46 protein-coding genes and 1 tRNA gene are annotated in these 47,826 nt (G+C 52.2%); 41 read left to right on the forward strand and 6 right to left on the reverse strand.

Annotated features, from left to right (window positions below; genetic code table 11):
* The first annotated feature begins 158 nt into the window (after nucleotides 1-158).
* The 6 genes from veg to spoVG all read left to right on the forward strand — a co-directional run bounded on the left by veg (nucleotide 159) and on the right by spoVG (nucleotide 3,645).
* On the forward strand, nucleotides 159-431 hold the full coding sequence (gene veg, locus EDM57_RS13260; protein ID WP_005830485.1) for a biofilm formation stimulator Veg: 273 nt from the start codon (nucleotides 159-161) through the stop codon (nucleotides 429-431).
* A gap of 120 nt (nucleotides 432-551) precedes the next feature.
* Complete coding sequence (locus tag EDM57_RS13265; RefSeq protein WP_122905222.1) at nucleotides 552-731, forward strand: small, acid-soluble spore protein, alpha/beta type; 180 nt, start codon at nucleotides 552-554, stop codon at nucleotides 729-731.
* 240 nt (nucleotides 732-971) lie between these two features.
* A complete protein-coding gene (ispE, locus tag EDM57_RS13270) occupies nucleotides 972-1,850 on the forward strand; it encodes a 4-(cytidine 5'-diphospho)-2-C-methyl-D-erythritol kinase (protein ID WP_122905268.1) in 879 nt (292 codons plus the stop codon).
* Between the two features lie 55 nt (nucleotides 1,851-1,905).
* Nucleotides 1,906-2,739 carry a pur operon repressor gene (purR, locus tag EDM57_RS13275; protein WP_122905223.1) on the forward strand — a complete coding sequence of 278 codons (834 nt, stop codon included), beginning with the start codon at nucleotides 1,906-1,908 and terminating at the stop codon, nucleotides 2,737-2,739.
* Between the two features lie 6 nt (nucleotides 2,740-2,745).
* Nucleotides 2,746-3,129 (forward strand): RidA family protein, encoded by a 384-nt coding sequence (locus EDM57_RS13280; RefSeq protein ID WP_122905224.1) that lies wholly within the window; start codon nucleotides 2,746-2,748, stop codon nucleotides 3,127-3,129.
* A gap of 228 nt (nucleotides 3,130-3,357) precedes the next feature.
* Nucleotides 3,358-3,645, forward strand: a complete 288-nt coding sequence (gene spoVG / locus EDM57_RS13285; protein WP_005828662.1) for a septation regulator SpoVG — start codon at nucleotides 3,358-3,360, stop codon at nucleotides 3,643-3,645.
* A 57-nt stretch (nucleotides 3,646-3,702) separates the two neighbouring features.
* Here the strand turns inward: spoVG and EDM57_RS13290 are convergent, their stop codons facing one another.
* Nucleotides 3,703-4,713 (reverse strand): CobW family GTP-binding protein, encoded by a 1,011-nt coding sequence (locus tag EDM57_RS13290; RefSeq protein WP_122905225.1) that lies wholly within the window; start codon nucleotides 4,711-4,713, stop codon nucleotides 3,703-3,705.
* Nucleotides 4,714-4,908: 195 nt separating this feature from the next.
* Here EDM57_RS13290 and glmU point away from each other — a divergent pair, with 195 nt between their 5' ends.
* The 11 genes from glmU to EDM57_RS13345 all read left to right on the forward strand — a co-directional run bounded on the left by glmU (nucleotide 4,909) and on the right by EDM57_RS13345 (nucleotide 18,178).
* Entirely contained in the window at nucleotides 4,909-6,294 is a 1,386-nt protein-coding gene (gene glmU, locus EDM57_RS13295; protein WP_122905226.1) for a bifunctional UDP-N-acetylglucosamine diphosphorylase/glucosamine-1-phosphate N-acetyltransferase GlmU, read from the forward strand.
* Between the two features lie 22 nt (nucleotides 6,295-6,316).
* Complete coding sequence (locus EDM57_RS13300; protein WP_122905227.1) at nucleotides 6,317-7,267, forward strand: ribose-phosphate diphosphokinase; 951 nt, start codon at nucleotides 6,317-6,319, stop codon at nucleotides 7,265-7,267.
* Between the two features lie 90 nt (nucleotides 7,268-7,357).
* Complete coding sequence (locus tag EDM57_RS13305; RefSeq protein ID WP_122905228.1) at nucleotides 7,358-7,963, forward strand: 50S ribosomal protein L25; 606 nt, start codon at nucleotides 7,358-7,360, stop codon at nucleotides 7,961-7,963.
* Nucleotides 7,964-8,074: 111 nt separating this feature from the next.
* The gene (gene pth / locus EDM57_RS13310; RefSeq protein ID WP_122905229.1) at nucleotides 8,075-8,644 is read left to right on the forward strand and encodes an aminoacyl-tRNA hydrolase; all 570 of its coding nucleotides are present in this window, start codon (nucleotides 8,075-8,077) and stop codon (nucleotides 8,642-8,644) included.
* Between the two features lie 104 nt (nucleotides 8,645-8,748).
* Nucleotides 8,749-8,979 carry an anti-sigma-F factor Fin gene (locus EDM57_RS13315; RefSeq protein ID WP_122905230.1) on the forward strand — a complete coding sequence of 77 codons (231 nt, stop codon included), beginning with the start codon at nucleotides 8,749-8,751 and terminating at the stop codon, nucleotides 8,977-8,979.
* Nucleotides 8,980-9,133: 154 nt separating this feature from the next.
* On the forward strand, nucleotides 9,134-12,682 hold the full coding sequence (gene mfd / locus EDM57_RS13320) for a transcription-repair coupling factor (RefSeq protein ID WP_122905231.1): 3,549 nt from the start codon (nucleotides 9,134-9,136) through the stop codon (nucleotides 12,680-12,682).
* Nucleotides 12,683-12,718: 36 nt separating this feature from the next.
* On the forward strand, nucleotides 12,719-13,795 hold the full coding sequence (locus EDM57_RS13325) for a peptidylprolyl isomerase (protein WP_122905232.1): 1,077 nt from the start codon (nucleotides 12,719-12,721) through the stop codon (nucleotides 13,793-13,795).
* Nucleotides 13,796-14,033: 238 nt separating this feature from the next.
* Nucleotides 14,034-14,576: a stage V sporulation protein T gene (spoVT, locus tag EDM57_RS13330; RefSeq protein WP_122905233.1), complete on the forward strand. Its 543-nt coding sequence runs from the start codon at nucleotides 14,034-14,036 to the stop codon at nucleotides 14,574-14,576.
* A 163-nt stretch (nucleotides 14,577-14,739) separates the two neighbouring features.
* Nucleotides 14,740-16,368, forward strand: coding sequence for a putative polysaccharide biosynthesis protein (locus EDM57_RS13335; RefSeq protein ID WP_122905234.1), 1,629 nt, complete (start codon nucleotides 14,740-14,742; stop codon nucleotides 16,366-16,368).
* 23 nt (nucleotides 16,369-16,391) lie between these two features.
* A complete protein-coding gene (yabN, locus tag EDM57_RS13340; RefSeq protein ID WP_122905235.1) occupies nucleotides 16,392-17,879 on the forward strand; it encodes a bifunctional methyltransferase/pyrophosphohydrolase YabN in 1,488 nt (495 codons plus the stop codon).
* Nucleotides 17,880-17,881: 2 nt separating this feature from the next.
* Entirely contained in the window at nucleotides 17,882-18,178 is a 297-nt protein-coding gene (locus EDM57_RS13345) for an RNA-binding S4 domain-containing protein (protein ID WP_122905236.1), read from the forward strand.
* A gap of 409 nt (nucleotides 18,179-18,587) precedes the next feature.
* On the opposite strand, the gene EDM57_RS13350 is transcribed toward EDM57_RS13345, so the two are convergent.
* Complete coding sequence (locus EDM57_RS13350) at nucleotides 18,588-19,118, reverse strand: type II toxin-antitoxin system PemK/MazF family toxin (protein ID WP_122905237.1); 531 nt, start codon at nucleotides 19,116-19,118, stop codon at nucleotides 18,588-18,590.
* 568 nt (nucleotides 19,119-19,686) lie between these two features.
* Between EDM57_RS13350 and EDM57_RS13355 the strand changes: the two genes are divergently transcribed.
* From EDM57_RS13355 to nadA, 16 genes are all read left to right on the forward strand, one after another.
* On the forward strand, nucleotides 19,687-21,828 hold the full coding sequence (locus EDM57_RS13355; RefSeq protein WP_122905269.1) for a GDYXXLXY domain-containing protein: 2,142 nt from the start codon (nucleotides 19,687-19,689) through the stop codon (nucleotides 21,826-21,828).
* Between the two features lie 267 nt (nucleotides 21,829-22,095).
* Nucleotides 22,096-24,123: a copper amine oxidase N-terminal domain-containing protein gene (locus EDM57_RS13360; RefSeq protein WP_122905238.1), complete on the forward strand. Its 2,028-nt coding sequence runs from the start codon at nucleotides 22,096-22,098 to the stop codon at nucleotides 24,121-24,123.
* A gap of 104 nt (nucleotides 24,124-24,227) precedes the next feature.
* A complete protein-coding gene (yabP, locus tag EDM57_RS13365) occupies nucleotides 24,228-24,512 on the forward strand; it encodes a sporulation protein YabP (protein WP_122905239.1) in 285 nt (94 codons plus the stop codon).
* A complete protein-coding gene (yabQ, locus tag EDM57_RS13370) occupies nucleotides 24,509-25,081 on the forward strand; it encodes a spore cortex biosynthesis protein YabQ (protein WP_122905240.1) in 573 nt (190 codons plus the stop codon). The genes yabP and yabQ overlap by 4 nt, the downstream gene beginning before the upstream one ends.
* Nucleotides 25,082-25,098: 17 nt before the next feature.
* Nucleotides 25,099-25,407: an FtsB family cell division protein gene (locus EDM57_RS13375; RefSeq protein ID WP_122905241.1), complete on the forward strand. Its 309-nt coding sequence runs from the start codon at nucleotides 25,099-25,101 to the stop codon at nucleotides 25,405-25,407.
* Nucleotides 25,408-25,450: 43 nt separating this feature from the next.
* Entirely contained in the window at nucleotides 25,451-25,816 is a 366-nt protein-coding gene (locus tag EDM57_RS13380; RefSeq protein WP_122905242.1) for a S1 RNA-binding domain-containing protein, read from the forward strand.
* Nucleotides 25,817-26,107: 291 nt separating this feature from the next.
* Nucleotides 26,108-28,582, forward strand: a complete 2,475-nt coding sequence (gene spoIIE / locus EDM57_RS13385; RefSeq protein ID WP_122905243.1) for a stage II sporulation protein E — start codon at nucleotides 26,108-26,110, stop codon at nucleotides 28,580-28,582.
* A 64-nt stretch (nucleotides 28,583-28,646) separates the two neighbouring features.
* On the forward strand, nucleotides 28,647-29,408 hold the full coding sequence (locus EDM57_RS13390) for a vWA domain-containing protein (RefSeq protein WP_122905244.1): 762 nt from the start codon (nucleotides 28,647-28,649) through the stop codon (nucleotides 29,406-29,408).
* Complete coding sequence (locus tag EDM57_RS13395) at nucleotides 29,398-30,327, forward strand: serine/threonine protein kinase (RefSeq protein ID WP_122905245.1); 930 nt, start codon at nucleotides 29,398-29,400, stop codon at nucleotides 30,325-30,327. The genes EDM57_RS13390 and EDM57_RS13395 overlap by 11 nt, the downstream gene beginning before the upstream one ends.
* Nucleotides 30,328-30,342: 15 nt before the next feature.
* The gene (locus tag EDM57_RS13400) at nucleotides 30,343-31,089 is read left to right on the forward strand and encodes a threonine/serine exporter family protein (RefSeq protein WP_122905246.1); all 747 of its coding nucleotides are present in this window, start codon (nucleotides 30,343-30,345) and stop codon (nucleotides 31,087-31,089) included.
* Between the two features lie 5 nt (nucleotides 31,090-31,094).
* Nucleotides 31,095-31,547, forward strand: coding sequence for a threonine/serine exporter family protein (locus EDM57_RS13405; RefSeq protein ID WP_122905247.1), 453 nt, complete (start codon nucleotides 31,095-31,097; stop codon nucleotides 31,545-31,547).
* Nucleotides 31,519-32,946 carry a tRNA lysidine(34) synthetase TilS gene (gene tilS, locus EDM57_RS13410; protein WP_122905248.1) on the forward strand — a complete coding sequence of 476 codons (1,428 nt, stop codon included), beginning with the start codon at nucleotides 31,519-31,521 and terminating at the stop codon, nucleotides 32,944-32,946. Before EDM57_RS13405 ends, tilS begins: the two co-directional genes overlap by 29 nt.
* Nucleotides 32,943-33,482, forward strand: a complete 540-nt coding sequence (gene hpt, locus EDM57_RS13415) for a hypoxanthine phosphoribosyltransferase (RefSeq protein ID WP_122905249.1) — start codon at nucleotides 32,943-32,945, stop codon at nucleotides 33,480-33,482. Before tilS ends, hpt begins: the two co-directional genes overlap by 4 nt.
* Before the next feature lie 69 nt (nucleotides 33,483-33,551).
* Nucleotides 33,552-35,477 carry an ATP-dependent zinc metalloprotease FtsH gene (gene ftsH / locus EDM57_RS13420; protein WP_122905250.1) on the forward strand — a complete coding sequence of 642 codons (1,926 nt, stop codon included), beginning with the start codon at nucleotides 33,552-33,554 and terminating at the stop codon, nucleotides 35,475-35,477.
* Nucleotides 35,478-35,571: 94 nt separating this feature from the next.
* Nucleotides 35,572-36,441 carry an HAD family hydrolase gene (locus EDM57_RS13425; protein ID WP_122905251.1) on the forward strand — a complete coding sequence of 290 codons (870 nt, stop codon included), beginning with the start codon at nucleotides 35,572-35,574 and terminating at the stop codon, nucleotides 36,439-36,441.
* Nucleotides 36,442-36,665: 224 nt separating this feature from the next.
* On the forward strand, nucleotides 36,666-37,610 hold the full coding sequence (nadA, locus tag EDM57_RS13430; RefSeq protein ID WP_122905252.1) for a quinolinate synthase NadA: 945 nt from the start codon (nucleotides 36,666-36,668) through the stop codon (nucleotides 37,608-37,610).
* A 96-nt stretch (nucleotides 37,611-37,706) separates the two neighbouring features.
* Here the strand turns inward: nadA and EDM57_RS13435 are convergent, their stop codons facing one another.
* The 3 genes from EDM57_RS13435 to EDM57_RS13445 form a co-directional block, all read right to left on the reverse strand.
* Complete coding sequence (locus tag EDM57_RS13435) at nucleotides 37,707-38,996, reverse strand: FtsW/RodA/SpoVE family cell cycle protein (protein ID WP_122905253.1); 1,290 nt, start codon at nucleotides 38,994-38,996, stop codon at nucleotides 37,707-37,709.
* Nucleotides 38,993-39,328 (reverse strand): PadR family transcriptional regulator, encoded by a 336-nt coding sequence (locus EDM57_RS13440; RefSeq protein ID WP_122905254.1) that lies wholly within the window; start codon nucleotides 39,326-39,328, stop codon nucleotides 38,993-38,995. The genes EDM57_RS13435 and EDM57_RS13440 overlap by 4 nt, the downstream gene beginning before the upstream one ends.
* 182 nt (nucleotides 39,329-39,510) lie before the next feature.
* On the reverse strand, nucleotides 39,511-40,002 hold the full coding sequence (locus tag EDM57_RS13445; protein ID WP_122905255.1) for a PCYCGC domain-containing protein: 492 nt from the start codon (nucleotides 40,000-40,002) through the stop codon (nucleotides 39,511-39,513).
* A 193-nt stretch (nucleotides 40,003-40,195) separates the two neighbouring features.
* Here EDM57_RS13445 and EDM57_RS13450 point away from each other — a divergent pair, with 193 nt between their 5' ends.
* From EDM57_RS13450 to EDM57_RS13480, 7 genes are all read left to right on the forward strand, one after another.
* The gene (locus EDM57_RS13450) at nucleotides 40,196-41,182 is read left to right on the forward strand and encodes a metal ABC transporter substrate-binding protein (protein WP_122905256.1); all 987 of its coding nucleotides are present in this window, start codon (nucleotides 40,196-40,198) and stop codon (nucleotides 41,180-41,182) included.
* A 189-nt stretch (nucleotides 41,183-41,371) separates the two neighbouring features.
* The gene (locus tag EDM57_RS13455) at nucleotides 41,372-42,142 is read left to right on the forward strand and encodes a metal ABC transporter ATP-binding protein (RefSeq protein ID WP_122905257.1); all 771 of its coding nucleotides are present in this window, start codon (nucleotides 41,372-41,374) and stop codon (nucleotides 42,140-42,142) included.
* A gap of 37 nt (nucleotides 42,143-42,179) precedes the next feature.
* Entirely contained in the window at nucleotides 42,180-43,019 is an 840-nt protein-coding gene (locus EDM57_RS13460) for a metal ABC transporter permease (RefSeq protein WP_122905258.1), read from the forward strand.
* A 38-nt stretch (nucleotides 43,020-43,057) separates the two neighbouring features.
* Nucleotides 43,058-43,483: a Fur family transcriptional regulator gene (locus EDM57_RS13465; protein WP_122905259.1), complete on the forward strand. Its 426-nt coding sequence runs from the start codon at nucleotides 43,058-43,060 to the stop codon at nucleotides 43,481-43,483.
* Nucleotides 43,484-43,632: 149 nt separating this feature from the next.
* Complete coding sequence (gene nadB, locus EDM57_RS13470) at nucleotides 43,633-45,255, forward strand: L-aspartate oxidase (protein ID WP_122905260.1); 1,623 nt, start codon at nucleotides 43,633-43,635, stop codon at nucleotides 45,253-45,255.
* Nucleotides 45,245-46,090: a carboxylating nicotinate-nucleotide diphosphorylase gene (gene nadC / locus EDM57_RS13475; protein WP_122905261.1), complete on the forward strand. Its 846-nt coding sequence runs from the start codon at nucleotides 45,245-45,247 to the stop codon at nucleotides 46,088-46,090. Before nadB ends, nadC begins: the two co-directional genes overlap by 11 nt.
* Before the next feature lie 12 nt (nucleotides 46,091-46,102).
* A complete protein-coding gene (locus EDM57_RS13480; RefSeq protein ID WP_122905262.1) occupies nucleotides 46,103-46,867 on the forward strand; it encodes a type III pantothenate kinase in 765 nt (254 codons plus the stop codon).
* Nucleotides 46,868-47,064: 197 nt separating this feature from the next.
* Here the strand turns inward: EDM57_RS13480 and EDM57_RS23910 are convergent, their stop codons facing one another.
* Nucleotides 47,065-47,193 carry a hypothetical protein gene (locus EDM57_RS23910; protein ID WP_281274236.1) on the reverse strand — a complete coding sequence of 43 codons (129 nt, stop codon included), beginning with the start codon at nucleotides 47,191-47,193 and terminating at the stop codon, nucleotides 47,065-47,067.
* Nucleotides 47,194-47,654: 461 nt separating this feature from the next.
* Here EDM57_RS23910 and EDM57_RS13485 point away from each other — a divergent pair.
* Nucleotides 47,655-47,747: transfer RNA gene (locus EDM57_RS13485), tRNA-Ser, on the forward strand.
* Nucleotides 47,748-47,826 lie beyond the last annotated feature (79 nt).

Consider the following 47,826-nt stretch of genomic DNA (forward strand, 5'->3'; position numbering starts at 1 on the left):
GGACTTGCACATACTATGCAAAAGTGGTGACAAATATCTACTTTTTTAATGAAAAAAACCCCGTTGACAAAATATCTGCGGGGTTGCTATAATTTTTTATTTCTTTGACAAAATAAATGTGAGCTGTTATAATAGATGTAAGCGAGGTGGATGGAACAATGGCAAGAAACGCGTTACTTGACATTAAACGCAGTTTAGACGGGCACATTGGCGAGCGCATCCTTTTGAAAGCGAATGGAGGTCGCCGAAAAACCGTCGAACGAAGTGGCATCCTCGAAGAAACATACCCATCTGTGTTTGTAGTAAAGCTTGATGACGATCAACTCTTTGAGCGGGTCTCTTACAGCTACGCTGACATCTTGACGGAAACAGTAGAGTTGACGGTGTGCCGCGAAAACGAGCACATCCGCATCACATTTGTACAACAGTAGAGCCCTTGTGGGTTCTACTGTTTTATTTTTGCTATCAAAAGGTTGTAAATACTTGGGAAACAAGATGAAAAGCCTGGACTTGGCGCACACTATACCTGTCAACGGGGAAGGGAGGATGCTATGGGACGCAGACGAGGAATGATGTCGGAGCAGTTCAAGATCGAACTCGCCAAGGAGCTTGGCTTTTACGACAAGGTAAAAGCGGAAGGATGGGGAGGCATCACGACGCGTGACGCGGGCAACATGGTGAAGCGGGCTGTACAGATTGCCGAAGAGGCGCTGGCGGCAAGACGTTTATAGGCTGTTAGCCATTGGTTGGCCGCAGGCGGACACATCCAATCTCACGGAGAAAACCATACAGACTCGTTGACAGGGCCGGGGCTACCCGGCTTTTTTGCTGCCAAAAACACTGCTGAATTTTCGAAATAACCGCAATGATCTCGCTCCTGTTCTTTTTGGGCGTTCAAGTGGCAGGAGAGAGATTGGCTATGCTACAATAGAAGACTAGGAAATTTAGTAAAGTAGGCAGAGGTGAACAACGTGCGTATCTCGGTCAAAGCTCCGGCCAAAATCAACCTGACCCTTGATGTGCTTGCCAAACGGCCGGACGGTTATCACGAAGTGGAAATGGTGATGACTACCGTCGACTTGGCAGATCGTGTAGACCTGACTCTGCGCGAAGATGGTGAGATTACGCTGGACTGCTCTGCCAGCTTCGTACCGGATGATATTCGCAATCATGCTTATAAAGCGGCAGTGCTCTTGCAAGAACGCTATCAAGTGCGCCAAGGCGTACGATTGTATATCGACAAACAGATCCCGGTCGCGGCCGGACTGGCGGGCGGAAGCAGCGATGCGGCAGCGACGCTGCGCGGTTTGAACCAGTTGTGGAATCTCGGTTTGACCGTAGACGAGCTTGCGGAAATCGGCGCAGAGATCGGTTCTGACGTCCCTTTTTGCGTCTATGGAGGAACTGCGCTGGCAAAAGGGCGCGGCGAAAAAATCACGCATCTGGGAACGCCCGCTCCTTGCTGGGTCATCCTGGCGAAGCCGCCAATCGGTGTATCCACTCCTGATGTATATGGAAACTTGCGTGTCGACAAAATCGACAACCATCCCGATACCAAACAAATGCTCCGGGCCATATCCGGGCAAGATTTTTCCCTGATGTGCCAGTCGCTCGGAAACGTACTGGAAAACGTCACGCTCTCGCTCTATCCGCAAGTGCGGCAAATCAAGGAGCTGATGATCGCCTCCGGAGCGGATGGCGTGCTGATGTCCGGCAGCGGTCCGACAGTATTTGCCCTCGTGCAAAAGGAAGCGAAAGTGCATCGGATCTACAATGCGCTCAGAGGATTTGTCAAAGATGTGTTTGTTGTCCGAATGTTAGGCTCTCAGGAAGGGGAAATACTTGCATGAACACGTATAAAAATGATACATTAGCAGCATAATATTCGGTTTTGGAGGAAGAGCCATGAAGAAATTGCGCAGAAGTGCACGTCTGGTTGACATGACGCAGCACTTGCTCGCCCATCCCCATACGCTGACTCCTCTCACTCTGTTTGCAGAACAATACGGCGCGGCGAAATCATCCATCAGTGAAGACTTGTCGATCATCAAGGAAGCTTTTGAGGTCCAGGGTGTCGGCTTGTTGAAAACGGTGGCGGGAGCGGCAGGCGGAGTGAAGTATATTCCCCAGGTAAAAACGGAAGAGGCCCTTCACTTCATGCGCGAATTGATCGAGCAATTGGCCAATCCGGAAAGACTTTTGCCAGGCGGATATTTGTACATGTCCGACATCCTTGGCAATCCGGCGACGATGGCGAAGATCGGCAAGCTGTTTGCCACCGCTTATGCGGACAAAAACGTCGATGTCGTCATGACGGTGGAGACCAAGGGAATTCCGCTCGCTTATGCGACGGCGATGTATTTGAACGTGCCTGTTGTCATTGTGCGCCGTGACAACAAGGTGACGGAAGGTTCTGTGGTCAGCATCAATTATGTATCCGGTTCGAGCAAGCGGATTCAGACGATGTCTCTTGCTCGCCGCGGACTGGCCGAGCAGTCGCGTGTTCTGATTGTGGACGACTTCATGAAGGCGGGCGGCACGCTGCGCGGCATGATTGATCTGCTTCAGGAGTTCCGGGCGACTGTTGTGGGCTGCGGGGTGCTGGTAGAGACGACAGCGGATGTTTCCGAGCGTTTGATTGATGAATACGTATCTCTTGCCAGACTGCGGGATGTCGACTTCAAGGGCAAGCAGATCGAAATTGAGCTGGGCAGTTTTTTTGAAAATAGAGGGGAGTAGATAAGAATGGCAATCTCTTTTGTTTCAACTGACAAGGCTCCGGCAGCCATCGGCCCGTACAGCCAGGCTGCAAAAGTAGGTCCGTTTCTGTTTGCATCCGGTCAAATTCCGCTGCGTGCAGACGGCACGCTCGTAGAAGGCGACATCGTGGAACAAACTCACCAGGTATTTTCCAATATCAAGGCCGTCCTGGCGGAAGCAGGAGGAACGCTGGCCAACGTGGTGAAGACGACGGTCTTCCTCAAGGACATGAACGACTTTGCGCAGTTGAATGAAGTGTACGCTCAATATTTTGGCGACCACAAGCCGGCACGCTCTACAGTGGAAGTGGCACGCCTGCCGCGCGACGTAAAGGTGGAAATCGAGATCGTCGCTCATATCGAAGCGTAAACACGACTCAGCCCGAATAACGAATAAATAGAAGCATGAAACAGCCTGATGCCGTTGCATTAGGTTGTTTTTTTTGTTGAATTGGCAGCGAAAAGAAGCATGGGAAAACGGCAAAGTTATGAACGTATGTATATATTTTTTAAAAAATTGCATAACATTAGCAGGAATATTTACCCAGAGGGTGGAAATACTCCTAAACGCGTTTCATAGATAAAGGGAGTGAACTAGATGGAAGTTACAGACGTAAGACTGCGCCGAGTGAATACGGATGGCAGGATGAAAGCGATTGCATCCATTACCATTGACCATGAATTTGTGGTGCATGACATCCGTGTCATTGACGGCAACAACGGCATGTTTGTAGCAATGCCAAGCAAACGTACACCTGACGGAGAATTCCGCGATATCGCCCATCCGATTTCTTCGACTACCCGTGAAAAGATTCAAGCTGCTGTCTTGACCGAATATGAACGCGTGGGTCAAGAAGAAGAGAGCACGATCGAAGCGGGGGCGTAAATAGTACCCCAATACAAGAGCACCCTGTCATGGCTGGCAGGGTGCTTCGGCGTCTGGTTAGGCGTAACATTTGGATAATTTTCTTATTATTTCCTCCTGATCCATTCCCTCCCCAATGAAAACGGCCACCAGCTTCGGTCCGAAGTTCTCGAATGGAAAAAACAGCACCTGGTTGTCGGTGTGCTGGAAGGAGATCAGCTCCTTTTTTCCGTGGAACAGTACGTACCCCTTTGCCCGATAGACGTTTTTGGGCAGATCGTAGAGGAAGTCCTCGAATTTTTTCTCGTTTACTGGTCCTGTAAAGGTATAGGAAAAAGTTTCAATACTATTGTATAGGGACGGTGTGCTTGTTTTCAGGCCGAGCGATTGTTTGAGCCTGTCCAATGTCGACATGCGGCCGATTGTTTTTTGCACAGGAACAGTGGGTACAGCTTCACCATCCCGTACATGTGGAACCCGTTTGATGGATTGCAGGCGGGAGAGGTCAATATTTGCCTGAACCGTCGTGTGAATCGGTGCCTGCGGGTTCAGTTCCGTGAGCTTCTGCTTGACTCGTTGGAGCTGTTCAGCGCTGACCATATCGGTTTTGTTCAGGAGGATGAGGTCGGCGTATTTGATCTGGTTGCGTATCGTTTTGACGAGCGAGCCTGTGGAGGAGAAGCGCGAGTTCAGGTCCAAAAAGCGGGACGCGTCCACGACGCTGATCGTGCCTTTCAGCTCGATGCGATCGTACAGCTCCGGATGGGTCAGCGTGTCGATTACATCAATCGGGTCTGCGACTCCCGTTGTTTCAATCAGGATGCGATCCGGCTCAAGCGAGTTCAAAATCTCGCGCAAGCCCTCGGTCAACTCTCCCTTGATCGAGCAGCATATGCAGCCGTCGAGCAGCTTTTTGACAGGAAAGCCAAAGCCCTGCAACTGTTCGCCGTCAATATCTTCCTCGCCCATCTCATTCATCAGGACGACTACGTTTTCGTTATGGACGCGTAGATGGGTCAGCCATTTTTGCAAAAGAGTCGTTTTGCCGCTGCCCAAATATCCGGTCAGCAAGTAGACATCTGCTGGCATTCCTTCCTGCCTCCTTTTCTTATCCTCTTACGCCCCTCAATATATCATTTTTTGTCAGATTATTAAATGTTGTCTGGTAGATCCGCAACTTTCAGGCAATGTCAGGGAAACGCCGATAATCCTGCATGGATTGTCTTGAAATCCACATATGATTAAGATATAGTCATTGTGGAACTTCTACGATGGAGGGTTGACATGTCTAAGATCCATGCCGTGGTTCTGGCCGCCGGTCAGGGTACGCGGATGAAATCGAAGCTGTACAAGGTCCTGCACCCTGTTTGCGGGAAGCCAATGGTCCAGCATGTGGTGGATACACTTGGCTCCATGCAGGTTGAGGACATCGTTGTCGTCGTAGGTCATGGTGCTGACGCGGTCCGCGCCAAACTGGGCGAGGGCGTCACGTATGCACTGCAAGAAGAACAATTGGGAACGGCACATGCCGTTTCGCAGGCAGCGCCGTTTTTACAGGATAAAGAAGGTACTACGTTTCTTTTGTACGGAGACGTCCCTCTCTTGTCTGCACAGACGTTGTCCGCCTTGCTGACCTATCACGAAGAGCAGCAAGCGGCTGCGACTGTACTGACCGCCGTGCTCCCCGATCCGACAGGCTACGGGCGCATCGTGCGCAACGAGGCGGGCGAAGTATTGCGAATCGTGGAACATAAGGACGCGACCGAAGCGGAACGGGCGGTCCGGGAAATTAACACAGGCATATACTGTTATGACAATCGCAAATTATGGAAAGCTTTGGCGGAAGTGAAAAATGACAACGCGCAAGGCGAATACTATGTCACAGATGTTGTCGGTATTTTGCGAGAGGCAGGCGAAAAGGTAGTGGCATACGAGGCCGCTGACCCTGACGAGACAATGGGCGTCAATGACCGTGTGCAGCTGTCGGAAGCGGAAGCGTACATGCGGAAGCGGATTGCCACCAGACATATGCGCAATGGTGTGACCATCATTGACCCGGCCTCCACGTATATTGAAGCAGATGTGGTCATCGAGCCCGATACCATTATCCAGCCGGGAACGATTTTGCGCGGGCGGACAACCATCGGTGCCGATTGCGTGATTGGGCCGCAGGCTGACTTGACAGATGTGCAGGTTGGCTCTGGCGTTACCATTTCGTATGCGGTCATGGTAGAGGCAAGTGTGGAAGCGGAATCAACCGTCGGGCCATTTGCCTATATTCGTCCGGGAACACAGATCGGTCGCAAAGCCAAGATCGGAGACTTCGTCGAGCTGAAAAACGCCAAAATCGGCGAAGGCTCAAAAGTACCTCATCTCAGCTATGTAGGTGACGCGGAGATTGGCGATGGTGTGAATATCGGCTGTGGAACGATCACCGTCAACTACGACGGAGCTGTGAAGCATAAGACGACTGTCCGGGACGGGGCGTTCATCGGCTGCAACACCAATCTGATCGCTCCGGTTACTGTGGGACAAAATGCGTATGTAGCAGCAGGCTCGACCATTAATCAGGATGTACCAGACAATGCGCTTGCGATCGCACGCGAGCGTCAAGTGAATAAACCAGATTACGCTAGCAGAATGCCTCGCAAGGGCAAAAAGCAATCATAACGGGAGGTTCTAAGAAAAGATCATGGCTAATTACCGCGACCCCAAACTGAAGGTATTTACGTGCAACGCAAACCCTGAATTGGCAAAGGAAATCGCCGAACACATCGGTGTGCCGCTCGGTAACGCACAAGCTGTGCGTTTTAGTGATGGCGAGTGCCAAATTAAATTGAATGAAAGCGTTCGCGGTTGTGACGTATTTGTTATTCAGCCAACGTCTGCTCCCGTTAATGAGCATTTGATGGAGCTTTTGGTAATGGTCGACGCATTGAAACGCGCTTCCGCAAAGAGCATCAACGTCGTAATTCCTTACTACGGCTACGCACGACAAGATCGCAAGGCGCGCGCACGCGATCCGATCACAGCCAAACTGGTTGCCAACCTGATTGAAACAGCAGGAGCGCAACGTGTGATTACCATGGACCTGCATGCGACGCAAATCCAAGGATTTTTCGATATTCCTGTCGATCATCTGTTGGGTGTGCCGATTTTGGGCAAACACTTCTCCGAAAAAGGCTTGCAGGATATTGTTGTAGTTTCGCCTGACCACGGCGGTGTTACGCGTGCCCGCAAGCTGGCAGAACGTCTGGAAGCGCCTATTGCCATTATTGACAAGCGCCGTCCTGAACCAAACGTAGCGGAAGTCATGAACATTGTCGGTAACATCGAAGGCAAGACAGCAATCATCATTGACGACATTATCGATACAGCGGGAACAATCACGCTGGCTGCCAATGCACTGGTAGAAGCAGGGGCGCGTGAAGTATACGCATGCTGCACGCATCCGGTCCTGTCCGGTCCAGCGATTGAGCGGATTGCCAACTCGAAGATCAAAGAGCTGATCGTCACCAACTCCATTCCGCTCACCAAAGAGCAAATGATTGACAAGATCACCGTTCTGTCGGTAGCGCCGATCATTGGCGAAGCGATCATTCGCGTACACGAGGAACTGTCTGTCAGCAAGCTGTTCGATTAAGCGAGACATCCCCTGTTTGGGGATTGAAATAAACCTCCTTTGGACAAGCTAGTGAGGAAACTTTTACTAGCGGTCCAAGGAGGTTTTTTTGTGGAAGCGATCCAAGCGCAAGTACGAAAACAGACAACAGGCAATTCTGTGAGGATGCTGCGCCGTAACGGCTGGGTGCCTGGCGTTGTGTACGGAAAAGATGTGACCAGTCAGTCGATTCAAATCAACGGACGCGAGCTGGATGCAGCCCTGCGTCACCAGACGACAAACAAGCCGTTCCGATTGGTTGTCGATGGGACCACTTATGATGTAATGGTCAACGAATTGCAGCGCCATCCCGTCATGGGCAACATTTTGCACGCCGATTTCATGAAGATCGATATGAATAAAAAAATACACACGTCAGTGCCTTTGCTCATGACCGGAGATCCTGAGCTTGGGGTAGCGACGCTTGTGCGCCACAACGTAGAAGTCCAGTGCCTGCCTGGCAACATCCCCGAGTCGTTTACGGTGAATGTCGATGGTTTCAACATCGGGGACGTTGTACTGGCAACGGATCTGGAAGTGCCGGTGGGCGTCGAGCTTTTGGTTGAGCCCACAGAAGTGCTGATTAGCGTCCTGCCGGTAAAAGCCAAGTCCGAAGAATCTATCGAAGCCGAGCAAGAGGCCGAGGCTGTAGCGGAAAAAGCATCCGCCGGCGAATAGGGAAAAGGCGAATCATGGCGAAAGGAACCGGGTATTTTACTGCCGGGTCCTTTTTCTTTTGTTCGCGATACCATTCTAGTACAATGGGGGAGAGAGTAGGAGGGAATGAACGTGAAGGTAATCATCGGATTGGGAAATCCAGGAAAAAAATATGAAGATACGAGACATAATGCCGGCTTTATGGCCATAGATAAGATTAGCGACAAATGGGGCATTCCTGTTTCGCAAAACAAGTTTCGCGCCCTCGTCGGAGAAGGCAGGGTGGAAGGCGAAAAGGTGCTGCTCGTCAAACCGCAGACGTACATGAATCTCTCCGGGGAATCGGTCGCGGAGGTTTTGAAGTTTTACAAGCTGACTCCCGATGATTTGGTGGTGATTTTTGACGACCTCGACCTGCCAACCGGACAGCTGCGCTTGCGGGAAAAAGGCAGTGCAGGCGGTCATAACGGCATCAAGTCGCTGATTCAGCATTTGGGCACACAGGAATTCAAGCGAATCAAAGTCGGGATCGGGCGTCCGGAGCCAGGAAGAAGTGTGAGTGACTACGTGCTCCAGTCTTTCCCTGCTGCGGAAAGAGCCAAGATCCAGGAAGCGGTGGAGCATGCCGCTGATGCGGCGGTCATGTGGACAAGAGAGCCTTTTCTCAAGGTCATGAACCATTTCAACAGCCTGCAAAAATAAGCGGTGCGCCAAAGCAGCCATGACGGGGCGGCGTTTTGTGCTAGTATGATTTTCCACCCGGCCGACCATACTAACGATATGAAAGGTATGGGGGTGGCATATACATGAGCATACGCTACACGTGTCGCTGCTGCGGCATGAAGATCGCCGAATTTGACGAATCGCAAGTGACAGAAGCGCAGCTCGGGTTTGATTTCTTGACCCCGGAGGAACGTGCTCTTATAATATCGAGAGAACAAAGTGGAGATACGGTCGTCAGCATCACGTGCGATTACTGCCGTGAAGCGCTGATTCAGCATCCAGAGCTTTCGCTAGTTGGAAACCCACTTCAATAAAAATGAGTGGATACTCGTTGGGAAGGCATGCACTGACAAGGCCTTAGCTTGGGGAGCTAAGGCTTCTTTTCGCATGGTCGACCTGCGGCAGAAATCACAAGTCCAGTCAGGCTCTGGCTGCAGATGACAGAAGAATTAGAGAGGGGATTAGTGAATGCAAGTCATCATTAACCCGATGAAACAAGACTCGAACGTCGGGACAATTGTGGCTGGTTTGGAGAAAGGCCTGCATGAGCAGCTTGTCTCCGGTCTGGCAGGTTCGGCCCGGCAGGCACTGATGGTGGCGCTACAGCAAATGACCGGGCGTCCGGTCTGTGTCGTCACGCATAACATGTACCAGGCGCAAAAAGTATACGAGGACCTGAGTGAGCTGGTTCCCTCCGATCAAGTGCTGCTTTATCCCGGAAACGAGCTGATCGGCTCTGAGCTTGCCATCGCCAGTCCGGAGATGCTGGCCCAGCGCATTCACGTATTCAACCGTCTGGCCCAAGGCTTTACGGGTTTTTTGGTTGCGCCTTTTGCGGGGCTGCGCCGTCTGGTCGTTCCGCCACAGGTGTGGAAGGAAGCGCAGATTGAGCTGTCGGTCGGTGACGAGCTGGATGTTGAATCGTTTTTGTCCCGTTGCATTGAGCTGGGCTACGAGCGCGTCGACATGGTCGAGCGAAAAGGCGAGATGAGCGTTCGCGGTGGAATTATCGACTTGTACCCGATCGACTCGGAGTGGCCTGTGCGCATTGAGCTGTTCGATGTGGAAATTGACTCGATCCGGACGTTTGACATGCTGTCCCAGCGCTCGCTGGAATCGGTCCAGTCTTACCTTTTAGGCCCGGCAAAAGAAATGATTGCGTCTACACAATTGCTGATGGAATCGGCTGTCCGCTTGGAGCAAAAGCTCGGTGAAACCGTTGCCAAGCTGAAAGATGGCGCAGCCAAGGAAAAAGTGGTGGAGCGCATCGGCACCGATATTGAACGGATGAAAGAAGGGCAGCGCTTTTCCCAGTTGTACTCGTACATTTCCGTGATTTACCCGTCGCAGGACACGCTGTTGTCTTACATGCCGCCCGAGACTTTCCTGATTATGGATGAGCCATCGCGCGTTCTGGATACGGCTGCCCAGCTGCAAAAAGAAGAAGCCGAGTGGCTGACCGGACGCATCGCCCAGGGAGAGTACATGGCTAACCTCAATCTGTCCCGCACGTATGAAGACATCGTCTCCCAGAAAAAGCGGCAGATTGTCCACCTGTCTTTGTTCCTCCGGCAGTCTCCGAAAACCCAGCCGCAAAACATCGTCAACCTGAACTGTCGCACCATGCAGAACTTCCATGGACAGATGAACGTGCTGAAAACAGAACTGGCCCGCTGGAAAAAGTCCCAGGATCAGATTGTGTTCGTCGCCGCCGATCTGGAGCGCGCAAAGCGTCTGGAACGCGTCCTGCACGATTACGAGATGGAAGCGGATGTGTTGACAGAAGCGGTCGAGGTAGTGCCGCCGGGACGGCCGACGATCATCCTGGGGAACCTCCAGACAGGCTTTGAGCTGCCGCTAAACAAGCTGGCTGTTATTACGGAGGGCGAAGTATTTACCGCCAAGCAGCGCAAGGCGCGCAAAGTTCAGCAGACGATGAACAACGCGGAGCGGATTAAAAACTATCTGGAGCTAAAACCCGGCGATTACGTGGTGCATGTGAATCACGGGATTGGAAAATACCTTGGAATTGAAACCAAAGAAATACTCGGAATTCATAAAGATTACCTGCACATTCAATATGCAGGCGGAGACAGCCTGTTTGTTCCGATTGACCAGATTGACCATGTGCAAAAATACGTGGCGAGCGAGGAAGCCCAGCCGAAAATCTACAGCCTGGGCGGCAGCGAATGGAAGCGGGTCAAAAACAAAGTCCAGTCCTCCGTCAAGGACATTGCCGAAGACTTAATCAAGCTGTACGCTGCACGTGAAGCAGCGGTGGGGCACGCCTTTTCTCCCGATACGTCCGAGCAGCGGGAATTTGAAGCGATGTTCCCGTACCAGGAGACTCCGGACCAGCTGCGGGCGATTGCAGAAGTCAAGGCGGATATGGAACGCAAACGCCCGATGGATCGTCTAGTATGTGGGGACGTAGGCTACGGGAAAACCGAGGTCGCGATCCGCGCAGCGTTCAAGGCCGTCATGGATGGCAAGCAGGTGGCGGTACTGGTGCCGACGACGATTTTGGCCCAGCAGCATTACGAGACGTTCCGCGAGCGTTTTGCCGATTATCCGATTCGCGTGGAGGTGCTGAGCCGTTTCCGCACGCGCAAGGAACAGAACGCCACGCTAAAAGGATTGAAGGAAGGCACGGTCGATGTCGTCATCGGGACGCACCGCCTGCTCTCCAAAGACTTGATGTTCCGTGAACTGGGACTGCTCATCGTCGACGAGGAGCAGCGCTTCGGTGTGAGCCACAAGGAAAAGCTGAAGCAAATGAAGACAAACGTCGACGTCATTACGCTGACAGCGACGCCGATCCCGCGTACGTTGCACATGTCGATGATCGGGGTGCGCGATCTGTCTGTCATCGAGACGCCGCCGGAAAACCGCTTCCCGGTACAAACATACGTGATGGAATACAGCCCTGCGCTCGTGCGCGAAGCAATCGAACGCGAGCTGGCGCGCGACGGCCAGGTATTTTTCCTCTACAACCAGGTACAAGGCATTGAGCAGATGGCGGAGCAAATTTCCATGCTCGTCCCCGATGCGCGGATTGCGGTTGCGCACGGACAGATGAACGAAAGCGAGCTGGAGGGCGTCATTCTCGATTTTCTGGAAGGCAACTTTGATGTGCTGGTCAGCACGACGATCATCGAGACAGGGGTCGACATCCCGAACGTCAACACGCTCATCATTTACAACGCCGACAAAATGGGCTTGTCCCAGCTGTATCAGCTGCGTGGACGGGTTGGCCGTTCAAACCGGATCGCCTACGCCTACTTCACGTATCAGCGGGACAAGGTGCTGACAGAGGTTGCGGAAAAACGTCTGCAGGCCATCAAGGAGTTTACTGAGCTTGGCTCCGGCTTCAAGATCGCCATGCGCGACCTGTCCATTCGCGGCGCCGGGAACCTGCTGGGCGCGGAGCAGCACGGGTTTATCAATACGGTCGGGTTTGACCTGTACAGCCAGATGCTCAAGGAAGCGATTGACGAGCTGAAAGGCGAGGTCAAGCAGGAAGCTGTGACACCTGTGGAAATCAGCCTGCAGCTCGATGCGTACATTCCTTCCATGTACATTACCGACAGCCGGCAAAAAATCGAGATGTACAAAAAGTTCGTGGCGGTTTCCACGCTGGATGATGTCAACGATCTGGCAGAGGAATTGCTTGACCGTTTTGGCCCTGTTCCCAAGCCGGTTGAAAATCTGCTGACCATTTCCCGTTTGCGGGTCTACGCCCTCAAGCACCACATCACCGAGATCAGTCAAAAAAATCCGGACGAAATCAAGCTGGTTTTGCATCCTAGCCAAAACAACAACATTGACGGCGGCGCTCTGTTCGCGATTGCCAGCAACTGGAGCCGCAGGCTGGGACTCTCAGGTGGACAACAGATCGTCATTACTGTTAAAGTAAAAGGGTTGAGAGAAGACGAGGGCGTACAGTTGGTTGAAAAACTGCTGCGCCAATTTCACCAGGTGCGTAAAGACACTGGTACGGAAAGCCCTGTGTCCTGATGGACAGGGGGATAGCCGGGAAGGGAGATTCCTACAATGAAACGTTCTGTAGCGATTTTATCTTCTGCAGTTCTGGTCGTGGCGCTCATGACAGGCTGCGGCAAGGCAGAAGAAAATGCGCAACCAAACCAAAATCAGGCCAGTCAGACAGAAGGAAATAAACAAGGCAATCAGACTGCTGATGCCAACGATCCGCTCACGCAGTTTCCCAAGCTGACCCTGCCATATGCAGGCGATGCGAAGGCTGCTTACGTGGAGTATCAGGGCGGCACAGTGACAGGTCAGGAGTTCGAGGAGTTCCTGCGCGTCATCAACTTCATGAATCCGCAGCAAGGTACCATGATCGAGGCTGCTGACAACGAAGCACTGAAAGCTTTTGCTCGCGAGTATACGGCAACGAAAATTTTGGCGAGCCGTTCCGATGACGCGATGAAAAAGGAAGCAAAGGACCTGGCGAATAAGACCTTTGACAAAATCAAAGGTCAGTACATCAACTTCCTGGGCAATGACGAAGCCAAGTTCAACAAGCTGATGGAAGGTCACGGCGTAACCAAGGAAATGGTTATCAACCAGATGACGCTCATCAACGAATCGATCACGGTGCTGAAAAAGAACATCAGTGACGATACACTGAAACAGAAGTATGACCAAATGGACAAAGGGTCCCGTACCATCGCGTCGGTACGCCACATCCTGATTTCCACCGAGCAGCGCAAGCCGGAGGAAGCGCTGAAAATCGCCAACGACCTCGAAGCCCGTCTGAAAAAGGGTGAGGACTTCGCAAAGCTGGCGAAAGAGTTTACCGACGACCCAGGCAGCAAGGAAACCGGCGGCCTGTACGAAAATGCCGACGTAAGCCAATGGGTGCCTGAGTTCAAGGATGCCGCGCTGAATCAAAAAGTCGGGGAAGTGGGCCCTCCGGTCAAAACAAGCTTTGGCTATCACATCATCAAGGTTGAAAACCGCAAGGAAAAAACCTTCGATGAAATGAAGGAAGAGCTCCGTGCAAACGCACTGGAGGCTGGCTACGATGACTTCGGCAAAAACGAGCTGGACAAGCTGATCGTGAAGTACAACCTGCCGCAGTCCAAAAACGAGGCAGAGAAAAAGTAAATAACGTATGAAGCGAAAACAGGGAACCCATCTCCCTGTTTTTTCGTTTTCTCGCATATTCTTGAAACAAGGGCAAATACTATAACCACTCGCTACCACCCGGGGGAGAGTAACCAAAGCAACTGGTAAAAATTGATACAAGCGCTCATAGTTAAAATTAGAATTTGAGGAAAAAATACAAGTAACCAACCACCATCTATTCACTACCCACTTCTCAGGGAAAGCGAGGCAACATGACATGAAAGCAACTGGTATCGTTCGTCGAATTGACGACCTCGGTCGGGTCGTGATTCCTAAGGAGATTCGTCGTACACTGCGCATTCGTGAAGGCGACCCGCTTGAGATCTTTGTGGATCGTGACGGAGAAGTAATTCTCAAGAAGTATTCACCGATAGGAGAACTGGGTGATTTTGCAAAAGAATACGCCGACTCCCTGTATGAGAGCCTGAATCATACGGTATTGATCTCAGACCGGGACAGCATCATTGCCGTAGCTGGAGCATCGAAGAAGGAGTACCTGGAAAAACCGATTGGCAGCATTGTGGAAAAATGTCTGGAGGAGCGCAAGACACGACTGGAGAAAAACACCGGCTCCTATGAGATTTGCCGCGATATGAGCGAGACATACGGTTCGTTCGTCGTCGCTCCGATTGTAGCCGGAGGAGACCCGATCGGTTCCGTGATTCTCCTGAACAAAAACGAATCGACCAAGATGAGTGATTTGGAGATGAAAATGTCGGAGACCGCAGCAGGTTTTCTGGCGAAGCAAATGGAACAGTAGCAAGCGTGCGTGAAACAGCCTCGGAAAAAATCGGGGCTGTTTTTTTCTGCCGACAATCCAGCACAGCCTTTTGCGAGCAATGCTTTTTTCGCTTTTTTTCTCGCCGATTTGCTTGTGGTATAATGGACGAAGTTTCTGGTTGGAGAGGAGAAAATTCACGCACATGGCTCAAGAAAAGGCATCCGTTCAATTTGTGAAAGGCGCCGCAATACTCGGGGTTGCCGGTCTTGTCTCCAAGCTGCTTGGCGCAGTATACCGCATTCCATACCAAAACATTGCCGGAGATATCGGCTTGTACGTATATATGCAAGTATACCCGCTATACACGACGCTCCTGATTCTGGCGACGGCAGGTTTTCCTATCGCCATTTCCAAAATCGTTTCTGAGCGCATTGCAATCGGTGATGCCCTGGGGGCGCGAAGAGCGTTTCGCGTTGCCAGCATTTCGCTGGTCGTGCTCGGCCTGTTTTTCTTTTTGCTGCTGTACGGAGGCGCTCCGCTCATCGCCCGGTTTATGGGAGACGAGCATCTGACGACTCCGCTAAGGGCTGTAGCCTGGTCACTGCCGCTCGTGCCGATGGCAGCGATTTTGCGCGGATATTTTCAGGGACACCAAAACATGATGCCGACCGGAGTATCGCAAGTCATCGAGCAGCTCATTCGGGTTATTTTCATATTGCTCGCCGCTTTCTGGGCGATGAGCGTTTATCAGGACGCCTATCTCGCAGGGACTGGGGCAGTATTTGCCGCTTTCCCTGGGGGCGTGGCCGCCATTCTCGTCCTGCTGTGGTACTGGAGAAAAGACAAGCAGGGCGCCCACCTGATCCCCGAGCAGCGGGCGGGAGTAGGAACCTGGACCAACCGTCAGGTGCTGCGCAGCCTGTTGATGTACGCTGTTCCGATCTGCATGGGCGCGCTGGTTTTGCCGCTCGTTCCGCTGGTCGACTCCATTACCGTCGTCAATATGCTGCAAATAAGCGGCACACCGGAAGATTTGGCCAAGCTGTTGAAAGGGGCATTTGACCGCGGCCAGCCGCTCATCCAGTTTGGTACGTTCTTCGCGACGTCGCTGTCTTTGGCGCTTGTGCCTGCGATCAGCGAAGCTGTGGCGCAGAGACAGCACCACATGATCGCGAGCCGCTCGGAAATCGCCATTCGCCTGACGTTTTTGCTGGGACTCCCGGCTTCGTTCGGCCTCGCTTTGCTCGCAGAGCCGGTCAACGTCATGCTCTACGGCGATAAAAACGGAACCGAAGCACTCGCCGTACAATCGTTCACGATTATGTTTGCCACACTGAGCATCGCCAGCGCGGGCATCCTGCAAGGGCTGGGGCGCGTCATGCGGCCGGCGCGCAACCTGTTTATCGGCGTCATGGTCAAGCTTGTCCTCAATCTCGCACTCGTTCCTTTCTGGGGAATCGCGGGTGCCGCCCTGTCTACCGTGATTGCCTATCTCGTGGCGATGGGGCTGAATGTGCTCGCGGTAAAAAAATACACCGGAGCGCACATTGGGTTGCGCCAGACGGTACACAAGCCGTTTTTGTCTGTCATTGTCATGTCGGTGGTCGTTTTGCTCGTAGAATGGGGAGCAACCGCCCTGCTCGGCAAGACAGGGATGTCCGAACGGCTGTATCAGACTTTGGTCGCGCTGATTTCCGTTGGCACCGGAGCGCTGGTGTACCTGCTGGCCCTGTTGAAGACGGGCGGACTCACGCGCAGCGATATTCACTTTTTGCCAAAAGGAAAGCGAATTGCTGGGCTGTTGACACGGTTCCAGCTTCTCCCTAAATAACAGGCATGTCGGAGGCGAAACGATTGGATACGAACAAAAAAACGATTACCGTAGTAGGGCTGGGCGCAGGCGATCTCGACCAGTTGCCATACGGCATTTATCGGACGCTCAAAGAAGCCAGACAGCTTTATTTGCGGACAAAAGAACATCCTGTAGTAGCCCAGTTGGCAAGCGAAGGCATCGCGCTGACATCGTTTGACGAGGTGTACGAGCAGCACGACGGCTTTGAAGAAGTGTACGCCGAGATTGTTGAGCGGCTTTTTGCCAAAGCAGAGGAAGCGGGCAGCATCGTGTACGCTGTTCCCGGACATCCGCTGGTGGCAGAGCGCACGGTTCAGCTTTTGCTTGCGCAAGGTCCGAAGCGCGGGGTGCAGATTGAGATTGGCGGCGGACAGAGCTTTATCGATCCGCTTTTTGCCCGCCTGCAAATCGACCCGATTGAAGGCTTTTCCCTGCTCGACGGAACTGCGCTGGCTGCCCATCAAGTGTCGCCGGGCCTGCACACGATTATCGCCCAGGTGTACGACGCTTTTGTCGCCTCTGACGTGAAGCTGACCTTGATGGAAGTGCTGCCGGATGATTACGTGGTGACAGTGGCGACAGCAGTAGGGGTAGCGGGACAAGAGCGCATCGAGAGCGTGCCGCTGTACGAGCTGGATCGAATCGAGCATTTTGGCAATTTGTCGTTGGTGTACGTTCCGCCGACTACGGACCAGACGGTATTGTACCGCCAGTTTTCCTATTTAAAAGAAATCGTCGCGATTTTGCGCAGCCCGGACGGCTGCCCGTGGGATCGTGAGCAGACGCATCAGAGCATTCGCAAAAACCTGATCGAAGAAACGTACGAAGTGCTGGAGACAATCGACGACGAAGATCCGGAGGCAATGTGCGAGGAACTGGGCGATCTATTGATGCAAATCATGCTGCATTCGCAAATGGCCGCAGAGGACGGGTATTTTACCGTCGACGATGTGGTTGCGGCCTTGAATGAAAAGCTGGTTCGCCGCCATCCGCACGTATTCGGGGAAAAGAATGCGAACGATTCGGAGGAAGCACTGGCGAACTGGCAGGAGATCAAGGCCCAGGAAAAAGCGGCAAAAGGCATTGACGTAGCCGCCGCGTCCAGGCTGTCAGGCATTCCGCGCGACCTCCCTGCCCTGATGTACGCCTACAAGCTCCAGAAAAAAGCGGCAGAGGTCGGCTTTGACTGGGACGATATTGCGGACGTCTACAAAAAGGTAGAAGAGGAATACCGCGAGCTGCGGGAGGCTTCCGCAGAAGAACGCGCGGGCGAATTGGGCGATCTGCTCTTTGCCGTCGTCAATCTGGCCCGTTTCCTCAAGCTTGATCCGGAGGAAGCGCTGGCCTTGACGAACAACAAGTTCAAAAAACGCTTTGCCTATATTGAACGCAAGCTGCAAGAGGCGGGTCGCACGTTTGAGCAGACAGACCTGCAGGAAATGGACAAATGGTGGGAGGAAGCCAAACACCAGACAAAAGGGAGAGAGTAAGGATGAGACTGGATAAATATTTGAAAGTATCCCGCCTGATTAAGCGCCGCACACTCGCCAAAGAAGTGTGCGACAAAGCCCGGGTAGAAATCAACGACCGTCCGGCCAAAGCGTCCAGCAACGTCAAAATCGGCGACAAGCTGGCGATCCGCTTCGGACAGAAGATCGTCACCGTCAAAGTCGAGGACATCAAGGAAAACCCGCGCAAAGAAGAAGCGGCTTCGCTCTACACCGTCATCGGCGAAGTGCCTGTACCGCGTGACGAGAAGGAAGAAGACGCTTATCTCAAAGGACAGTAACAGTGTAATTGTCGTCGTGCAGACTGCCGTTTGGGGCAGTTGGGCTATCGACGGATCGACAAATGGGAGGGAGGGCTGTCGCCCCCAGAGAGCATGACAGCGAGTTCCCTCTAAAGGGTCAAGGGTCTCCCTGAAAATGGGAGACCCTTTCTTCACTCTCATTGCGCTGACTAATTGTAGTCCTGCACAGCCATATTATATGCAAAAGCTAAAAAACGATTCAGAAAAGACCGGAGAACAACTGAAGCCTGCTCTAATTAAAGAGCAGGCTTCCTTCACATTCTTCTTAGCTGAGCATAAAGCTCCTTCACGTTCATCCATGTTACTTTAAGTAATTCCTGAAATAAGGATACCATAGCTAGTACTTAACAGCAACAAGATATAATTTACCATTTTGCATAGAATAAAGTCAAGTCCAAAGACCTGACTTTTTCATTGCTGCGTTTATTTTATCAAGTTCATATCCCTTAATATTGCCGACCGTTGAAAAATCAAATCGCTGGATGCTGATTGGCATTGAGTTTAAGACATTAACCCAACGTCTTAATTTCTTAAAGTTATAAACTCGATCAATTTCAACGTAAATGCCACTTGCCAACTGATCGGGAGTAGGCTCCTGCGTAGAGAGGGGGACTACAATAGCTGTATTGCCTCCTTTTCTTAAGACAATTCCAGGATGCTTCCCACCTAGCTCTTCATCAATATTATACCCAAAATGAATCCAATACACGTCACCGCGTTTTATTTTAATGCCTTCAGGTATTGTAAATGCTTTTTCATTCAATACAATACCGGTTTTTCGATTGACCCAATCAAGGTAGTCACAGGCTAGATCATATTCTTTTCCAGTAGTAGTTTCCTTTGCTTTATAGAATTCGTCCAAGGCATCTTTCGCTTGTTGCAAACGTGTATTTAATTCCCCCTGATTTGTCTCACTCATTTTAATTCCCCCATTGCGACTTTCTTTGCTTTCTCTCGCTTTTTAACGATAAGTGTGATTAACGGCGATGCCTGGAAAAGAATGTTGTCTATATTGTTGGTTTCTCGCACACAGCTTGATAGTTACGACGAGCATCTAACTGGTCTTCTGTTTGCAGGGCTCCCAAAACATTAATTCGTGGTATGTTACGCCTCGTCCATCTCTTTTGATAAATGGAGTTTATCACGAAGCAAAATGCACTGTAAAATGCGAAGTTATGCAACGGAATGCGTAAACAATTGCGCTAATACTCGTGTGAAGTTGCTGAATGATTCGCTGGAATTATATTTTAATCAGACGTAAATGAGACAAATAACAACACAAAATCGAGGTGTGTTCCCGACATATAATGGGATACACCTTTTTATTGCCCATTCTCCTTCGGTTAACCAAAGTGTAGCTTCTGATTCTGCTGACGGTCGACAACTTGTCCATTTTCACTAACAGTCTAAAAACCCCAGGACGCTTTTGCCCATAAGCAGGATATAATGAGAGTACATCAAGGCAAGTAAGAAGGGATGTGGTGCAGGTGGAACAAAAAGCTGTTCAGACGGGATACTTTTTGGCCATTTCGCTTTTGCTTTCAGCTTTGTTCTACTTTTTTGCCTCCAACTGGCCTGTAATGGACAGATGGGAGAAAATTGGCGTCAGTGCCGCGGTATTGGCTCTTTTTTATCTGTTTTCGTATGCCGCATCCATCGTGCTTACGCGTCACTCGTTTCTCAGCAACTGGCTGCTGGTGGCCGGAGGGCTGGCATTCGGTCTGTGCGTCGCTTTGCTGGGGCAAATCTACAACTCCCACGCCGATAGCTACATGCTGTTTGTGGTCTGGCTCATCCCGAATTTGCTTTTTGCCATTTTCACGCGCTACCAGCCGTTTTATGTTATCAGCTACGTCCTTGCGCACCTGGCGCTCGGCTTTTTCCTCCATCCCTCCGTCGTGCACGTGACCCGCGAGGAAGAGTGGTGGTACATGGTTTACTGGCTGATCGCGCTTGGCAACATCGTGCTGTTTTACTTGACCGCCACACAGAAGCTGCGGTCTGGGCCCATTTACTATTTGTCCTTTCTCGTTTTTTCCGTCAGCTTGTTCTTGTCCGCGTTCGCTGATGTGTACGGAGCGCTGCCGGAAATGCTGTACCTGCTCATGGGGGCGCTTCTGTTTTTCGCCTTTCTGAAATGGCTGCCCAATCGCGGCATGCTGATTGTCACGGCTGCCTTGCTTGCGCTGTTTGTGCTCGCGAAGTTTTTCCGGATGATGCTGGAGCATTACTCCGAAGGCTTTTTCCTCCTTGCGCTCTTGGCGGCTGCGGGCCTCGTCTGGGGAGCGGTTGTCGGCATCAATTGGCTGCGCAAGGAATCGGCCCATCATAAAAGCAAATGGGTGCAGTTTTTCCAGGAGGCCTTTACGGTACTTGTGACGACGGTCGCGGCATCCATCGGAGCGATCTCGTTGACCGGATTGCTGGTACTTATTTTCGATATGGAGGAACCGGTCCTCTACGTTATTTTCTTTCTGTCTCTGATCGGGTTTGTCGGCCCTGTCCTCTTCATGAAAAAGATGGATTCGACGGTGCGCTACACGTTGCTCACCATGGGCTACATGCTTGGAGCCGCTTCTTCGTTGTTTTTGGAACAGTATTACTGGATATTGTTCCTTGCCGCTTTGCTTTACGTATGGAAGGCAGTAACAAGCATTCCGGCGCGGCTGTTGACCCAGTTGGCCTTTTTGCTGGTGCTGTTTTTCAAACTGACGGACTTGCATGTGCCGGAAACAACGGTGTTGCTGATCGTGTTTGTGTTTCAAATGGCGATGTACTACGTCAAACGTTTGCCTGTTGTCTTGCAGAACAGCTCTCTCGTCTATGCCCTGCTTGCGCTGATTGCCTTGACAGAGACACATTTTGATTCACTTGCCGCGAATTTGCTGGCGAATCTCGGGTTTTTTGCCTTCACTACCTGCTTGCTGTACCAGACCTTGCGCCAAAAAGGCAAGAGCGTTTTCGGGATCGTTCTCGCCTTCTGGTTTGCCTTCCTGCTGATGAAATACTACGACCTGCTGTGGAGCTTGCTGCACAAGTCGCTTAGCCTCTTCCTTCTGAGCGTGGTGTTTTTTGCAGTCAGCTACTGGCTGGAGCGGCGGATGCAAGGAGAGTGGGCTGTACCGACGCCAGCCGTATTTACCCGTCGGCGGGTGATCCTGGTGCTGATTATTTTGCTGCAATTTCTCTTGACTGGCTACCAGGTGTACAGCAGCGAGTCGATTTTGTCCAAAGGCGCGACTATCAAGCTGGAGCTGGTTCCCGTTGATCCGCGCTCGCTTATGCAGGGCGATTACGTCAGGATCGGCTACACGATTTCGACATTGGAAGGCGAAGATTTTTCTTCTGGAGAAAAAATTCGCGTGGTGCTGCGAAAGCAAAGCGATAACGTGTACGACTACGCCGGCTACTACGAAACGGCAGGAAAATGGAACAAACCGTATACGGCTGAACCGACTGATGTCATCATCAACGGGAAGACTGTCGGGGGAAGCCAGGTCGAGTACGGGATCGAGAGCTACTTCGTCCCGGAAGGAACCGGCCTCGTCGTAGAGCGAAATGCGAAGTTTGCCACGATCAAAGTCGGGGCCAACGGAGACGCTTTGCTGGAAAGCCTGTCGCCGAAATAAAATGATAAACCGAACAAACGCAAAAAGCTGTCCGACAACATCATCGGGCAGCTTTTTTGCGTGTATATAACGGTTGGCAATACCGTTCGTTACCAGTCTGTAACCCTTTCTTGCCGAACTTTTCCTATCATAGAGAGAATGACAGCACATATTATCACCATGTGCTTGCAGGCCGCTTGCGGTCACATCCATATTGGAAAAACGGCGAGCTGTTCGCCCACCTGAAACGATCAGGAAAGTTTTTCACAGGAGAAGGAGGCGTTACCGTTGAACAAAAGCGCGAAGAAAGGTATCTCTGTCCTGCTGGCGACTACGGTGCTAACAAGTCCATTTGTGATGGAGCCAAAAGCCGCTCAAGCTCTTTCCATTGAAGAGGTTTCGGCAGACGATACAGATGTTGATGAAGAAACGGAATATACGATTGAGTTTGAAATCAACAAGGAACTGACGTCAGGAGACCTCATCTACGTCCGTTTCCCTTCTGACTTTACGGTCGACAAGAAACTGAAAAAATCCGACGTATCCGTCAAGGATGATGGCGACAAGGTCACGATTGACGGTGTGTCGGTCAGCAAAAATGTGGTGGAAATCGAGATCGGGGAACGCATCAAAAAAGGCTCCGTTGTCACCGTGACGATCGACAACATCACCAACCCCGAAGACAAGGGAAGCTATTCGATTGAAGTCAAGACGAGCAGCGAAACCACGTACAAGAGCAAAAAAATCTCCATCGGAAAATCGTCGTCCAGCAGTAGCAGCAAGGGAGACTTCGAAGCCTCGCACAGCAACAAAAATGCAGAAGAAAGCATTTCCCTGACGCTGGGCAAATTCACACTGTCGTCGAAAAGCAGCAAGCTGAAAGAAGGCAAGTACATTTACGTTGATTTCCCAACGAAAGACATGCTGCCGAAAAGCATCAGCAAGTCGGATGTGAAAGTGAACGGCTACAAAGCCGATTACGTCTCGATCATCGACAGCGACACGATTCGCATCGAAATTCCGAGCGGCGCAGACGGCGACAACTACATCAAGCTGGAATTCAGCTCGTCTGCCGGAATCGTCAACCCGTCCACTCCCGGCAAGTCCTACTACTACACCGTCGAGTATGACAACAAGGAGTACAAATCCAAAAATATAGAAATTACAGGCGCAAGCAGCACACCGTTCTCCGTCTCCTTGTCCGACAATTCGGCAGGGGCGAGAGCCAGCTACACGTTTGACATTGATCTGACGTCCAAGCTGTACAGCAATACAGAAATCGAGGTAGAGTTTCCTGAGTGGGGAATGGTTCCGCCTGTACTCTCCAGCTCTAACGTAACCGTCAACGGCAGTCAGGTGACGGGACTGAGCGCGAACGGGAACAAGGTGTATTTCCGCACGCCCAGCAATTTTTCCAGCACAAACCGCCTGACCATCAAATTTGCGTACGAAGGCTACCTGACCAATCCGAAATCGTCCGGAAGCTATAACATTACGGCCAAAATCGACAACAAAACGTACAAGTCCAAAGATTTCCAAATCATCAACGCGCCGGCACCTGTCGCGGTAGACAATACATTGGCTACAATCGGACTGACCCGAGCGACCGCTGCGACCCCGTCAGGCTTGCAGGTCGGCATCAAAGGACTCGGTGCGCCCATCACCCGCAATCAGGGCTTCATTGAAATCGTGTTCCCGGTCGGATTCCGTGTACCGGCCTACGTGCCAGCAAATACCGTAACGGTAAACGGCGTAGCCGCAAACTACGTTGGAGCGCGCGGGCAAAACCTGATTATCGTGCCTTCGACGGACATCCCGGCAAGATCGGCGGTACAGGTCAATATCGCGGAGACAGCGGGGATTGTCAATCCGGCCACTCCGGGCGTTTACAGCATCGGCGTCTACACCTCCGAAGAAAAAGGCTTGCTCTTCGCGCGTCCGGCCAATGTGGTCGCTTTGAATGGCGTAAGCTTCAAGGTGAATGTTGCGTCGTTTACCAAGTCAGGCAAAACGACTGGTCTGGCTGTAGCCCCTTACACAGTCAACGGGCACACGCTCATCCCGACCACGTTCTTCCGCGACGCACTCGGATTTTCGATCAGCTATACGAAAACAACCGCCAAAGTCACAAGCGGCAAAACCGTGATGCAGTTCAAGGTCGGTTCCAACATCATGAACGTCAACGGACAAAACGTCACCTTGCCGACAGCCGTCCAGTTGAAAAACAACATCCCGACCTTGCCGCTCAAAGCGATTGCAGATCGCACCGGCTACAAAATCATCTACGTAAATGGAAATTACACCATGTACAAATAAGCTTTTGGCAGAAGTACCCCCGCATTCGTGCGGGGTTTTTTTGTTCTAAACGGACATCCCCCTCCATACGATAGTACAAGAAGGGCACGTTAGGAGGAGTTATCATGAACGAGCACACGAAGCGGCCGCGCCACGAAATCGTAATGATAAATCGACGCAGTTTGGCGATTTCGGGAGTAAAAAACGTCGAAAGCTTTGACAGTGAAGAATTCCTCTTGGAGACGGACGGCGGCTTTTTAACCATACGGGGCCAAAACCTGCATATGAAAAATCTGAGTCTGGAAACCGGAGAAGTAGCAATTGAGGGCCTGGTTTACGAAATGGCCTATCTGGAACAGGGGCAGGCCGGGGATCGGTCGAGAGGATTCTTCGGCAAGTTGTTCAAGTGAATATCATCACGCAACTACAGACGGTTTTGGCCATGTCGACGTGTGGAGCGCTTATGGGAATGGGATTTGATACGTACCATGTGTTCAAAAGGAAGAGCAGGCTGCCGGTTTGGCTGGTCTTCTTCTTTGACATCCTGTTTTGGGTAGGCAGTATGTTCGCCGTTTTCTGGATATTAGTGAAAGTAAACGACGGAATTATTCGCTTCCCCATCTTTTTCGGAATGATTTTTGGCGCGTGGCTGTATTTTTTATTAGGAAGTAAGAAGTATATCCTTTTCCTGCATCGCGTGATAAAATTTTGTCAGTGGTTGTATCGAACCGTGCTGCAAATCATTGACACCCTGGTTGTACGTCCCGTGCTCTTTATTTACCGAGTGATCCTCATGGTACTGACATTTTTGTACTCCATGTTGCTCATGATCCTCGGCTTTTTGTGGAAAGTGACGCGTTTTGTCACCGCTCCTTTTGCCAGATGGGGTCAACATTTAGGGAAAAAAATGTACGGAAAAACAACAGGAATCTGGACCAATTGGAAGAATTGGTTTCACTCAAAGAGAAAGCGGGAGTAAACCGAGGTGGCGAGATGATGAAAGAAGCAAAAACCTCTCCAAGCAATCGAAAAGGGCAAAGACGGAGAATGCGGCTCTTTTTCTTTTTTATCCTCTGCTTTTTCGTCTGGACTGGCTATACGCTCTATTTGCAGAGCGGAGTGCTGGCCGAGAAGAGAAGCGAACTGGAGGCACTCAAGCAGGAAACGGTTGTCTTGCAGCAAAAGCAAGAGGAACTGACTTATGAGGCCAGTCGGCTGAACGATCAGGAATACCTGGCGGAACTGGCGCGCAAACGGATTTATTACACGAAACAGGGCGAAAGCATTTACGTGATTCCGGAATAAGCTCACAGTGAGATCTTCTAGGAGAGGGAGGCTTTCCGCGTTCATGGGAGTCGAGATCGGGAGCAAACTGGAAGGAAAAGTCACAGGCATTACGAAATTTGGCGCGTTTGTAGAGCTGCCGGGGAATGTGACGGGACTGGTGCACATCAGCGAGATTGCCGACGTCTATGTCAAAGATATTCACCAGTTTTTGAAGATCGGCGATATGGTCACGGTCAAGGTTCTCAGCGTCAAGGACGGCAAGATCGGACTGTCGATTAAAAAGGCACTGGAAAAAGAACGGCAGCCCCGCCAGCCGCGGGAGCGAACAGAAGGCTTCGAGGATAAGCTGAACCGCTTCCTCAAAGAAAGTGAAGACCGCTTATCCTCTTTGAAAAAGAGCGAGGACAAAAAGGGGCGCGGTCGATAGATTGCAATCGGAAAATTATGACTTTTCTTTTTTTGCCAAAAGCGTATTTTGACAGAAAAAAGAGGAAGGTCATTTGAAAGTAGTGACGAATAAGGTATCGTAAGCCCGTTTCGCAAAGCGCGAATCACCTGTCAGCCGACGTTATCCGCCATAACGTCGGTTTTTTTTGTCCGAACTCGCTGGTTAATTTGTCGCACGATTCTGTGAATGCGCATTGGTTTTTTGACAAAATTTACAACTCCACCTCCGTATAATGGGTAACACATTGAACAAGAACGGGGTGGAACGAAAATGATCGCAAACAAAAATGTATCCCAGACTGGTCAAGCATGGGCACGGCAAGTGTCTGAACGAATGGATGCTACCGCACGAACATGGGGAGACAAAGTCTCCGACGCTGTACAGAGATGGAATGTGCTTCCGCTGCTGATGGGATTTTTGCTCGGACGGGCCTTGATCGTGGAAGAGTTGACGCCCTTTGCTATCCCGTATTTTATCGTCATGTACTATCTTCGCAGGGATTGCCTGCTCGTCACAGGACTGGCGCTTGTTCTCGGGGCCTTCAGCCAGTCGGTTCCAATCGGGCTGCAGACGATTCTCGGTATGGTGCTGGCCCTCTTTGCCTGCAAAATGATGGAGCGGCTGCGCAGAAAAGACTTCTCGCGCACGCCCCTGCTCGTGGTCATCACGATCTTTGTCAGTCGGCTGCTGTACGCCGTGCTGACCAATCAGGTAAACACGTATGAGCTGGTCATGGTCGCGGTGGAAGCTGTACTCGGCTTCGTGCTGACGCTCATTTTCATCCAGTCGCTGTCGATCATTCATTCGGCCAAGCCTTACGAGCCGCTGAAAAATGAAGAGATTGTCTCCCTCGTGATTCTCCTGGCGTCGCTGATGACAGGCACAGTCGACTGGACGGTAGAAGGCATCTCGATGGAACACGTCCTCTCCCGCTATTTGCTGCTCGTCTTTGCCTTCGTCGGCGGTGGGACGATTGGTGCCGCAGTTGGCGTCGTGACGGGTCTTATCCTCAGTTTGGCAAATGTAAGTGCCCTTCTGCAAATCAATTTGCTGGCGTTTTCCGGTCTTTTGGCAGGGTTGCTCAAGGAAGGCGGAAAAGTAGGCGTCTCCGCAGGTCTTTTGATCGGGACGGCTATTCTGGCCATCTACGGCGGTGCGGAAGAGACGCTTTACTACTCCTTGCTTGAAACCTCCCTGGCTATTGTCATCTTCATCCTCACGCCTGCCGTGCTCTGGAAAAAGGTCGCCCGCTTCATTCCAGGCACGCCCGAAAATTTGCAATCCCATCAGGAATACATGCGCAGAGTCCGCGACGTGACGGCGGGCAAAATTCAGCAGTTCTCCGATTTGTTTACCCAGCTCTCCCGCAGCTTTGCGCAAACGGCCGATCCGGAGGAACTGGAGGAACAGGCAGATGCCTTCCTCAGCCGCGTCTCCGAGTTCACCTGCCAAAAATGCTGGAAAAAGGAACAATGCTGGGAAAAGGACACGCAAGCCACATACGAAGGCATGCGCTATCTTATGGAAAAAGTGTACGAAAACGGCACACTCGCGGGCGTAACTCCGCCGCGCGAATGGGAGCGAAAATGCGTCAAGACGGAAAAGGTGCTGACCGTGATCGAGCAGGAGTACGATCGTCAGCTGGCTTTTGACCAGTTGAAAAAACAAGTGAAGGAAAGCCGCAAGCTGGTAGCCGATCAACTCTCGGGCGTTTCCCGGGTCATGAGCGACTTTGCCCGCGAGATCCAGCGGGAAGGGATGGAGCTGTCTTTGCAGGAAAAGCAGGTTTCAAAGGCGCTGGAAGGCTTGGGACTGTCTGTGCGCCGGGTGGAAATTCACAGCCTGGAAGAAGGCAAGGTCGACATCGAAATCAGCCAGCCGACTTGCTACGGGCATGACGAGTGCGGCAAAATCGTCGCGCCGATGCTGACAGAAATTTTGGGCGAGAACATCGTGGTGCGCGAGCGGCAATGTGAAGCGCAAAAAGACGGTTCTTGCACGATGTGCCTCGCCTCCGCCAAAACCTATGAAATCGAAATCGGCGTGGCGGGCGCTGCCAAGGACGGCAAGCTGCTGTCCGGCGACAGCTTCCGTACGATGGATCTCGGCAATGGCAAGATGGCCCTGGCGATCAGCGACGGCATGGGCAACGGCGAGCGGGCCTTTTTGGAGAGTCAGTCCGCCCTCGACATGCTCCAGCAGCTGCTGCGCTCGGGCATGGACGAAAAAATTTCGATCAAGACCGTCAACTCCATCCTGGCGCTGCGCTCCACGGATGAAATGTTCGCGACGGTGGATTTGGCGCTGATCGATTTGCAGACAGCCCACACCCGTTTCATTAAAATCGGCTCCACGCCGAGCTTTGTCAAACGTAAAAACGATGTTTTCACGATTACCGCCAACAACCTGCCCGTCGGCATTCTCGAAGAAATCGAGGTCGACGTCGTGTCGAGAATACTCAAGCCGGGCGATCTGCTGGTCATGATGTCTGACGGCATCTACGAGGCGCCGCGGCATATTGAAAATCGGCAAATGTGGATGAAGCGAATCATCGGTGAGCTGCAGACAAACGACCCGCAGGAAGTCGCCGATTTGCTGCTGGAAAAAGTCATTCGCCAGCACTCCGGCAAAATTGTCGATGACATGACTGTGCTTGTGGCGCGGATTGACCGCTTTGTGCCGCAGTGGTCAGCCATCCAGGTGCACGGAATGGAGAAGCTTGAGCGGCCGCGGATTGTAAGCTAAGGGTATGTTTTCCCATCAGAGCGTCGATACTGTTGCTAAAACAGGCTGAATGGGGAGATTATTTGTGAAAGAAGCGACACTTCGTCAGATTCTGGTAGTAACAGACGGCTGCTCCAATACAGGGATGAGCCCGGTAGCAGCGGCAGCTCTTGCCCGTGAGCAAGGGATTACGGTAAACGTCATTGGTGTCATTGACAAAAGCGAAATGGGCGAAAAAGGGGAGCGTGAAATCCGTGAAATCGCCGAAGCCGGAGGCGGGCTGTGCGACATCGTCTACCCGCAGCAGCTGGCGCAAACAGTACAGATGTTGACGCGCAAGGCGATGACGAGAACGATCCATCAGGTGGTCAATAAAGAATTGAAAGAGATTTTGGGCGATTCCGGAATAGAGGAATTGGCTCCCGACAAGCGCGTGCAGGTAGCAGGCATGGTGGACGAGCTGGGGGAAAAAAGCAGTCTGAACGTCGTGATGCTGGTCGATACATCCGGCAGCATGAAGCCAAAGCTGTCGGCGGTTCAGCAAGCCATCCACGACTTTAGCATCAGCTTGCACTCCCGAAGCGGGAAAAGCAGAATGGCTGTTGGTTCATTTCCTGGGAAACATAAATATTTGGATATACGCATTCCATGGACGGACAAGGTGGAACAGGCTCATCAGCTGACCAGCGATTTGACGATGAGCGGAATTACACCGACTGGCCCCGCCATTGTCGAAGCGATTGCCTTGTTTGAGCAGGATAAACTCCCAAGCTCGCTGCAGGAGCGCTATCGCGACGAAGCAGAAAATGACGACATGAACGGAAGTTTGCGCGACCATGTCTTCTAAGGCTGTGACTCCTGATCTGCCCAAACATTTTCAGGGCAAATGGAACCGTCGGTCGTACCACGTTCTGCGGGAGTTGGGACGTGGTGCGAACGGCACTGTCTACCTCGTTTCCCAGGACGGCGTGCGTCGCGCTGTCAAGGTTGGCGCGGAAGGCATGGATATTTTAATGGAAGTAAACGTGCTGAAAAGCATACAGCAGGGGCGGGATTCCAAAGTGGGACCGCTCCTCTGTGATGTGGACGACCTGGTCGTAAACGGAAAGCCGTGCACGTTTTACGCCATGGAATACCTGGAGGGCGAACAGCTGGATCGGTACATTCAAAAAGAAGGGGAGGAATGGGTGCCCGTCATGATCGTCCAGCTTTTGGCCCGTCTCGATGTCTTGCACAGGCACGGCTACATTTTCGGAGACCTCAAGCCGGAGAACATCATGGTGAGCCGGACGGACAAGACGGTGCGGCTGATTGATTTTGGCGGTGTGACAAAGCTGGGAAATGCCGTGCGCCAGTTTACCGAGGAGTACGATCGGGCTTTTTGGCACGCAGGGGACAGACGGGCCGAAATCGGCTATGATCTGTTTTCCGCAGCCGTCATGATGGTGCGTTTGACAGTGGGAAAAGAGAGGTGGAAAAGCAGCCAAAGTGGACCGCGTCACACGGGATTGCTCTGTGATATAATACGAAAAAGTGACAGCCTGTACCCTTATCGAGTGCCTTTGTTGAAGGCTTTTCACGGGAAGTTTGCCACCGCGCAGGAAATGAGAGCGGAGCTGTTGGCAGTGCTTCGGGAGCGAACTGTCGAGAAGCCGCAAAAAAAGGCTTCGGCCGCCGCAGGCAAGGCAGGGGGAGGCATAAGCGGCTTGTTCGTCGCCTCGCTTTTGCTATTGGCTGGCACGTTGTATTATGCATGGTTCATGTGAAGGATGTGACGGTTTGTGTCCCCGGATTTGGTGATGGATACTTGCTTGTTGGCAGGATCAATTATATTGAAAAATGGTGGTGAAACTTACCGCACGGAAGAGACGATGGCCTTAATCGCGGAGGCAGCGGGCATGGATGACGTCAACAGCTCTGCGACGCCTACGAGCATCATTTTGTCTTTCCGGTGCAGCGGGCTCGATCATACCCGGATGGTGCGAACCCCGAAGCGGACTACCAATTTGAATAAAATCACCCTCGTAAACGATGTGTCCCGCCGGTTCGTCGGCGGAAAAATCAATTTGGAGCAAGCGTATCGCCTGCTGCGCCAAATCGATCAGGAAAAGCCGATATACCCGATATGGCTTCAGCATGCGGCAGCCGCTACCGCCAGCGGCTCCTTTGCCATGCTGGCGGGCGGTACGTGGTTTGACCTCATCCCGTCCGCATTGGCGGGGCTGACCGTCAATCTCAGCCTTGAATTTTTGGAACAGTTTGTTCGAATGAAGTTTTTTACGGAATTTTCGGCTGCCTTGCTGGGCGGGCTGTTCGCCTTGCTGGCTGTGACGATCTTTCCACAGTTGCACATCAGCATCATTATTATCGGTGCCATGCTTCCGTTGTTCCCAGGGATCGCGATCACCAACTCGCTGCGGGATTTGCTGGCGGGTGATCTGGTTGCAGGTGTTTCGCGAGGGGTCGAGGCCATGCTGACGGCCGTCTCCGTAGCGGTAGCCACCGCGATTATTCTCTGGGTGGGGTGAGAAGTATGTTTTTTCAAGGTTTGGCGCTGAGCTTCGTCTCATCAATGGCGTGGTGTGTGCTGTTTAACGTCCCGGTCCGCACCATTTTTGCAGGCGGATTGGCGGGGATGGTCGGTTTTTGCGTGTACTCGCTTTTGCCGAGCCTGGGCGCGGAAGTGTTGCTTTCGACATTTGCATCCGCGGCGATCGTCTCGTTGCTGAGTCAATTTTTATCCATCTTGCTTCGCGTTCCTTCGACCAACTTCAGCGTTGCGGGCATCATCCCGCTCGTTCCGGGGTCATTGGCTTACAAGTCGATGCTTGCTTTCGTCAACAACAACTACGTGGAAGGCATTACCCTGGCGACCAAGACGCTGATGGTAGCAGGAGCTATTGCATCTGGACTTATTTTTGGTATTTCTGTCGTGACGATTTGGAAAGGAGCCCGCTATGCTGGCAAGCGTACACAACGAGATTGAGGCTGCCGGGCTTCTGCTTCCCGGTGAAACGATTGTGGTAGGGGTTTCCGGTGGCAACGATTCTACAGCTCTTTTGCATATATTGGCTTCTCTCAATAAAAAATATGACTACGGCTGGACGCTGCACGCCGTACACCTGAATCACGGCTTTCGCGGAGAGGAGGCCAGGCTGGACGCCCGGTACGCAGAGGCGTTGTGCAGCGAGCTTGGCGCAGTTTTTCACCTGTTTGAGTACGATGTCCCCTCTTATATGAAAAAGACGGGAAAAGGGAGCCAGGAGGCGAGCCGCGAGCTGCGCTACCGTTTTTATCGGGAAGTGGGCGTTGCGCACGGGGCGAGCAAGCTGGCATTGGCGCATCATGCAGACGACCAGGTAGAGACGATTTTGTTTCGGCTCGTCCGCGGCAGCAGGCTGCAGGGACTGACTGGCATGCCGCAGCGTCGCATGCTGGAAAATAGCCAGATTGAACTGGTGCGTCCCCTGTTGTATAAAACGCGTCAGGAACTGGAAGCCTATTGCCAGGAAAATGGTCTTGTCCCGCGCGAGGACAGCAGCAACCGCTCGCGCAAGTACAAGCGCAATCTGCTGCGCCTTGACGTGATGCCTTTGCTTGCCAAGGTGAACGAAAAGTACCGCGAGCATATTCTCGATCTGGCCAGGGCGATTTCCCAGGATGAAGCTTGCTTGACAGGGCTGGCCCGCGAACGTCTGGATGAGGTGACAATTGAAAAGAAACAGGAAGCATTTCTGATTGACAATGACAAGTTTCAAACTTGTGACGTTGCTTTACAAAGGAGAATGATTACTCTAATATTAAGTTATCTCTCAAAACATACCGAATGGTCTTCGCAGCATGTGGAGACCGTTTTGCACATGCTAGGGGGGAGTCGCCCTTCTGCGGAACTGCATTTGCCCGACAAGCTGGTGGTAAGCCGGATGTACGGACGAATTCTTTTCAGTCGTAGAAAGCGGCAAGACTGCATACATACCTATAGTTACGAACTCGCAGTTCCAGGGGTGACCCGGATCGACGAGAGCAATGCCACGGTACATATTTCTTACCTTGAAGGTCCCATGGATTGGGGGCGTCTCCCGGACAACGAAGCGGTGTTTGACGCCGATCAGCTTCCAGGAGCGCTGTATTTGCGTAACCGGAAACCAGGAGACCGACTCACTCTGTTTGGCTCGGCAGATGGAAAGAAGCTGAAAGATCTACTCATTGATGCCAAATTTCCGCGAGCATGGCGGGACAAACTTCCGCTTCTGACGGCGGGCGATGAGGTGATTTTGGTACCAGGCGTGCGCCGTTCCGCCGTAGCGCCGGTAAATGAACAGACCAGGCGTTTTCTGCACGTGCGGGTTGAGTTTGGAGAAGATTGGCGGGAGGTTTTTTCATGAATCAAGACATCGAGAAGATTTTGCTATCAGAAGAGGATATTGCAAGAAAGGTAAAGGAATTGGGCAAGACACTGGCTGCCGAATACAAGGACAAAAATCCGCTGGTGATTTGCGTTCTGAAAGGCGCGGTTCTTTTCATGGCTGATCTGATCCGTCATATGGATATTCCGTGCGAAATGGATTTCATGGCGGTTTCCAGCTACGGAAGCGGCACCGAGTCCTCGGGTATGGTGAAAATCCTGAAGGACCTTGATACCTCCGTGCAAAACAGACATGTGCTGATTGTCGAAGACATCATGGACAGCGGACTGACACTGAGCCGACTGGTAGAGCTGTTGCGCCATCGGGAAGCTGCTTCTGTGAAGGTTGTGACACTCCTCAACAAACCGGAGCGTCGCAAGGTGGATATTTCGCCAGACTACAGCGGTTACGATATTCCGGACGAGTTCGTCGTCGGATACGGTCTGGACTATGCCGAGAAGTACCGCAATTTGCCGTACATCGGGATATTGAAGCCTGAGGTCTACACCAAGTAGCTTTGTTGTGGAGACTTAGCAAAATATGATAAAATGTGAAAAGTGTCTGTTCGTGAGAGGAGGTAAGGAATGAATCGCTTTTTTCGTAATACCGGGTTCTACCTGCTGATTTTTCTTGTCACGGTCGGGATCGTGAATTTCATCCTCTCCGGTACTGATAAGGTTGGGAAACTTACATATCAGGATTTCCGGGTACAGCTGAAAGCTGACAATGTTACAGAGCTATCCATGCGTCCTGAAAACGGTACATACAGGGTAGAGGGTACACTGGCTAAAGCTATTCCGGGACAGGAAAGCAACAAATTTTTTACCAACGTTCCTTTGTACGACTCTGATGTTGTAAAGCTGGTCGAGACGAAAATTGATGAACAAAAACTGAAAAAGGTAGAGTTCAATCCAGCGGAGGGCAACAGCATTTGGCTCACGTTCCTGACCTCGATCATTCCTTTTGTCATCATTTTCATCCTGTTTTTCTTCCTTCTGAACAATGCTCAGGGTGGCGGCAGCCGGGTGATGAACTTCGGAAAAAGCCGCGCGAAGCTGTACAACGAAGAGAAGAAGCGCGTTACGTTTGACGACGTAGCGGGTGCAGATGAAGAAAAAGCGGAGCTGGAGGAAGTCGTTGAGTTCCTGAAAGACCCGCGCAAATTCAACGCGGTCGGTGCCCGTATTCCAAAAGGGGTTCTGCTCGTAGGTCCTCCGGGTACTGGTAAAACCTTGCTCGCCCGCGCTGTTGCTGGTGAAGCAGGTGTTCCGTTCTTCAGCATTTCCGGTTCTGACTTTGTGGAAATGTTCGTCGGGGTGGGTGCATCCCGCGTACGTGACCTGTTTGAAAACGCGAAGAAAAATGCTCCGTGCATTATCTTTATCGACGAGATCGACGCCGTAGGTCGCCAGCGTGGAGCTGGTCTCGGCGGCGGTCATGACGAGCGCGAGCAAACACTCAACCAGTTGCTCGTAGAGATGGACGGTTTCGGTGGCAACGAAGGCATCATCATGGTGGCTGCGACCAACCGACCTGACATTCTCGACCCGGCGCTTCTGCGTCCAGGACGTTTTGACCGTCAAATTACAGTGGATCGTCCCGACATCAAAGGCCGTGAAGCGGTGCTCAAGGTTCATGCCCGCAACAAGCCGCTTGGCGATGACGTGAAGCTGGATGTGATTGCCCGTGGTACTTCGGGCTTCACGGGTGCAGATTTGGAGAACCTGCTCAACGAAGCTGCTCTCCTTACCGCCCGCAAAAACAAAAAGCAAATCAGCATGAAGGAAATCGACGAAGCGATCGACCGCGTCATTGCTGGTCCGGCGAAAAAATCTCGCGTTGTCAGCGAAGAGGAAAGACGCCTGGTTGCTTTCCACGAAGCCGGTCATACCATTATCGGCTATCACCTGAGAAATGCAGAAATGGTACATAAGGTAACGATCATTCCGCGCGGCCAGGCTGGCGGATACACCGTGATGCTGCCAAAAGAAGACCGTTTCTTTGCAACAAAAACAGATTTGCTCGACAAAATCGTCGGGTTGTTGGGTGGACGAGTGGCTGAGGAGCTGGTGCTCGGGGATATTAGTACCGGGGCACATAACGACTTCCAGCGCGCAACCGCGATTGCCCGCAGCATGATTACCGAATACGGGATGAGCAAGCTCGGCCCGATGCAGTTCGGCAAGAGCCAGGGACAGGTATTCCTGGGCCGCGATTATGGCAACGAGCGCAACTACTCCGACCAGATCGCCTATGAGATCGATCTGGAAATGCAAAACATCATCAACGAATGCTACGCAAGATGTAAAGAACTGTTGACCAAGCACCGCGATCAGCTTGATCTGATTGCCAACACTTTGCTGCGCGTAGAGACGCTCGATGCTGAGCAAATCAAGCAATTGATCGAGACAGGAAGAATGGACAACGATCCGGACTATCCGGATAACGGTGATGTGGTCGTCAACATTCAACCAAAACAAGAAGAAACAAACGAAGAACCGAAACAATAAGGGGCGCCTCAGGTGCCTCTTTTCTTCATCAATGAACAAGAAGCGCGCAGTGGCAAAAAGCATACGCAACCGAATCGATGGAGGAGGAGACAAGATGTTGCTTACACCGGAAATGGCCGCATTTGATATGGACGGTACGCTGTTGAACAAGGCGTCGCAAATGACAGAAGGGACGAGAGAAGCACTGTTCAAGCTGCAGGAGAAGGGCTGCAAGCTGGTGCTGTCGACAGGCAGAATGTTTGGCTCGGCCCAAGTCCCGATTGACTCGTTTCCATTTGACGGATACGTATGCAGCAACGGGGCTGCCATTTACGAAAAAGACGGCACGCTCGTTCGCCGCTTTTTCTTGCCGAAGCAAATGGTAATCGATGCAATCCATGCGCTGCGACAGGAGCCGATTTACTACGAGCTGCATGATACAAAAAGCAATCGCTGGATGGTGCAGGAGGATCGAGAGCGTCTGGAGGCGATCATTGAGCAGGATGCATCAGTGGAAGGAGTCTCCATGCGGCAGTTTGCGTTTTACAAGCTTGCCCGCGTCGCGCCGCTTGCGGAAGTGCTGCAGCAAATCGAATCCGGAGAAGCGGAAATCGTCAAGTTTTTCATCTGGGACAACAATCCGGAGCGCCTCAAGTGGGTTGCCGAACAATTCAGCCCGTGGCAGGAGCAGGTGACGATCACTTCGTCCGGCAAGGATAATATCGAGGTTATTCCCCAGGGCGTCTCCAAATGGGAAGGGCTGCTGTATTTTTGCAAAGCATGGGGAATTGCACCAGAGCAGGTGATGGCGTTCGGTGATGCGGAAAACGACCGCGAGGCACTGACCGGGGCTGGCTATTCGGTCGCGATGGAAAACGCGTCGCCAGCGCTCAAGGAGATTGCCAAATATATTGCGCCGCATCATAACGACGATGGTGTTGCCAGATTTATTCTGGAACGGGTGATTGGCGAGCCGCCAAAATAGGCCAGACTGCCCGCCTCCGAAACCGTCCTTGACCGGGACGGTTTTTTGCTGCCTTCCATCGACAGCAAATGGCGAGAACATGCGGGAGCTATAGGCTTTTTGTATAGGGGTCCTGGGAACAGGAAAGCATAGAAAAATCATGTAACAACGCTTACATTGACAAGACCCGGTTATCGGCTTACAATGACCGTAAATTATGACACCACCGTAGGGGGATTTTTTCCATGGACGCTTTAGCGTTAGAAAAAAAAGCCCAGCGCAACGCTGAGTTACGTGAACGATTGATGCAGCTGAAGAAAGAGCGTAATGCCATCATTCTTGCTCATTTTTACCAACGTCCTGAGATTCAGGAAGTAGCCGACTTTATTGGGGACTCCTTTGGACTGGCACAAAAAGCAAAGGAAACCGATGCAGATGTCATCTTGTTCTGCGGGGTTCACTTCATGGGAGAAAGTGCAAAAATTCTCAATCCCCAAAAGAAGGTCATCATCCCTGATGAGCGTGCAGGCTGTCCAATGGCGGACATGGTGAACGTAGAGGGGCTGCGCAAGCTAAAGGCACAGCATCCAAATGCGAAAGTCGTGGCGTACATCAACACTTCTGCTGACGTCAAGGCAGAGACACACATCTGCTGTACGTCGTCTAACGCAAAGCGGGTGATTGAATCTGTAGACAGCGATGAGATCATCTGGGTTCCGGACAAAAACCTGGGCCACTATGTATCCCAGTTCACGGACAAGAAGATGATTATCTGGGAAGGCTACTGCAATACGCATGACCAGTTGTCTGTCGAAGACATCATGACGTTGAAGCGGCAGCATCCAGAGGCATTGGTTGTCGTGCATCCGGAATGCCGCCCGGAAGTGGTTGCCTTGGCCGACTATGTAGGCTCCACAACCGGAATCCTCAAATACTGCCGCGAATCGTCCCACAAGGAATTTATCATCGGGACCGAGGACGGCACACGCTACATGCTGGAAAAGGACAGCCCGGACAAAAAGTTTATTTTCGCGTCCAAATACCTCGTCTGCCCGAACATGAAGGTGAACAACCTGAAAAAATGCGTCGAGGCGCTGGAAACGATGAAGCCGGAAATTTACGTGCCAAAAGATATTGCAGACGCAGCGCGCGCTTCGTTGGAGCGGATGCTGGAAGTAGCTCCGGCGTAAACGGGTTCGTCATTTTTTCGAGAATAGGAAAGGGAGCAAGGCTTGTCAGAAGCTTTGCTCCCTTTGTTTTGTTGGGCAGGCACGCAAAAGGCTGGTCTAGGACTGCGCCAGAGGCTGGATGTCTTTTCGGCGATAAATGTTCAGCGCAAGCCCCATCAGTGCCATTTGCAAAATCAGGTGCGTATTGCCGTGGCTGATAAAAGGGAGGGGAACCGATACTCGGGGCAGCAGTCCGAACGTCATGAGCATGCTCCAGAAGTAAGGCAGGAAGGTCAGCACAGCGATGCCTGTCAGCAGCAGCGAGCCGTACCTGTCTTTTACCCGCTTGATTGCGCGTATCCAGCGACCGGCGAGGAACAGACCAATGGCGAACAACATCGCCCCAGCGGCCAAACCGAAGCTGTAGATCAGATAAGCAAAAACAAAATCCGTTTCGGTCGCAGGGAGGGTATCGAGACGCGAGCCGAATCCTTGCCCCCACAGCCCGGCGGAGCGGACAGCCTCCAGCATTTGAATGGCGAGATAGCCTTTTCCATTCGGATCGTTGTAAGGAGAAAGGTAAGCGAGCCACCGATCCAGCATGTACGGGCTAGAAAACAGGTAGACACAGCCGCTGGCGCTTGCGGCGATCCATCCACTGACAGCCAGCAGGGTACGCCGTTTGACAGGGGAAGCCGCCAGGAGGAAGAGGAAGGCGCTCCCAAACAGGACCAACATAAACGTTTGCTGCTCGGACGCCAAAAGCAGGCATGGCGGGAGGAAGTAGGCAAGTGCCCTCCATGTGATGTGGCGGCCGTTCCAGTTCCATTGGGCAAAAATTCCGGCCAGCGCGACTGTGAACAAAAAGGGACTGAGCGCGACGAAATTGACGAGAGTTGACCCAATGGCAAGATGCGGGATGCCGTTTAGCATTTCGCCGTTGTGCAAGGTAAACAGCAGAACGATCAGCGTCGCAAGGTAAAGATAGCGGCTGTATTTTAGCAGCTTGCGGTAATTGGAAAACAAAATGAGCACAAACAGGATGCTGCCGATCAACATGCCAACAAGCTTATTCTCGACGAGCTTGTCGTTGACCATTGCCGTGTGAAGCGAAAACATGGTCAGCAGTCCGACGCCAAGCAGAATGGCAATCATCGCCACGATGCTCCATTCCATACGCGGCTTGTGGGCTTGATGCAACTGGCGGCCAATGGATACGGGATCACCCATCTCGGCAATCGCCTGAGCAATCGCCGCTTCTTCCGAGTACCCTGCTTCGCGGTAGTCGGCTATTTTTTCGGCAAAATGCCCTTCCAGCTCCAGCCGGATGGCAGGGTGAACTTCCTTGCTGGCAATTTGCCTGCAAACTTCCTCTATGTAATTTGCTATTTTGTCCGGCTGGCTCATGACGATTCACCGCCCAATACTTGGTCTACTGCGCTGCGAAACGAGATCCATTCCCGTTTTTTGTCCTGGAGATGCCGTTTGCCTTCTGGCGTGATTTGATAATATTTGCGTTTACGCTCGCCGTCTCCCTCGCTCCAGAACGCCTCGACTTTTCCTTCCGACTCCAGCGTGTGCAAAATCGGATAGAGCGTGCCTTCCTTCAACGTGAGTACGCCGTTTGAGTTTTTTTCCATCGTCTTAATCATTTCGTAGCCGTACATCGGCTTTTGTTCGAGCAAGGTCAAAACCAGGATGACTGTACTGCCCTTCATCAGCTCTTTGTTAATCGTCATGGGTACCTCCCTTTTGTATCGAATTTGGATGCATCGGAAATCTAGGTATAATTGTAAACGGTCATGTCCCGGATGGCAACTGTTAACATGGATCGGGTCCCCAGCAAAAAAAAGCTCCCTCGTGAGCGTAAGGAAGCTTTTTTGCGACCAAGCGCCAGAACCTGACGCCATCTCTCCGCTGTTCAAGACGGCATCGGAGTCGGTGTCGGTTTTCCGTAGCCTTCTTTGTAGGTGTGGTCGATGTAATCGCGAATTTCTTTTGTCGATTTGCCCGCCTGCTTCAGCTTGGAGGAAATAACGGCAATCTCCATGCAGACGCCGCAGCGTGTCCCGTGGTCATCCCAGACGATGGAGCCATCCGGCTTTTCCTCTTTGATAAAGCAGTTGCCGTTGTGCAGATGCCCAGCACTCTCTCCGCAGCCGCAGTAGCAGGGGATGGATTTGAGCAGTTCGCGGTTTGCGGCGGCGATTTTGTACGATTCGATAATGACAGGGTCTTGATTATCCAAAAACTTCGGAAGCTGGTCGACAGAAGCGGTCATTTCCTGCAGGTCCCCATTCGGGGCGTGCTGTGCGTGATTCGCGTGATCGTCGGCAGCCTGATCGGCAGAGCCGCAGCCGGCAAGCAGAGCTGCGGTGATGAAGCTGACAGCTAACCATGATTGACGTTTCATTTTGGACATACCTCCTGCCCATTATCTTATCATAACGGCTTGGAGAAATTGTGAAGCGATGCGCAACGTTGCAAGCAAATGACGATTAAATCGGAATAAATCCTATTTACTTTTTGGGCTTCTGTCCGTATAATGAAAAACGATCATGAAACTAAATCGGAATCATTTTGAATTGGGTAGGAGGAGCATAGAGATGAAAAAGGGCCTGATGGCGATCGTGAGCCTGATTGCAGCGGTCAGCATTGCCGGATGCGGCGCAGCCGAGCAGACAGCAAGCACGCCGCAAACTGGCGGCGATGCGAATGCCAAGCCAAAAGTATATACGACTATTTATCCGCTCGAATACGTAGCCAAGCGCATCGGAGGCGACCATGTGGAAGTGACGAACATCATTCCAATTGGAGTAGAACCGCACGATTTCGAGCCAACCGCAAAAGACATGGTCGCGTTGGCGAACGCAGACATTTTTGCCTACAACGGCAGCGGCCTGGAGCTGTGGGTCGATAAAGCGGTTGGCAACCTCGACAAAAACAAGACGGTCATCGTCAATGCGTCGGAAGGTCTTGAGTTGCTGAAAGCGACAGAAGAGCATGAGCATGAACATGAGCACGAGCACGAAGGAGAAGCGGCCACCGAGGAGCACGACCATGACCACGGCGAATTTGACCCGCACGTCTGGCTGGACCCTACGAAGCTGAAAGCGCAGGCAGAAAAAGTGAAAAATACGCTGGTGCAAAAAGACCAGGCCCACGCTGCCGATTATGAGAAAAACTACGCCCAATTGGCTGCTGACCTGGACCAGTTGGATCAGGAGTTTCAAAACATGGCTGCACAAGCTGCCAAAAAAGAGTTCATGACCTCGCACAGCGCGTTCTCCTATTTGGCAAATCGGTACGGACTGGAGCAGGTGGCCATTTCCGGGCTGAATCCGGCTGACGAGCCGTCTCCGGCAGAATTGAAAAGCCTGGTGGAGCATGTGAAGGAACACAACATCTCCTACGTTTTGTTTGAATCACTCGTCTCACCAAAAGTAGCGGAAGTCATCGCGAAGGAAGCCGGCGTGAAGACAGCTACCCTCAATCCGCTCGAAGGTTTGACAGAGGACGATGTAAAAGGCGGACGTGACTACTTGTCCATCATGCGTGACAATCTGGAGACTTTGAAGGTCGCCTTGCAATAAAAGCAGCGTGAACAAAATGTCGCTACATAAAGCGGCATTTTTTCTTTACCCGCTTGCCCCGCTTGTGCCTTTGACCTGACTGCCGTATTCCGGCTTTTTTGACCATGGAAGGGTTGTGGTTCGGGGAAAATCGTAGTAGGATGTAAGGTAGCAAATCAGAACAAATCCGATTTAAAGGATGATTATTGCATGGAAGCAATGACCCAAGGAGTGCCTGTGGTAAAGCTCACGGACGTCTCCTTTCAATATGAAGACAAACTGGTGCTGGATGGAGTCGAATTTTCGCTTGAACGGGGAGAGTTTGTCGGGATTGTCGGCCCGAATGGCTCGGGAAAATCGACACTGATGAAGCTGATCCTTGGCCTGCTCACTCCGAACAAAGGAACGGTCGAGCTGTTCGGGCAGCCTTTGTCCAAATTCCGCGAATGGAACCGGATTGGCTATGTAGCACAGCAGGTAGCTCACGGGGCTGGCGGTTTTCCCGCGACGGTGCAGGAAGTCGTGGCTTCCGGTCTGGTGGGCAAGGTCGGTCTTTTCCGCAGGTTGACCGCCCGGCATCATGAAAGCGTGCGCGCCGCCGTTGAGCGTGTCGGCCTGGCGGAAAAGCTCAACCAGCGCATCGGCAGCCTGTCTGGCGGACAATTGCAGCGTGTGTTCATCGCGCGTGCGCTCGTGGCAGAACCGGAGCTGCTGATTCTCGACGAGCCTACAGTTGGTGTGGACCAGGAATCGATTGAGCAGTTTTACGGCCTGCTTCGCTCGCTCAAGGAGGAAAACGGCCTGACGATGATGATCGTGAGCCACGACGTCGGCGTCATGTCGCAATGGGTGACAAAGGTAGCTTGCGTGCAGAAGAAGATTCACTTCCATGGAACGGCTCACGAGTTTGAGCACAATCAGGAAAAAATATTGCAGAGCATGTATGGTGATTCTGTGCGCCTTTTGTCTCATCACCATTAAGCCGTTGCAAACGAGATAACAAAGAAGGAGTATGACCATGCTGGCTGATTGGTGGCAGTATGATTTTTTGCGGTATACCCTGTTTTCGGGGATTTTGATTGGCCTGATTTGCCCGTTGCTCGGGACGTTTCTCATCGTCCGGCGCTTGTCGATGATGGCCGACGGTCTTTCTCACGTCACGCTCTCGGGCGTGGCGGCGGGGATGCTCGTCTCGAAAAAAATTGCCTTTTTCTCGGCAGTAAACCCGCTGTTTTTCGGGATGCTTTTTGCGGTAGTCGGCTCTTTGTTCATTGAACGGCTGCGCAAAGTGTACAAAGCGTATCAGGACTTGGCGATTCCGATCATTTTGTCCGCGGGTCTCGGGCTGTTTACGGTGTTAATCAGTGTGGCGGACGGATTCAACGCTGACCTGTACTCGTATTTGTTCGGGAAAATTGTCACCGTCTCCATCGAGGACTTGTATGCGCTGATTGGCGTGGCCGTCGTTGTGCTGGGCACCGTCTTTTTGATCTACAAGGAACTGTTCGCTGTCTCCTTTGACGAAGAGTTCGCCCGGGTGTCCGGTGTCGCGCGCAGATCGATCAACCTGTGGTTCATGGTGCTCGTGGCGCTTACGATTGCTGCTTCCATGCGCATTGTCGGCGTGCTTTTGATTTCCGCGTTGATTACGCTTCCCGTTGCGGCGAGCCTGCAAATTGCGCGAAGCTTTCGCCAAACAATCTTTTTCTCCATTCTTTTTGCGGAAATTTCCGTGCTGAGCGGTCTGTATTTTGCCTATCTCTTCGATTGGGCATCTGGTGGTACAATTGTGTTGATGGCTGTTTTGATTATGCTCGTTGTCTTGGGGATCAAAAAGTTGCGTGTAATCATGCGATAGAGTCATCACGTCAAGACAAAAGGAAGGAGTGTTTGTCGATGAAAGTGGAAGAAGCCCTGCAAATTTTGAAGGCGAACGGGTACAAATATACCGGCAAGCGGGAGGAGATGATCCGCATCTGCGCAGCCGAAAAGCGCTACTTGTCTGCCAAAGATATTATGGAACGAATCAAGGAGCAGTATCCGACGCTCAGCTTCGACACGGTTTATCGCAACATCTCCACTTTTGTTGAGCTGGGAATTCTGGAGGAAACAGAGCTGGACGGAGAAGGCCGTTACCGTCTCGCTTGCTCTGCCGACGGGCATCATCATCACCACGTCATCTGTACGGAATGCGGGAAGACTTCTTCTCTGCCAGGCTGTCCGATGAACGTCCTGGCGGCTGTGCCGGATGATTTTCAGGTGACCGGACACAAGTTTGAAGTGTACGGAACCTGCAAGGAATGCATCGCCCAGTCCAACTGAACATCGTGTCCTGCAAAGAGTGTTCGCCTGTGTGCGGATGCTCTTTTTTGTACGCCTGAACAGGAACTCGTCCAATGTAGTTTTCATCCGGTCGGTATTTGCTATAATGGGTGGGAAATCATCAGTTACGGAGAGAAGGGACAGCAGCCATGATTCCCCGTTATATTGCGGATTTTGATTTGCAGTCGTTGCCTCGAATGAAAACAGACGTAGCCGTTGTAGGAGCAGGGATCGCCGGGTTGTATACGGCATTGCAGACGAGCGAGTATGCCGATGTAGTTTTGATAAGCAAAAAAGGGCTGGATGACAGCAATACCCGCTGGGCGCAGGGAGGCATTGCCGCCGTGACGGCCAAGTCAGATTCTCCGGCTTTGCATCGTCAGGATACGCTGATCGCGGGAGCTGGACTTTGCTCGTACGAAGCGGTGGAAGTGCTCGTACACGAAGGGCCTGAGCGCTTGAAGGAACTGATTGCATACGGTACGGAGTTTGACCGGGATGAACAAGGCCAGTATGAACTGACGCAGGAAGGCGCACACAGCAAGCGGCGCATTTTGCACGCCAACGGGGATGCGACCGGAGCAGAAATCGTCCGCGCTCTGTCGAAGCGGGTGATGGAGCAGGCGAACATTCGCGTGCTGGAGCACCATTTTGCCATTGATGTGGTCACACAGGATGGGGAGTGCGTGGGGGTTATCGTGCAAAAGCCGGAGGGAGACATGTTTTTCCTGGAGGCAAAAGCAACCGTGCTGGCAACCGGGGGAGCAGGGCAACTGTACCGCTACACGACCAATCCGGATATTGCCACCGCCGACGGTATCGGCATCGCCTATCGCGCCGGGGCGCGCATCAAGGATGTCGAGTTCATCCAGTTTCACCCTACGGCGCTGTACTATCCGGGAGCGCCGCGCTTTCTGATCTCCGAGGCGGTACGGGGAGAAGGCGCCATTTTGCGCAACAGCAACGGCGACCGCTTCATGGACAAGTACCATCCGCAAAAAGAGCTGGCGCCACGCGACATTGTAGCCCGCGCCATCGTTTCGGAGATGGAGCAGACCAAATCGTCGTTTGTCTATCTGGACATCACGCACGAGCCGGAGGAGCTAATCAAGCGCCGCTTCCCGACGATCTACAACTTTTGTCTGCAATACGGGCTGGACATGGTAACAGACTGGATTCCGGTTGCCCCTGCGTGCCACTACATCATGGGCGGCGTTCAGACCGATCTGAACGGGGAGACGACGACCAGACGGCTGTTTGCCTGCGGGGAAGCGTCCTGCACGGGGGTGCACGGTGCCAACAGACTGGCGAGCAATTCGTTGTCGGAAGCGGTCGTGTTCGGACATCGCATCGCGCAGCGGATCAAGCAGCTGCCGGAACTGCCTGACATTCGCCCGGTCCGGGCTGTATCGGAATACCGGGAAGCGCGAAAGTTTAGTACACGTGAACAGAGAGTGAAGCTGCAAAAGCTGATGCTGCGGCATGTCGGCGTCAAACGCGACGAAAAAGGCTTGTTGAAAGCACTGACGGAGCTGGAGCGAATGGGGCGGTTTTACCAATATGCGGCGCAGGATCGGGAGACGTTCGAGTTTTTGAACCTGCTGAACGCAGCGGTGCTGACGACGAGAGCCGCGCTGCTTCGCGAGGAAAGTCGCGGCGGACATTATCGCAATGATTTTCCGAATAAGGACGATTTGTTATGGCGCAAGCATTTGATCCAGACGTTTGCGGACGGCGTTCAAGAGGAGTGTGGAAAAAACGATGTGGAATAAACGAGAGCTGGAACGCAAGATCGAAGAGTGGCTGCAGGAGGATATCGGCTTTGGCGATGTGACGACGCTGAGCACGATCCCGGAGTCTGAGCAAGGAACGGGAATTTTGTACGCAAAGGAAGCGGGAGTGATAGCAGGACTGCCGATTGCCCGGCAAGTTTTTGCGACGGTTGATCCCGATCTGGTGTTTACGGCAAAAGTGGAAGAAGGGCAACGCGTAGAAGTCGGTCAGGAGCTGGCGGAGGTGAGCGGCTCCGTGCGTTCCATTCTGAGCGGCGAGCGGCTTGCGCTTAATTTGATGCAGCGTCTGTCCGGTATCGCGACGAAGACGAGCGAATACGTGGCGGCGGTAGCGGGAACGAAAGCGCGGGTAGTGGATACGCGCAAGACGACTCCGGGACTTCGTTTTCTGGAAAAGTACGCTGTTCGTGTCGGAGGTGGCCACAATCACCGTTTTGCCCTGTACGACGCAGTGATGATTAAGGACAATCACATCAAGGGAGCGGGCGGCATCGCACAGGCCGTTGCCGCCGCGCGCGCAGCGATTCCGCACACGATGACGGTAGAGGTGGAGGCGGAGTCGCTGGAACAGGTGCGTGAAGCATTGGAAGCGGGCGCGGACATTATCATGCTGGACAACATGTCTTTGGAAACCATGAGAGAAGCGGTGGCGCTCATTGATGGGCGGGCGGTTGTCGAGGCTTCCGGAGGCGTCAGTCTGGAGACGATCGGAAATATTGCCAAAACGGGCGTGGATGTCATCTCTGTCGGCGCTCTGACCCACTCGGTCAAGGCGTTTGATATTAGCCTGGATTTGAATACGCGCAAACGGTAAGGAGCGACCTGTATGCTACTGGTGATCGACATAGGCAACTCCAACATCGTCCTTGGTCTGTACGAGGGCGAGGTACTGCGGCATCATTGGCGGATTGCCGCCGACCGGAACAAGACAGAAGACGAGTACGGCATGCTGGTAAAAAGTCTGTTTGACAGCGCGGGGCTGACTTTGCAGCAGGTTAAAGGGGTCATTTTTTCCTCGGTTGTGCCGCCTTTGAATACGGTGATTGAGCGTATGTGCGGCAAATATTTGCGGCAAAAAGCGCTCATCGTCGGGCCGGGGGTCAAGACCGGGCTGAACATCAAGTACGAGTATCCGCGCGAAGTAGGCTCGGACCGGATCGTCAACGCGGTAGCGGCCATTCACGAATACGGGGCCCCTTTGATTGTCGTCGATTTTGGGACGGCGACGACTTTTTGCTATGTGGACGAGCGTGGGCAGTATTTGGGGGGAGCGATTGCCCCGGGTATCGGCATTTCCACAGAGGCGCTGTTCAGCCGGGCGGCAAAGCTGCCGCGCATCGAAATTGCAAAGCCTGCGAGCGTAGTAGGGAGAAATACGATTGCGGCCATGCAGGCAGGCATTTTTTACGGATTTGTAGGCCAGGTCGAGGGAATTGTTCGCCGGATCAAAGCGGAGTACCAGACAGAACCGACAGTAGTAGCAACAGGCGGGATGGCTTCGCTTTTGGCAGACGAGACATCGTGCATTCAGGTGGTCGATCCTTATTTGACCTTAAAAGGATTGCGCCTGGTTTATGAGCGGAATCAATGAATGGTGAACGTCTCTTTCCTTGTATGAAGAAGGCCAAAGGTGTTAAACTGGGAGTATAGCCTTTGCGTTTTTCGGCATACGAATGAAAAGGAGCCAAAGCCGTTGCAGCGGCACTTGACTCCCTGGACAAGAAGCTGTGGCACGCCCACGGCGCGCATGATTACAAAACCAGCGAACCCACCGTCGGGCGGTCAACCTCAGGCGGTGGGTTTTCGCTTGTTACGCCGCTTTCTTGCCCATCGGTACAGCTTTCTGCCACTAAACCACAGGCTGAGCAGCGTCGCCAGTACCTTCAGGAAGAGGTAGAGCGTGCCGAGCGAGACCATCAGCTTCACCCCCTTTGTAGGAAGCTGCGCCGTGGCCTTCCACCGCCAATCTTGTCCTATGGTAAAGTATACCATTATTTATTGCTTTGACCATCCAGAAAAGCGTGTTTGCTCGCTTTCTTAACGTACGGGATGTATGCCCGATCGCAGGTATGCTTGGGAAAGAAGTTTGTGTTTTACAAGTGGAGTAAAATTCGGTTTCACAGGCAATTATAAGTGCGTAGCTTGCAAAGACGGCTTGGCGTAGTCAGCGAAAAAGAAAATCGGTTTTTGTTTAATTTTTCGTTGACAGCGCATGACTCACGCGCTAAAATGGCTATTGTGCCTGGCAGAAAAGTTATATGACAGTGAACTTTTTAAATGAAATTAAAAAAGTTCTTGCCAAGCCCACAAACTTATGATAGTATATGAATTCCGAGGGAAAAACAAGGTAGATCACTTTGATCCCTTTCCATATATATGGATGGATGTCCGAGCGGCCGAAGGAGCACGATTGGAAATCGTGTAGACGGGGATAACTCGTCTCGTGGGTTCAAATCCCACTCCATCCGCCATTCATTTTCATGGCCCGTTGGTGAAGCGGTTTAACACAGCAGCCTTTCACGCTGTCATACAGGGGTTCGAATCCCCTAC

The sequence above is a fragment of the Brevibacillus gelatini genome (assembly GCF_003710935.1).
Lineage (GTDB): Bacteria > Bacillota > Bacilli > Brevibacillales > Brevibacillaceae > Brevibacillus > Brevibacillus gelatini.

Excerpts from the sequence above, each read along its gene's own strand:
- EDM57_RS13325 (WP_122905232.1), top strand. The coding sequence starts at position 12,719 with ATGAAACGTTCTGTAGCGATTTTATCTTCTGCAGTTCTGGTCGTGGCG.
- nadB (WP_122905260.1), top strand. The coding sequence starts at position 43,633 with ATGATTCCCCGTTATATTGCGGATTTTGATTTGCAGTCGTTGCCTCGA.
- EDM57_RS13335 (WP_122905234.1), top strand. The coding sequence starts at position 14,740 with ATGGCTCAAGAAAAGGCATCCGTTCAATTTGTGAAAGGCGCCGCAATA.
- EDM57_RS23910 (WP_281274236.1), bottom strand. The coding sequence starts at position 47,193 with ATGGTCTCGCTCGGCACGCTCTACCTCTTCCTGAAGGTACTGGCGACG.
- EDM57_RS13425 (WP_122905251.1), top strand. The coding sequence starts at position 35,572 with ATGTTGCTTACACCGGAAATGGCCGCATTTGATATGGACGGTACGCTG.
- nadC (WP_122905261.1), top strand. The coding sequence starts at position 45,245 with ATGTGGAATAAACGAGAGCTGGAACGCAAGATCGAAGAGTGGCTGCAG.
- nadA (WP_122905252.1), top strand. The coding sequence starts at position 36,666 with ATGGACGCTTTAGCGTTAGAAAAAAAAGCCCAGCGCAACGCTGAGTTA.
- EDM57_RS13280 (WP_122905224.1), top strand. The coding sequence starts at position 2,746 with ATGGCAATCTCTTTTGTTTCAACTGACAAGGCTCCGGCAGCCATCGGC.
- spoVT (WP_122905233.1), top strand. The coding sequence starts at position 14,034 with ATGAAAGCAACTGGTATCGTTCGTCGAATTGACGACCTCGGTCGGGTC.
- EDM57_RS13315 (WP_122905230.1), top strand. The coding sequence starts at position 8,749 with ATGAGCATACGCTACACGTGTCGCTGCTGCGGCATGAAGATCGCCGAA.
- EDM57_RS13480 (WP_122905262.1), top strand. The coding sequence starts at position 46,103 with ATGCTACTGGTGATCGACATAGGCAACTCCAACATCGTCCTTGGTCTG.
- EDM57_RS13350 (WP_122905237.1), bottom strand. The coding sequence starts at position 19,118 with ATGAGTGAGACAAATCAGGGGGAATTAAATACACGTTTGCAACAAGCG.
- EDM57_RS13265 (WP_122905222.1), top strand. The coding sequence starts at position 552 with ATGGGACGCAGACGAGGAATGATGTCGGAGCAGTTCAAGATCGAACTC.
- EDM57_RS13380 (WP_122905242.1), top strand. The coding sequence starts at position 25,451 with ATGGGAGTCGAGATCGGGAGCAAACTGGAAGGAAAAGTCACAGGCATT.
- yabP (WP_122905239.1), top strand. The coding sequence starts at position 24,228 with ATGAACGAGCACACGAAGCGGCCGCGCCACGAAATCGTAATGATAAAT.
- purR (WP_122905223.1), top strand. The coding sequence starts at position 1,906 with ATGAAGAAATTGCGCAGAAGTGCACGTCTGGTTGACATGACGCAGCAC.
- ftsH (WP_122905250.1), top strand. The coding sequence starts at position 33,552 with ATGAATCGCTTTTTTCGTAATACCGGGTTCTACCTGCTGATTTTTCTT.
- EDM57_RS13465 (WP_122905259.1), top strand. The coding sequence starts at position 43,058 with ATGAAAGTGGAAGAAGCCCTGCAAATTTTGAAGGCGAACGGGTACAAA.
- EDM57_RS13345 (WP_122905236.1), top strand. The coding sequence starts at position 17,882 with ATGAGACTGGATAAATATTTGAAAGTATCCCGCCTGATTAAGCGCCGC.
- veg (WP_005830485.1), top strand. The coding sequence starts at position 159 with ATGGCAAGAAACGCGTTACTTGACATTAAACGCAGTTTAGACGGGCAC.
- mfd (WP_122905231.1), top strand. The coding sequence starts at position 9,134 with ATGCAAGTCATCATTAACCCGATGAAACAAGACTCGAACGTCGGGACA.
- EDM57_RS13405 (WP_122905247.1), top strand. The coding sequence starts at position 31,095 with ATGTTTTTTCAAGGTTTGGCGCTGAGCTTCGTCTCATCAATGGCGTGG.
- hpt (WP_122905249.1), top strand. The coding sequence starts at position 32,943 with ATGAATCAAGACATCGAGAAGATTTTGCTATCAGAAGAGGATATTGCA.
- EDM57_RS13435 (WP_122905253.1), bottom strand. The coding sequence starts at position 38,996 with ATGAGCCAGCCGGACAAAATAGCAAATTACATAGAGGAAGTTTGCAGG.
- EDM57_RS13290 (WP_122905225.1), bottom strand. The coding sequence starts at position 4,713 with ATGCCAGCAGATGTCTACTTGCTGACCGGATATTTGGGCAGCGGCAAA.
- EDM57_RS13300 (WP_122905227.1), top strand. The coding sequence starts at position 6,317 with ATGGCTAATTACCGCGACCCCAAACTGAAGGTATTTACGTGCAACGCA.
- EDM57_RS13375 (WP_122905241.1), top strand. The coding sequence starts at position 25,099 with ATGAAAGAAGCAAAAACCTCTCCAAGCAATCGAAAAGGGCAAAGACGG.
- EDM57_RS13445 (WP_122905255.1), bottom strand. The coding sequence starts at position 40,002 with ATGAAACGTCAATCATGGTTAGCTGTCAGCTTCATCACCGCAGCTCTG.
- spoIIE (WP_122905243.1), top strand. The coding sequence starts at position 26,108 with ATGATCGCAAACAAAAATGTATCCCAGACTGGTCAAGCATGGGCACGG.
- tilS (WP_122905248.1), top strand. The coding sequence starts at position 31,519 with ATGCTGGCAAGCGTACACAACGAGATTGAGGCTGCCGGGCTTCTGCTT.
- EDM57_RS13460 (WP_122905258.1), top strand. The coding sequence starts at position 42,180 with ATGCTGGCTGATTGGTGGCAGTATGATTTTTTGCGGTATACCCTGTTT.
- EDM57_RS13455 (WP_122905257.1), top strand. The coding sequence starts at position 41,372 with ATGGAAGCAATGACCCAAGGAGTGCCTGTGGTAAAGCTCACGGACGTC.
- EDM57_RS13395 (WP_122905245.1), top strand. The coding sequence starts at position 29,398 with ATGTCTTCTAAGGCTGTGACTCCTGATCTGCCCAAACATTTTCAGGGC.
- glmU (WP_122905226.1), top strand. The coding sequence starts at position 4,909 with ATGTCTAAGATCCATGCCGTGGTTCTGGCCGCCGGTCAGGGTACGCGG.
- EDM57_RS13450 (WP_122905256.1), top strand. The coding sequence starts at position 40,196 with ATGAAAAAGGGCCTGATGGCGATCGTGAGCCTGATTGCAGCGGTCAGC.
- spoVG (WP_005828662.1), top strand. The coding sequence starts at position 3,358 with ATGGAAGTTACAGACGTAAGACTGCGCCGAGTGAATACGGATGGCAGG.
- EDM57_RS13440 (WP_122905254.1), bottom strand. The coding sequence starts at position 39,328 with ATGACGATTAACAAAGAGCTGATGAAGGGCAGTACAGTCATCCTGGTT.